This window comes from Clostridium taeniosporum (genome assembly GCF_001735765.2).
Lineage (GTDB): Bacteria > Bacillota > Clostridia > Clostridiales > Clostridiaceae > Clostridium > Clostridium taeniosporum.
Genome location: NZ_CP017253.2, coordinates 115,344 through 173,014 on the forward strand (window position 1 = coordinate 115,344; position 57,671 = coordinate 173,014).

49 protein-coding genes, 7 tRNA genes, 2 riboswitches and 1 other annotated feature (2 of these 59 cut by a window edge) are annotated in these 57,671 nt (G+C 26.8%); of the genes, 48 read left to right on the plus strand and 8 right to left on the minus strand.

The window, feature by feature from the left end; translation table 11 throughout:
• From BGI42_RS00485 to BGI42_RS00495, 3 genes are all read left to right on the plus strand, one after another.
• A protein-coding gene (locus BGI42_RS00485) for a YhfM domain-containing protein (protein WP_069678469.1) crosses the window boundary here: on the plus strand, positions 1-375 show its 3' portion. The gene continues 459 nt to the left of window position 1, outside the view; the window shows 375 of its 834 coding nt (coding positions 460-834); the start codon falls outside the window, past its left edge; the stop codon is at positions 373-375.
• 15 nt (positions 376-390) lie between these two features.
• A complete protein-coding gene (locus tag BGI42_RS00490) occupies positions 391-1,233 on the plus strand; it encodes an Mrp/NBP35 family ATP-binding protein (protein WP_069678470.1) in 843 nt (280 codons plus the stop codon).
• A 68-nt stretch (positions 1,234-1,301) separates the two neighbouring features.
• Positions 1,302-1,490, plus strand: a complete 189-nt coding sequence (locus BGI42_RS00495) for a ferredoxin (protein WP_069678471.1) — start codon at positions 1,302-1,304, stop codon at positions 1,488-1,490.
• 48 nt (positions 1,491-1,538) lie between these two features.
• Here BGI42_RS00495 and thiT read toward each other — a convergent pair whose 3' ends face one another.
• From thiT to BGI42_RS00515, 4 genes are all read right to left on the minus strand, one after another.
• Complete coding sequence (gene thiT / locus BGI42_RS00500) at positions 1,539-2,216, minus strand: energy-coupled thiamine transporter ThiT (RefSeq protein WP_069678472.1); 678 nt, start codon at positions 2,214-2,216, stop codon at positions 1,539-1,541.
• A 118-nt stretch (positions 2,217-2,334) separates the two neighbouring features.
• Positions 2,335-2,435: riboswitch (TPP riboswitch) on the minus strand.
• A 20-nt stretch (positions 2,436-2,455) separates the two neighbouring features.
• Positions 2,456-2,662: a hypothetical protein gene (locus BGI42_RS00505; RefSeq protein WP_069678473.1), complete on the minus strand. Its 207-nt coding sequence runs from the start codon at positions 2,660-2,662 to the stop codon at positions 2,456-2,458.
• 332 nt (positions 2,663-2,994) lie between these two features.
• Complete coding sequence (locus BGI42_RS00510; RefSeq protein ID WP_069678474.1) at positions 2,995-3,447, minus strand: PadR family transcriptional regulator; 453 nt, start codon at positions 3,445-3,447, stop codon at positions 2,995-2,997.
• A gap of 2 nt (positions 3,448-3,449) precedes the next feature.
• Positions 3,450-4,298, minus strand: coding sequence for a DegV family protein (locus BGI42_RS00515; protein WP_069678475.1), 849 nt, complete (start codon positions 4,296-4,298; stop codon positions 3,450-3,452).
• A gap of 309 nt (positions 4,299-4,607) precedes the next feature.
• Here BGI42_RS00515 and BGI42_RS00520 point away from each other — a divergent pair, with 309 nt between their 5' ends.
• From BGI42_RS00520 to BGI42_RS00570, 11 genes are all read left to right on the plus strand, one after another.
• Positions 4,608-6,713: an anaerobic ribonucleoside triphosphate reductase gene (locus BGI42_RS00520; protein WP_069678476.1), complete on the plus strand. Its 2,106-nt coding sequence runs from the start codon at positions 4,608-4,610 to the stop codon at positions 6,711-6,713.
• Positions 6,714-7,170: 457 nt separating this feature from the next.
• Positions 7,171-8,322, plus strand: a complete 1,152-nt coding sequence (gene nifV / locus BGI42_RS00525; RefSeq protein ID WP_069678477.1) for a homocitrate synthase — start codon at positions 7,171-7,173, stop codon at positions 8,320-8,322.
• A 38-nt stretch (positions 8,323-8,360) separates the two neighbouring features.
• Positions 8,361-10,283: an aconitate hydratase gene (locus BGI42_RS00530; RefSeq protein WP_069678478.1), complete on the plus strand. Its 1,923-nt coding sequence runs from the start codon at positions 8,361-8,363 to the stop codon at positions 10,281-10,283.
• 181 nt (positions 10,284-10,464) lie between these two features.
• Positions 10,465-12,696: a bifunctional diguanylate cyclase/phosphodiesterase gene (locus tag BGI42_RS00535; protein WP_069678479.1), complete on the plus strand. Its 2,232-nt coding sequence runs from the start codon at positions 10,465-10,467 to the stop codon at positions 12,694-12,696.
• Between the two features lie 248 nt (positions 12,697-12,944).
• Positions 12,945-13,454, plus strand: coding sequence for an anaerobic ribonucleoside-triphosphate reductase activating protein (gene nrdG / locus BGI42_RS00540; protein WP_069678480.1), 510 nt, complete (start codon positions 12,945-12,947; stop codon positions 13,452-13,454).
• A 193-nt stretch (positions 13,455-13,647) separates the two neighbouring features.
• Positions 13,648-14,256 carry a DNA-3-methyladenine glycosylase gene (locus tag BGI42_RS00545; protein WP_069678481.1) on the plus strand — a complete coding sequence of 203 codons (609 nt, stop codon included), beginning with the start codon at positions 13,648-13,650 and terminating at the stop codon, positions 14,254-14,256.
• A gap of 443 nt (positions 14,257-14,699) precedes the next feature.
• Positions 14,700-15,704 (plus strand): LacI family DNA-binding transcriptional regulator, encoded by a 1,005-nt coding sequence (locus BGI42_RS00550; RefSeq protein ID WP_069678482.1) that lies wholly within the window; start codon positions 14,700-14,702, stop codon positions 15,702-15,704.
• 115 nt (positions 15,705-15,819) lie between these two features.
• Positions 15,820-17,481, plus strand: a complete 1,662-nt coding sequence (locus tag BGI42_RS00555) for a glycoside hydrolase family 13 protein (RefSeq protein WP_069678483.1) — start codon at positions 15,820-15,822, stop codon at positions 17,479-17,481.
• Positions 17,482-17,767: 286 nt separating this feature from the next.
• Positions 17,768-19,012 carry an ABC transporter substrate-binding protein gene (locus BGI42_RS00560; protein ID WP_084023819.1) on the plus strand — a complete coding sequence of 415 codons (1,245 nt, stop codon included), beginning with the start codon at positions 17,768-17,770 and terminating at the stop codon, positions 19,010-19,012.
• 24 nt (positions 19,013-19,036) lie between these two features.
• Complete coding sequence (locus tag BGI42_RS00565; protein ID WP_069678485.1) at positions 19,037-19,900, plus strand: carbohydrate ABC transporter permease; 864 nt, start codon at positions 19,037-19,039, stop codon at positions 19,898-19,900.
• Positions 19,900-20,769: a carbohydrate ABC transporter permease gene (locus tag BGI42_RS00570; protein ID WP_069678486.1), complete on the plus strand. Its 870-nt coding sequence runs from the start codon at positions 19,900-19,902 to the stop codon at positions 20,767-20,769. The genes BGI42_RS00565 and BGI42_RS00570 overlap by 1 nt, the downstream gene beginning before the upstream one ends.
• A gap of 140 nt (positions 20,770-20,909) precedes the next feature.
• Here BGI42_RS00570 and BGI42_RS00575 read toward each other — a convergent pair whose 3' ends face one another.
• A complete protein-coding gene (locus BGI42_RS00575) occupies positions 20,910-21,095 on the minus strand; it encodes a hypothetical protein (RefSeq protein ID WP_069678487.1) in 186 nt (61 codons plus the stop codon).
• Between the two features lie 283 nt (positions 21,096-21,378).
• Between BGI42_RS00575 and BGI42_RS00580 the strand changes: the two genes are divergently transcribed.
• From BGI42_RS00580 to BGI42_RS00595, 4 genes are all read left to right on the plus strand, one after another.
• Positions 21,379-22,539: a CapA family protein gene (locus BGI42_RS00580; protein ID WP_069678488.1), complete on the plus strand. Its 1,161-nt coding sequence runs from the start codon at positions 21,379-21,381 to the stop codon at positions 22,537-22,539.
• 165 nt (positions 22,540-22,704) lie between these two features.
• Positions 22,705-22,813, plus strand: a riboswitch (SAM riboswitch).
• 194 nt (positions 22,814-23,007) lie between these two features.
• The gene (locus BGI42_RS00585; RefSeq protein ID WP_069678489.1) at positions 23,008-23,973 is read left to right on the plus strand and encodes a methionine ABC transporter ATP-binding protein; all 966 of its coding nucleotides are present in this window, start codon (positions 23,008-23,010) and stop codon (positions 23,971-23,973) included.
• The gene (locus BGI42_RS00590) at positions 23,973-24,611 is read left to right on the plus strand and encodes a methionine ABC transporter permease (protein ID WP_069678490.1); all 639 of its coding nucleotides are present in this window, start codon (positions 23,973-23,975) and stop codon (positions 24,609-24,611) included. Before BGI42_RS00585 ends, BGI42_RS00590 begins: the two co-directional genes overlap by 1 nt.
• 49 nt (positions 24,612-24,660) lie before the next feature.
• Positions 24,661-25,494, plus strand: coding sequence for a MetQ/NlpA family ABC transporter substrate-binding protein (locus BGI42_RS00595; RefSeq protein ID WP_069678491.1), 834 nt, complete (start codon positions 24,661-24,663; stop codon positions 25,492-25,494).
• A 407-nt stretch (positions 25,495-25,901) separates the two neighbouring features.
• Here BGI42_RS00595 and asnS read toward each other — a convergent pair whose 3' ends face one another.
• Together asnS and BGI42_RS00605 are read right to left on the minus strand one after the other, a co-directional pair.
• A complete protein-coding gene (asnS, locus tag BGI42_RS00600) occupies positions 25,902-27,296 on the minus strand; it encodes an asparagine--tRNA ligase (protein WP_069678492.1) in 1,395 nt (464 codons plus the stop codon).
• A gap of 288 nt (positions 27,297-27,584) precedes the next feature.
• Positions 27,585-27,822 (minus strand) — a binding site (T-box leader).
• Positions 27,823-27,874: 52 nt separating this feature from the next.
• Positions 27,875-28,573, minus strand: coding sequence for a metallophosphoesterase family protein (locus BGI42_RS00605; protein WP_069678493.1), 699 nt, complete (start codon positions 28,571-28,573; stop codon positions 27,875-27,877).
• 275 nt (positions 28,574-28,848) lie between these two features.
• On the opposite strand from BGI42_RS00605, the gene BGI42_RS00610 reads away from it, so the two are divergent.
• Positions 28,849-29,925, plus strand: coding sequence for a M24 family metallopeptidase (locus tag BGI42_RS00610; RefSeq protein WP_069678494.1), 1,077 nt, complete (start codon positions 28,849-28,851; stop codon positions 29,923-29,925).
• 319 nt (positions 29,926-30,244) lie between these two features.
• On the opposite strand, the gene murC is transcribed toward BGI42_RS00610, so the two are convergent.
• Positions 30,245-31,627, minus strand: coding sequence for a UDP-N-acetylmuramate--L-alanine ligase (gene murC, locus BGI42_RS00615; protein WP_069678495.1), 1,383 nt, complete (start codon positions 31,625-31,627; stop codon positions 30,245-30,247).
• Positions 31,628-31,919: 292 nt separating this feature from the next.
• On the opposite strand from murC, the gene purR reads away from it, so the two are divergent.
• The 29 genes from purR to BGI42_RS00760 all read left to right on the plus strand — a co-directional run.
• Positions 31,920-32,735, plus strand: a complete 816-nt coding sequence (gene purR / locus BGI42_RS00620) for a pur operon repressor (protein ID WP_069678496.1) — start codon at positions 31,920-31,922, stop codon at positions 32,733-32,735.
• A 118-nt stretch (positions 32,736-32,853) separates the two neighbouring features.
• Positions 32,854-33,129 carry a septation regulator SpoVG gene (gene spoVG / locus BGI42_RS00625; protein WP_069678497.1) on the plus strand — a complete coding sequence of 92 codons (276 nt, stop codon included), beginning with the start codon at positions 32,854-32,856 and terminating at the stop codon, positions 33,127-33,129.
• 182 nt (positions 33,130-33,311) lie between these two features.
• The gene (gene glmU, locus BGI42_RS00630) at positions 33,312-34,679 is read left to right on the plus strand and encodes a bifunctional UDP-N-acetylglucosamine diphosphorylase/glucosamine-1-phosphate N-acetyltransferase GlmU (protein WP_069678498.1); all 1,368 of its coding nucleotides are present in this window, start codon (positions 33,312-33,314) and stop codon (positions 34,677-34,679) included.
• A 45-nt stretch (positions 34,680-34,724) separates the two neighbouring features.
• Entirely contained in the window at positions 34,725-35,684 is a 960-nt protein-coding gene (locus tag BGI42_RS00635; protein WP_069678499.1) for a ribose-phosphate diphosphokinase, read from the plus strand.
• A gap of 106 nt (positions 35,685-35,790) precedes the next feature.
• Entirely contained in the window at positions 35,791-36,477 is a 687-nt protein-coding gene (locus tag BGI42_RS00640; RefSeq protein ID WP_069678500.1) for a response regulator transcription factor, read from the plus strand.
• A 79-nt stretch (positions 36,478-36,556) separates the two neighbouring features.
• On the plus strand, positions 36,557-37,132 hold the full coding sequence (gene pth, locus BGI42_RS00645; RefSeq protein ID WP_069678501.1) for an aminoacyl-tRNA hydrolase: 576 nt from the start codon (positions 36,557-36,559) through the stop codon (positions 37,130-37,132).
• A 14-nt stretch (positions 37,133-37,146) separates the two neighbouring features.
• Positions 37,147-40,650: a transcription-repair coupling factor gene (mfd, locus tag BGI42_RS00650; RefSeq protein WP_069678502.1), complete on the plus strand. Its 3,504-nt coding sequence runs from the start codon at positions 37,147-37,149 to the stop codon at positions 40,648-40,650.
• Between the two features lie 134 nt (positions 40,651-40,784).
• Entirely contained in the window at positions 40,785-41,816 is a 1,032-nt protein-coding gene (locus tag BGI42_RS00655) for a peptidylprolyl isomerase (protein WP_069678503.1), read from the plus strand.
• A gap of 267 nt (positions 41,817-42,083) precedes the next feature.
• A complete protein-coding gene (gene spoVT, locus BGI42_RS00660; protein WP_069678504.1) occupies positions 42,084-42,635 on the plus strand; it encodes a stage V sporulation protein T in 552 nt (183 codons plus the stop codon).
• 101 nt (positions 42,636-42,736) lie between these two features.
• Positions 42,737-44,272, plus strand: coding sequence for a putative polysaccharide biosynthesis protein (locus tag BGI42_RS00665; protein WP_069678505.1), 1,536 nt, complete (start codon positions 42,737-42,739; stop codon positions 44,270-44,272).
• Between the two features lie 13 nt (positions 44,273-44,285).
• Positions 44,286-45,737 carry a bifunctional methyltransferase/pyrophosphohydrolase YabN gene (yabN, locus tag BGI42_RS00670; RefSeq protein WP_069678506.1) on the plus strand — a complete coding sequence of 484 codons (1,452 nt, stop codon included), beginning with the start codon at positions 44,286-44,288 and terminating at the stop codon, positions 45,735-45,737.
• Positions 45,738-45,955: 218 nt separating this feature from the next.
• Positions 45,956-46,234, plus strand: coding sequence for an HU family DNA-binding protein (locus BGI42_RS00675; protein ID WP_069678507.1), 279 nt, complete (start codon positions 45,956-45,958; stop codon positions 46,232-46,234).
• A gap of 50 nt (positions 46,235-46,284) precedes the next feature.
• The gene (locus BGI42_RS00680) at positions 46,285-46,545 is read left to right on the plus strand and encodes an RNA-binding S4 domain-containing protein (protein ID WP_069678508.1); all 261 of its coding nucleotides are present in this window, start codon (positions 46,285-46,287) and stop codon (positions 46,543-46,545) included.
• A gap of 231 nt (positions 46,546-46,776) precedes the next feature.
• Positions 46,777-47,070 (plus strand): sporulation protein YabP, encoded by a 294-nt coding sequence (gene yabP / locus BGI42_RS00685; protein ID WP_069678509.1) that lies wholly within the window; start codon positions 46,777-46,779, stop codon positions 47,068-47,070.
• A 16-nt stretch (positions 47,071-47,086) separates the two neighbouring features.
• Positions 47,087-47,479 carry a spore cortex biosynthesis protein YabQ gene (yabQ, locus tag BGI42_RS00690; protein ID WP_069678510.1) on the plus strand — a complete coding sequence of 131 codons (393 nt, stop codon included), beginning with the start codon at positions 47,087-47,089 and terminating at the stop codon, positions 47,477-47,479.
• Positions 47,480-47,557: 78 nt separating this feature from the next.
• The gene (locus BGI42_RS00695; RefSeq protein WP_069678511.1) at positions 47,558-47,851 is read left to right on the plus strand and encodes an FtsB family cell division protein; all 294 of its coding nucleotides are present in this window, start codon (positions 47,558-47,560) and stop codon (positions 47,849-47,851) included.
• Positions 47,852-47,906: 55 nt separating this feature from the next.
• On the plus strand, positions 47,907-48,314 hold the full coding sequence (locus BGI42_RS00700; RefSeq protein ID WP_069678512.1) for a S1 domain-containing RNA-binding protein: 408 nt from the start codon (positions 47,907-47,909) through the stop codon (positions 48,312-48,314).
• Between the two features lie 216 nt (positions 48,315-48,530).
• Positions 48,531-48,619, plus strand: a tRNA-Leu gene (locus tag BGI42_RS00705).
• Between the two features lie 20 nt (positions 48,620-48,639).
• Positions 48,640-48,715: transfer RNA gene (locus BGI42_RS00710), tRNA-Met, on the plus strand.
• A 9-nt stretch (positions 48,716-48,724) separates the two neighbouring features.
• Positions 48,725-48,801: transfer RNA gene (locus BGI42_RS00715), tRNA-Met, on the plus strand.
• Positions 48,802-48,805: 4 nt separating this feature from the next.
• A tRNA-Leu gene (locus tag BGI42_RS00720) sits at positions 48,806-48,894 on the plus strand.
• A gap of 20 nt (positions 48,895-48,914) precedes the next feature.
• A tRNA-Met gene (locus tag BGI42_RS00725) sits at positions 48,915-48,990 on the plus strand.
• A 10-nt stretch (positions 48,991-49,000) separates the two neighbouring features.
• Positions 49,001-49,077: transfer RNA gene (locus BGI42_RS00730), tRNA-Met, on the plus strand.
• A gap of 5 nt (positions 49,078-49,082) precedes the next feature.
• Positions 49,083-49,171: transfer RNA gene (locus BGI42_RS00735), tRNA-Leu, on the plus strand.
• Positions 49,172-49,605: 434 nt separating this feature from the next.
• Positions 49,606-51,987 (plus strand): stage II sporulation protein E, encoded by a 2,382-nt coding sequence (gene spoIIE, locus BGI42_RS00740; protein ID WP_069678513.1) that lies wholly within the window; start codon positions 49,606-49,608, stop codon positions 51,985-51,987.
• A gap of 138 nt (positions 51,988-52,125) precedes the next feature.
• Positions 52,126-53,532, plus strand: coding sequence for a tRNA lysidine(34) synthetase TilS (gene tilS / locus BGI42_RS00745; protein ID WP_069678514.1), 1,407 nt, complete (start codon positions 52,126-52,128; stop codon positions 53,530-53,532).
• Positions 53,533-53,537: 5 nt separating this feature from the next.
• A complete protein-coding gene (gene hpt / locus BGI42_RS00750; RefSeq protein WP_069678515.1) occupies positions 53,538-54,077 on the plus strand; it encodes a hypoxanthine phosphoribosyltransferase in 540 nt (179 codons plus the stop codon).
• Positions 54,078-54,150: 73 nt separating this feature from the next.
• The gene (gene ftsH / locus BGI42_RS00755) at positions 54,151-55,956 is read left to right on the plus strand and encodes an ATP-dependent zinc metalloprotease FtsH (RefSeq protein WP_069678516.1); all 1,806 of its coding nucleotides are present in this window, start codon (positions 54,151-54,153) and stop codon (positions 55,954-55,956) included.
• 222 nt (positions 55,957-56,178) lie between these two features.
• Positions 56,179-57,671, plus strand: partial view of a formate--tetrahydrofolate ligase gene (locus BGI42_RS00760; RefSeq protein ID WP_069678517.1) — the 5' portion only. 178 nt of this gene lie beyond the right edge of the window; 1,493 of the gene's 1,671 nt are visible here — the first part of the coding sequence; it begins with the start codon at positions 56,179-56,181; the stop codon falls past the right edge of the window.

The window sequence follows — 57,671 nt, forward strand, 5'->3', positions numbered from 1 at the left end:
GTGTATTATCAAACAATTTTATCAGTATTAGAAGCTGAAAAATCTAATATAGGAAATTCTAACAAAGTAGGAATAGATATAAGTGGTGATATTGATTGCTTAAAGTATATACTTTCAACTGATTTACAAGAGTTTGAAAAAGATATTACAAAAATCATTCCTAATGCACAAGTTATAAAGAATAATTCTAATGAATTTGATACAATAATTAAAGTTAAAAATAGAGGATATAATAGTACTATTTTTAAAACTATGGTTACTGTTGATAATAAGAAAAATAAAGTATTTAATACTTATTATATATTAGCAGAATATAATTTTAGAAATTGGGATATTGATATGGGAGAAGTAAACAAAGTACCTAATGAATGGTAAGAGGAGGAAGTTAAAATGGGAAGCTGTGACAATTGTGCAAGTAAAGATTCATGTGGATCAAAGGGGCAAGGATGTGAAAATTGTATACCTAAAATGATCCCTACATATGGAAAAATTAAAAATGTAATAGGTGTTATTAGTGGTAAAGGTGGAGTAGGAAAATCTACTGTTACAGGAATAATGGCAACTACTTTAGCTAAAAAAGGATATAAAGTAGGAGTTTTGGATGCAGATATAACAGGACCATCTATGCCTAGATTTTTTGGTATAAATGAAAAAAGAGGAAAAATAATTCCTTTAGAAAATGAAGGAGTAAAATTTGAACCTGTAACTACTAACTCAGGAATAAAGGTTATATCGATGAACCTTTTAACTGCAGTTGAAGAAGAGCCAGTTATATGGAGAGGTCCAGTAATTACAGGAGTTCTAAAGCAAATGTTTATGGAAACTAATTGGGGAGAATTAGATTATCTACTTATAGATATGCCACCGGGTACAGGTGATATAGCTCTTACAGTAATGCAAGAATTCCCTATTACTGAAGTGATAATAGTTTCAACTCCACAAGATATGGTATCTATGATTGTTAAAAAATTAGTTATAATGGCTAAAAAGATAGGTATAAAAATTAGAGGTGTAGTTGAAAATATGGCATATATTAAATGTCCAGACTGTGATAAAAAGATAAGAGTATTTAGTACTAAATCTTCTGATGAACATGCAGAATATTTAGGATTACCTTTAATTGGGGAATTACCTATTAATGTAGAATTAACAGCGGCATTAGAAAGTGGAAAAGCAGAGGATTATGTAATAGATAATGATTTATATTCATTAATATTTGAAGCTTTATATTAGTAGTATACATAACTCATCCTTCTTAGGGAATACTATAAAAGTAATCTCATAATGGAAGGGTGAGTTTTTTGAAAGCAAATGTAGATAAAGATACTTGTATAGGATGTGGATTGTGTCCATCAATTTGTCCAGAATGTTTTGATATGCAAGATGATGAAAAGGCTGGAGTTATAATTGATGAAGTACCAAGTGGGGCTCAAGATTCAGCAAAAGAAGCAGAAACAAGCTGTCCAGTTAATGCAATTTCAGTAGAATAAGAAAAGTGTGGTGTTGAAAGTTTATTTTCACACCACATTTTTTAATATTTAAGTTGTTACTTTTCTATTTGATACAACTGAAATGATTCTTGCTATAGGTAATGCAGCTATTATAACCAAGCATATTATTCCTTCTATTCCGATAATAGGACCATTTACCGACAGTGAATATAATGCTGGTGACATTCCTTCAGGGGCAAAAGATCCAAAGAAAGCAACTCCAGAAATAAAGTGACATATAAACCTACCCAAAACTGCTAGTATTACACCTAAATATTTTTTATTTGGCAAAAATCCAGCTATACCTAAACATAAAAATGGCAATGGATAATCAAATAATACTTGAATTGGATGTAAGATATATGGATCCATAAATAAAGTTATCATTCCATACAGAAATCCTGTTAGAAAACCAACTTGAGGACCATACATGAATGCAATTAGTAAAATAGGTACCATACTACCAAAAGTTATACTTCCTCCTTGAGGAAAATGATAGATTCTAAAAATTTTTAGTATTGTTGCTAAAGCTAATGCAATACCTATTCTAGCAATTAATTGAGGTGTAAATTTAATTTTTTTTGCTTTTACTAATACTACTAGTATAACAATACATCCTAGCAGTGTGATAATTGATAATGGGTCTGATATAACAGTTTGTACATTTTGGGGCAAATGATTATATAAATTTGAAATTTGTTCTGCCCAATCATTAAAAATACTCATAAAAAAAACCTCCTTAATTGTGCTTAGGAGATTGTAAACCGATAAATATAAATTTTTATTATTCAAATGAATAATAAATTATACTAATGATTATTATTCATTTTAGTATAATTATACATATTGAAAGGTTATACTTTCCTACGCCAGAATTAACTGGATCAGGTTCCGAGGGTTTATGAAATAATCAAATCTCAGCCAAAGGCTCCCCTAGCACTATAATATATATTTTACCTGTATAATTATAGGTAGTCAACTATGTTATAAGGGTTAAATTTGCTATCTTTATTATGATGAGTAGCATAATTTGATGAAATATCATTTAAATTAACTTTAGAGCCATTATAAGAATTACTTGTAATATTATTATATGGCATTATTGAATTAATATTATTCTTATCTATTACAATATCTTCTTTATAAGTTGAATCAATAATAAAGTCTTTCATAAATTAACACCATCCTTTAATAATATTTTTAGTATTACTTAAATAAATATGCATTAATATTATAAAGAAATTATTTTGGTGTTAAATTTATAAATCTTATTATTTGAAGATTATTAAATATAGAAATATTTTGTTTTAAAATATAAATTATTTTAAGGCATATTCAAATAGATAACTAGTCAGTATGCTGGTTTATTTTGTGAACTACTTATTCCTTGTAATTTACTAATAGAACAACTATTAGCAGAACTCAAGTCATTATATTTCACAAAATATCCTTCACATCTTTCACTTGTTATTTATTTTCATATGCCTAAAACAATACTTTAATTTTAATAAAGATCATTATATATAATTTTAAAAACCTCTAATGATTGTTCAATTTTAGGTTTTAAAAGTTTTTTCTTATTTTCATATTCTATTTTTCCTTTTTGTGTTAAATGATATATTTTTTGAAACTTTTTATTAGGATTATCCCATACACCTACAATAAGATCATCTTTTTCTAATTTTTTTAATATAGGATATATTCCTCCAGTGCTAGGAATCCATTTACCATTGGTTCTTATACCTATTTGGTTTGAGATTTCATTTCCATTTGTTGGATTTAAAGATAATATATATAAAACATATATAGGTAAAAGTCCTTTAGTAAAAACCTGACCTACAGCTTCTTTTTCTTTTTTTACTTTCTTTAATTCAGAAAGTTTATTTTTATATTCTTCATATAATCTTTTTTCTTCATTTTTTATATCATTTATATCAGAAAAATTAAAATCAGACATACCTAATCTACCTTTTCAACAATAAATCCAAAAAGACCAGGACCAGTATGAACACCAAGTGCAGGACCGATGCTATATCCTAACTTACAATCAACTACATTATTTAAATTTTTAATATTTTCACATAATGTTTGTGCATCATCAAGTGCATTACCATCCATAACCCAGAACTTACATTTATTATTCTCAGTATAAGATTTAGCTATTTTTAATAACTTTGATGTAGATTGTTTTTTACCACGAGCTTTACAATAAGTACGGAAAGAACCATTTTCATCTATTGTTATAACAGGTTTTAAATTAAGAACATCTCCTATAGTACCAGCAACACGTCCTATTCTTCCACCTTTTCTTAAATATTCTAAAGTATCAATAGTAAAGAATATATCTATTTTAGATCTTAAGTCTGGAAGTAAACGCACTATTTCTTCAAATGACTTTCCTTCTTCAATAAGTTTTGCAGCCTCTAATACTACTACACCTTCAGCCATACTCAAGCTTTTTGAATTAAATACATGAGTTTTTAGTCTATCAAAATCTTCGCAAGCTAATCTCATTGAATTATAAGTTCCTGAAAATTCATTAGATATTGTAACTATAATAGCATGAGTATATCCTTCATCAGCTAATCTATTAAGAATATTGTTAAGTCTTTCAATGCTCGGTAATGATGTCTTAGGAATTTCTCTAGGCAATAATTCATAAAGAACATCAGACGTTATTTCTAATTTATCATCATATTCTTTGTCAGAGAAAATAATTTTAAAAGGTAATAAGTTTATGTTATATTTATTTAAGTCTTCAGTACATATATCTGATGCACTGTCTGTTAGTAATGCAATTTTATCCAATAAAATTCCTCCTAGTAATATAGTCTATTATTTAATTATATCACTATTGATAACTATATCAATAGTGATAATATTAGCAATAGCGATAAATTATTAGATAATATTAATTACAATAAGTTAAATTATAAGTCAAATTGAAAACAGGCTTAAAATTTAACTAAAGATAGAGATAAAAAGACGTATTCACTAGTAATTAAAAAAATTCACCAATAAAACTAAACATTAATGGTATTGCTAAGGAATATTTAATCAAGTATAATAGTACAGTATTATTAATGTACTATATATTGTGTCATGGAGGGAAGCAAAATGCTATATGTTGTAAAAAGAGATGGGAGAACGGTTGAGTTCAATGGTGAGAAGATTGCTCAAGCCATTAAAGGTGCTGCGCTAGAAATAGGGGTAACTTTAAAAGAAAGTCAAGTTTTAGAAACTGTACAAAAGGTAATTACTTATATTGAAGATACAAAAAAACAAAAGATTACAGTAGAAGAAATACAAAACTTGGTTGAAAAGGCTTTAAATGAAGAGGATAAAGACATAGCTTTTGCATATTCATCATATAGAAGAGAAAGAACAAGAGTAAGAGATATAAAATCAGATTTAATGAAAGCAATAGAAAAAATAGGTGTTGAAACAGATAGAGATAATGCTAATGTAGGAAATAATTTCAGTTCTAAACTATTAAGAATAGCTTCTGAATCTAATAAGTGGCATAATTTAGCTAATATGCCTAAACAATTATCAAAAGCACATGAAACAGGTGATCTTTATTATCATGATTTAGATAGTTATAACTTAACTACTAATTGTCTTCATATACCGACTAAGGAAATTTTATTAAATGGATTTAATACTGGATATGGGACAATAAATGTACCTAAAAGAATAGAAACAGCAGCGGAATTATCATGTATATTATTACAATCTACTCAAAATGATATGTTTGGAGGACAATCTCATCCTGATTTTGATAATGATTTAGGAGTTTTTGTTGCCCCAACAAGAGAAGAAATAAAAAAAGAACTAGAAGAATTAGAAATATCAAAAGAAAAAATAGATAAATTAGTAGAGAAAACTTTAAGAAAAAGAGTTCATCAAGCTATGCAAGGAGTTATGTATAATCTAAATACAATGCATTCAAGAGCAGGCTCACAAGTACCTTTTAGTTCAGTAAATATAGGAATACCTAATAATAAAGATGCAGCACTAATTTGTGAAGTATTTCTTTTAGAATATGAAAAGGGATTAGGTAAGGGAGAGCAACCAATTTTTCCAAACATAATATTTAGAGTAAAAGATGGCGTTAATAGAGAAGAGAACGATCCATATTACTATTTATATAAATTAGCATGTAGAGTAGCAGCTAAAAGAATGAATCCTACTTTTATGAATATTGATGCAGATTTTAATAAAGAATATTATGATAAAGGATATGTTCCTGCAACTATGGGATGTAGAACTTATCTTATGAAAAATGTAAATGGAGAACCAGGGTGTAAAGGTAGAGGAAATATAGCACCAACTACTATTAATTTGCCTAGAATAGGGTTACAAGCTAAAGGCGATATAAAAAAATTCTTTAATATTTTAGATGCAAGACTATCTTTAGCTAAGGATTCTTTATTGCATAGATATGGGGTATTAAAGAACTTAAAAGTTAAAGATTTACCATTTATAGCTGGTCAAAATTTGATGGTGGGTTCAGAAAATTTAGATCCAGAAGATTCTATAGAACCAATATTAAAACAAGGAACTTGGGGCATAGGATTTATAGGTCTTGCAGAAGCTTTAATTGCATTGACTGGTAAACATCATGGTGAAACAGAAGAAGCTAAAGAATTAGGATTAAAGATAATAGGACATATAAGATCTTATTGTGATAGATTAACAGAAGAATATAGTTTGAATTGGAGTTGTTATGCAACACCAGCTGAAGGATTATCAGGTAAATTTATAAAACAAGATCAAAAAACATTTGGAAGTGTACAAGGAGTTACAGACAAAGAGTATTATACTAACAGTTATCATGTACCAGTAGGATATGCTATATCAATAAAAGATAAAATTGATATAGAAGCTCCTTATCATAAACTTTGTAATGGAGGACATATAACATATATAGAAGTAGATGATTTTCCAAATGAAGAAGTTGTTATGGATATAATAAATTATGCATATAAGCATACTAATATAAGTTATATGGGGGTAAATTTCCATATAAGATATTGCAAAAATTGTGGAACTTATTTACACAGTAATGAAAGTAAATGTTCAACTTGTGGAAGTAATGATATACAAGGGGTAAGTAGAGTAACAGGATATTTAAGTTTAGATGAGAGATTTGGGCCAGGAAAATATCAAGAAAGAACAGATAGAATATCTCATTTAGAAAGTCATAAGAAACATTATTAAATCTAAAAACATAAATTTAGATGAGGGTACTTTATAGTATCCTCATTTTTTAATGTCTAAAAAAGTATCACTTTTAACTAAAGTTATTCATATATATTATGTTTAGAAGGGGTATAGTATAAAAAATCGATGACTGTTAATCATCGATTTTTTTATGTTATGTTATTTTTTATAAAATTTTTTAAAATACATACTTATATATGGTTATAATTACAAAAAAGTTATAATATTATATCAATTCATAAAAATGAATAAATCTAAAAAAAACCTGCAATAAACAGGGCTTTTTCGCACAAAATACTTTATATACGAATAAATATTGAAAGAATACCAATATTTTAATGCAAAAATAAGAAAATTGTTATTTCATTATAGGCATCTATGGTGTATAATTATAAATAAATAAAACTTAATAATAACAGCAATAGCAATAAAAAAATATTAAGGGGGAGTTAAAATGTCAGTTAAAAGTATAAATACTGATAAAGAAATTAATATAGTTGATACTACTCTTAGAGATGGGGAACAAACAGCAGGAGTAGTTTTTGCTAATGCCGAAAAGATAGCAATTGCAGAAATGCTAAGTGAACTTGGTATAGATCAATTAGAAGTTGGCATACCTACTATGGGCGGAGATGAAAAGAATGCAATAAAAGAAATTGTTAAACGAAATTTAAAATCAAGCATAATGGCATGGAATAGGGCTGTTATAGGTGATATAGAGCAATCAATAGATTGTGGTGTTGATGCAGTAGCAATATCTATTTCAGTATCAGATATACACATTCAACATAAACTTAAAACATCAAGACAATGGGTATTAGAAAATATGGTTAAATCGGTTGAATTTGCTAAAAAGAATGGACTTTATGTATCTGTCAATGGGGAGGATGCATCGAGAGCTGATCAAGAGTTTTTAATTCAATTTATTCAAGCAGCAAAGCAAGCTGGAGCAGATAGATTTAGATATTGTGATACAGTAGGTATTATGGGTCCTTTTAATATCCAAAAAAGAATTAAAGAGCTTTATGATACAACTAAATTTAATATAGAAATGCATACACATAATGATTTTGGTATGGCTACTGCAAATGCTATAGCAGGAATTCAAGGTGGAGCAACACATGTTGGAGTAACTGTTAATGGACTTGGAGAAAGAGCAGGTAATGCAGCATTAGAAGAAGTGCTTATGGCATTGATGATTGTATATGGTTATAAGGGTGATATTAATACAACAATGTTCAAAGATCTTTCTGAATATGTATCAAGAGCATCAGGAAGAGAACTACCAAAATGGAAAGCAATAGTTGGAAGTAATATGTTTGCACATGAATCTGGAATTCATGCTGATGGTGCATTGAAAGATCCAACAAACTATGAAGCTTTTGATCCTTCAATTGTAGGTCTTGAGAGGCAAATTGTTATTGGAAAACATTCAGGTCGTGCATCAGTTGAAAATAAATTTAGCGAGTATGGAATAGAACTTACTAAAGAGGAAGCATCAAGAATATTAGAATTAGTTAGATCAACATCTGTTAGATTAAAGAGAAGACTTTTTGATAAAGAAGTTGTTCAATTATATAAAGATTATAAAAGATTAAATAAGTAAAAATAATTAAATTATAAGCAATAATAGGGGGAAGAAACGTGGGAGATAATTTAGTTTATAAGATTTTAAAGAAGCATATTGTTGAAGGAATTTTAAATACAGGTGAACCAATTTCAATTAAAATTGATAAAACATTAACGCAAGATTCAACTGGAACAATGGCATATCTTCAATTGGAAGCAATGGGAATAGATAGAGTAAAAACTAAGAAGTCTGTAGCATTTATTGATCATAATATGCTTCAACAAGGATTTGAAAATGCAGATGACCATAAATTTATTCAAACAGTAGCTTCTAAGTATGGAGTGTATTTTTCAAAACCTGGTAATGGAATATGCCATCAAATATTTTTAGAAAGATTTGCTACTCCAGGAGACACTCTTATAGGTTCAGATAGTCATACACCAACAGCTGGTGGTGTTGGAATGCTTGCAATGGGAGCGGGTGGTTTAGATGTAGCTCTTGCAATGGGTGGCGGAGCATACAATATAAACACACCTAAGGTTGTTAAAGTTGAACTTAAAGGAAAACTTAATAAAATGGTAGCAGCAAAAGACGTAATTTTAGAAGTACTTAGAATATGTACTGTAAAAGGTGGAGTTGGAAAAGTATTTGAATATTGTGGAGAAGGTATTAAGAGTCTATCAGTTCCAGAAAGAGGCACAATAACTAATATGGGTGCTGAACTTGGTGCTACAACATCAATATTCCCTAGTGATGAGAGAACTTTAGAATTTTTTAAGGCTCAAGGTAGAGAAGAAGATTGGATAGAATTAAAAGCTGATAAAGATGCAGTATATGATGAAGAAATAGTTATAGATTTAAGTGATTTAAAACCATTAACTGCCAAACCTCATAGTCCAGATAATGTTGTAAGTGTTGAAGAAGCTGGAAAAATAAAAGTTGATCAAGTATTTATAGGAAGTTGTACTAATTCTTCTTATGAAGATTTGATGAAAGTTTCTAAAATATTAAAAGGAAATAAAGTTAATAAAGATGTAAGTTTAGTTATTGGACCAGGTTCAAGACAAGTTATGGAGATGATTGCAAGAAATGGTGCATTAGCAGATATAATTAGTTCGGGAGCAAGAATACTTGAAAATTCTTGTGGTCCATGCATTGGAATGGGGCAAGCACCAGGAACAAATGGAATATCTTTAAGAACTGTAAACAGAAATTTTTACGGTAGGAGTGGAACATTATCAGGACAAATATATATTGTAAGTCCAGAAACAGCAGCAGTTTCAGCTATAAAAGGTTATTTAACTGATCCAAGAGAAATGGCTGTAGATATAAAAGTAGATATGCCTGAGAAGTTTATCATAGATGATTCAATGATTTTAGCACCTGCTAAAGCTAATGAAGAAGTTGAAGTGGTTAGAGGTCCTAATATAAAACCATTCCCAATAAATAAGCAGCTTGAAAATAATATAGATGGTAAGGTATTAATTAAAGTAGAGGATAATATTACAACAGATCATATAATGCCTTCTAATTCAAAATTATTACCATTTAGATCTAACATACCATATCTTTCAGGATTCTGTTTTAATACAATAGATACAGAATTTCCTAAGAGAGCTAAAGAATTTAATGGAGGATTTATAGTAGCAGGAGAAAATTATGGTCAAGGTTCAAGTAGAGAACATGCAGCACTAGCTCCTTTATACTTAGGTGTAAAGGCAGTTATTGCAAAATCATTTGCTAGAATACATAAAGCAAATTTAATAAATAATGGAATAGTACCAATTGAGTTTAAAGATCCTTTAGATTATGAAAAGTTAGATTTAATTGATGATTTAATTATAGAAGATATAAAAGGTAGTTTGGATAATGGATTATTAAAAATTAAAAATTCGACCAAAAATATTGAAATAGAAGCATTAGTTAAATTAACATCAAAAGAGATAGATGTTATAAGAGCAGGTGGAAGATTAAATTATGTAAAATTTAATTCTTAAAAATTTAATATATTAAAAAAGACTTTCTTAAACAAAATAAAAATTTAAGAAAGTCTTTTTTTATTTTAATTCAAGTTCATAACAAAATATGGTAATATATTCATATACAATAAATTACAAATTAATCAAGTATTTGTTATCAGGCCTTTAGAGTAATTATATTAAGAGTTAGGAGGTATGTATGAATAACAAATTTAAAAACAGGATTTTTACTTATATTATACCTATTTTTGTTATTATAATTTTAATATTAATTGGATTTTCTGTAAGCATAATAGAAGTTAATCAAGTAATAACTAAAGGCAATAAATCTGTTATGGTAAAAGCATCAGAAAATAACTCTATGTTTATAAATTATAATTTAAAAGATAACATACAATATATGAAACAAATATCAGGTATTCTCAATAAATTAAACGATTTCAAGAAAGACGATATTATGAATTTTTTAAAGTTGGAAGAAAAAAAAGATTTTTTAACAACTGGAATAGTAAGTAATGATGGAACTTTAAGTTGTATTAATGGTTCAATTAGTAATATTAATAACAAAAATTATTTTAAAGAATGGAAGAAAACTAATGAAGATATATTAAGAGTAGATACTGATTTAAAAACAGGTGAAAAAGTATTTATATATATTACATCACTATTTTGTAACAACAAAATTCAGGGTGCATTATATGGAACATTATCATTTAAAGATATAGAAAAAGCATTTATATCTAATTCTAAATTTTATCAACAAGTTGAAACATATATATTAGATAAAAATGGTCATATATTAATAGGATCAGGTCAATTACTTAATATATTAGAAGATAATAATATATTTTCATATAATGATTTAAATGACTTTGAGATATTAAAAGATGATTTAACTAATGAAAAGGATGATTCTATATTTATTACATTAAATAAAAATAAATATATTTTATCATATTCTAAATTAAATGATTTTCATGAATACTATGTTTTATCTTTAATAGACGCATCAAATATACATGAAAAACAATATCGCATAACGTTTTTAATGACCATATTAGCTAGTTTTATTATATTAATATTTTTAGCACTTTTAATTTATATAAATTTGTATAGAAATAAGAAAGAAAAATTAATTAAAGATATAGCATTTATTGATGATATTACTGGCGGAAAAACTTTAACTAAATTTAAGATGGATTTAAAAGAACTCTTACAAGTAAATAGGGGTTCATCATATGCATTAGTAGAATTTGATATAGTTAGATTTAAAATAATAAATGATATATGGGGATATAAAACTGGAAATTTATTATTAAAACATATATCTGATATTTTAAATAGTAAACTATCCCATGAAGAAATATTTTGTAGAGTAAGAGATGATTTGTTTATATTGCTATTAAAGCATAATGGTGAAAATGAAATTATAAACAAAATTAATGAATTGGATAGATATATGAGATTTTTTGATAGAGGTATTAAAGAAATACCTAATTTTTCTCTTTCATATGGAGTATATGTTGTTGATAGAACTGAAGAAGATATAAATAAAATGATTGATAATGTAGCTTTTGCAAGGGAAACGTCAAAAAGTAATTGCAATGAATTTATAGGATTTTATGATATACAATTACAAAGTAAATTAATACAACAAAAACAAATAGAGGATGTTATGTATAGTGCATTAAAAAATAGAGAGTTTCAATTATATTTACAACCCAAATATGATATAAATTTGAAAAGATGCATTGGTGCAGAGGCTCTTGTAAGATGGAATAATCCTAAAAGAGGTTTAATAAATCCAATAGAATTCATACCTTTATTTGAGAAAAATGGATTTATAGTTAATTTGGATATGTTTATTTTTGAAGAAGTATGTTCAAAAATAGATCAATGGAAAAAAAATAATATTAAATTGATTCCTATATCTGTTAACATATCAAGAATTAATTTAAAGAATGTGGAACATTTTATAAGAAATATAAATTCAATATTTAATAAATATGATATAGATCCAAGCTTAATAGAAATTGAAATTACAGAAAGTGCTATATTTAATCATTATGATAATATATTAGAAGCACTTCTTAGATTAAAGGCAATTGGATTTAGTATATCATTAGATGATTTTGGAACTGGTCTTTCTTCGCTTAATATATTAAAGGATTTACCTATTGATACAATTAAACTTGATAGAGAATTTTTAAATAGTAAGGATAGCTCTAAAAAAGGAAAAATAGTAATATCCAATATTGTTAGAATGGTAAAAGAATTAGATTTAAATGTTATATGTGAAGGAGTAGAAACAAATGAACAAGCTGAATTCTTAAGTGGATTAGGTTGCAATAATGCACAAGGGTATTTGTACGCAAAACCTATGCCAGTAAAAGATTTTGAAGAAAAAGAATTGATTTTTCAGTTAATTTAGGATGTTATTCTAATAAAAGCAATTAGTTTTTATATGCAAAATTTGATATGATAACTAAAATTAATTTTAGAGAAGCTTAAGGCTAAATAACTGCTTATAGCTTTTCTATTTTTTTGTTTTAAAATCAATATTATGTTTCCTATATTTAAAGGATAGATATATAATAAATCATAAATGTAATAGTGAATTTTAATTATTGAAGTTTAATTTCTACATTGTATTCTAAGAATTAAAGGATGTGTTTCGTTTTGGATAAAAAAATACGTTTAGCAGGTATTGCATATGAAAGTTTAGTAAATGGCCCAGGAATAAGAAGAGTTTTCTTTTCACAAGGATGTATACATAATTGTAAGGGATGCTTTAATCCAGATACTCATGATTTTAATGGTGGAGAAGAAAGAGATATGGATGAATTAATAGAAGATGTCTTATGTAATCCGATGGTAAAAGGTATTACATTTAGTGGTGGTGATCCTTTTGAAAGAGCAGAACAACTTTCTTATATGGCTAAAATATTCAAGGAGAATAACAAAAATATTTGGTCTTATACAGGTTATACCTTTGAATTTATAATGAATAATTTAGAAAAACGTAAAGGTTGGAAAGATTTAATAAACAATATAGATGTATTAGTAGATGGAAAATTTGAAGAAGATAAAAAAGAAGATGGGCTAAAATTTAGAGGATCATCTAATCAAAGAATAATAGATGTAAAAGAAAGTTTAAAATCTGATAAAGTAGTACTTTTAGATATTTAACATATATTAAGAGGTTATTTATATTATAGTATAAAGTTTAAAGGCCATGTAATTTAATAACACTAAAATATAAACATATATTTAAACATAATGAAATTAATTTATATTTTAAATAGTGTTGTAATAAAATATAAAAATTTAGTTAAAATAAGACTTAGGGAAATAATTTCAAATAAGAGGATGTGATAATTGATTGGTTTTAAATAAGAATTTTTATAAAAGAGATGCTTTGGAAGTTGCAAAAGGGTTACTTGGGAAAATATTAGTTAGAGAGATAGATGGTGTTATTTTAAAAGGAAGAATAGTAGAGACAGAAGCATATATTGGATCAATTGATAAAGCATCACATGCTTATAATGGAAGAAGAACTGAAAGAACAGAACCTCTATTTAGAGAAGGCGGAATAGCTTATGTTTATTTTATATATGGACTTTATCACTGTTTTAATGTAATAAGTGGAGAAAATGATGATGGTCAAGGAGTTTTAATTAGAGCATTAGAACCTTTAAATAATTTTGACTATATATCTTTAAAAAGATTCAATAAAAAATATGGAGAGTTATCTTCAGCTAAAAAGAAAGAACTAACTAATGGTCCATCAAAGTTATGTATGGCTTTTGGGATAGATAAGAAAGATAATTATAAAATACTTTATGAGAAAGATGATTTATATATAGAAAATAGTTGTGAAAGTTATAAAATTATTGAGACAACTAGAATTGGAATAGATTATGCAGAAGAAGCTAGAGATTTTCCATGGAGATTTTATATTAAAAATAATAAATATGTGTCTAAAAAATAATATTATGTTTTAAAAAGTGTTCATAGAGGTATAAGTAAAACTAGACTGAATAATTAAACTTAGGAATACTAAAAAAATAATTATTTAAAATGTAATTAGAAAATAAGAAAACTCTTCATTATTATATAATGGAGAGTCTTCTTCGTAAATAAATAATTCGTATAGTATAACAACAAAACATTATACTAATTTAAGGGGACTAATGATTATTATGATATTGTGGATACATTTATATTATGGACAAGCGAAAAAATTTTATACATTAAATATAAAAAAAATTAAAATTTTTTATTATAGTAACATTGTAATTTATGGTATTATACAGGAATATATTTAATATGTAAGTAAATAATTTTAGTATTTTAACTTATTGATATATATATTAAAATATGATACTGTATATTTAAGTAATCGATTAACCTGAGAAAAAAAGAGGTATTAACATGGCATCAACAATAAAAGATGTAGCAAAATTATCCAAAGTATCTGTAGCTACAGTATCAAGGGTTCTAAATGATTTAGGAGGATATTCTGAAGAAACGAGGCTTAGAGTTCTTAAAGTAGTGGATGAAATTGGTTATAAAAGAAATGCTATTGCCAGATCATTATCAACTAATACAACAAGAACTATAGGTGTAATTTTACCTGATGTATCTACAAGTTTTGATGGTGAAATTATTCGTGGAATAGAAGATGCATCACATGAAAATAACTATAGTGTTATACTTTGTAATGCTGGTTCTAAAGGAATAAGAACTTTAGCATATCTAAAAATTTTAGAGGAAAGGCAATTAGATGCTGTAATTATTGTAAGTATAAAAATAGAAGATGAATATTATAAAGCTTTAAAAAAATTAGATATTCCATATATACTTATATCTACAACATCTCCTAAATATGATATGCCTAATATAAAAGTAAATGATCTATCAGCAGCTTATACTGCAACTAAATATTTATTAGATAGAGGTCACCGTAAAATCGCTATGATAAGTGGTACAAAAGATGATCCAATAGCAGGTTTACCTAGAGTAAAAGGATATGTTAAGGCACTTTCTGATTATGGAATAAATGTGGATAAAGATTTAATTACATATGGAGATTTCTCTTATAAAAGTGGAATTGATTGTATGAATACTTTATTGGAAAGAAAAAAACAATTTACAGCTATATTTGTAGCTAGTGATGATATGGCAGTAGGGGTTTTAAATGTTGCTTATAGAAAAAATATTAGAGTGCCAGATGATTTATCAATAGTAGGGTATGATAATACTAAAGTTGCAATAATGTCTATACCTCCATTAACTACATTATCACAACCATTATATGAGATGGGATGTAAGGCGTTTAATGAAATTCTAAGTATGTTAAATGGAAGTTGTTTCAATGAACAGATAATCATGAATCATACTATAGTAGAAAGAGAAACAGTAAAATGGTTAAAGTAAACCATTTTATTTTTAAAGGTTACGTAATCGGTTAACTTAAAATATAATTTATTTAAATTATGGCGTAGAATAATTGATATTTAATACATATTTAAAATAAAAGGAGGAGTTTTTTATGAAAAAAAATTGGTGGAAAGAAAGTGTAGTATATCAAATTTATCCTAGAAGTTTTAAAGATAGTAATGGGGATGGAATTGGAGATTTAAGAGGAATTATAGAGAAATTAGATTACTTAAAGGAATTAGGTATAGATGTAATTTGGCTTTCACCTATATATAAATCACCTAATGATGATAATGGTTATGATATAAGTGATTATAAAGATATAATGAATGAGTTTGGTACTATGGCTGATTTTGATGAGTTACTTAAATTAGCTCATGAAAAAGAAATAAAAATAATGATGGATTTAGTTGTAAATCATACATCAGATGAACATAAGTGGTTTATAGAAAGCAGGAAATCAAAGGACAATAAATATAGGGATTATTATATATGGAAGAAAGGTAAGAATAATCAGCCTCCAAATAATTGGATATCTTGTTTTAGTGGTTCAGCATGGGAATATGACAAAGAGACAGACATGTATTATTTACATTTATTTTCTAAAAAACAACCAGACTTAAACTGGGAAAATCCTGACTTAAGAAATGAAGTTCATTCTATGATGAAATGGTGGTTAGATAAAGGAATAGATGGATTTAGAATGGATGTTATTAATTTTATTTCTAAAAATCAAGAATTTCCTGATGGGATAAATGGTGATTTTAGTAAGTATTCTATGAATGGTCCAAGAATACATGAATTTTTATATGAAATAAATGAAAAAGTTTTAAGAGACAAAAATTTAATAACAGTCGGGGAAATGCCCGGTGTAAATGTGGAGGAAGCTAAATTATATACTGGTGAAGATAGAAATGAGCTTAATATGGTGTTTCAATTTGAACATACAGATCTAGGGAATGGTAAATATGGGAAATGGCATAAGAATTCTTTCAAATTAACAGAATTAAAACAAATATTATCTAAATGGCAAAAAGGATTAGAAAATGAAGGTTGGAACAGCTTGTATTGGAATAATCATGATCAACCAAGAGTTGTTTCAAGATTTGGCAATGATAAAGAGTATTGGAAAGAATCAGCTAAAATGTTAGCTACATGTCTCCATATGATGAAAGGAACTCCTTATATTTATCAAGGTGAAGAAATAGGAATGACTAATGTAAAGTTTGAAAATTTAAATGATTATAAAGATATAGAAATAATAAATGCTTATAATGATTTAGTAGTTAAAAAAGGAAGATCTCATGATGAAATGATGGAAGGAATTTATGATAGAGGTAGAGATAATGCACGTACACCTATGCAATGGGATAATAGTGAAAATGCTGGATTTACAACAGGAACTCCATGGATTAAATTAAATCCTAACTATAGTAAAATAAATGTTGCAAATCAAATAAATGATGAAGATTCTATTTTTAATTATTATAAAAAGCTTATAGAAATAAGAAAGAATAATAAAATAGTAGTTTACGGAAATTATGACTTAATATTAGATGATAGTGAAGAAATATATGCATATGTAAGAACATTAAATGATGAAAAATTATTAGTAATATGTAATTTCACTGGAAATAATATAAATTTTGAATTACCTAGCAATATAAAATCAGAATATAAAAAGCTTCTTATATCAAATTATGATAAATGTAATGAAAAAACATTAGAAAATATAAGTTTAAGACCTTATGAATGTAGAGTATATCATATTTAGGCACATTCAAATAAACAACTAGTCAGTATGCTAGTTTATTTTGTGAACTACGTCTTCCTTGGAACCTACTAATAGCAAAACCATTAGCAAAGATCAAGTAATTGTATTTCACAAAATATTCATCTCATATTTAACTTGTTATTTATTTTCATATGCTTTAATAAATATATAGCTTATTTCGGAAACGATTTTCGAAATAAGTTATGTATTAAACAAATATTCTAAATAATAGGAGGTGAGTACTATTTTTCTATAATTTATAAGTTATAGAAAAATAGCTATCATAATGAAATATAAAAAGATTCTTATTAGTTGTTTAACAGTTTGCCTTTTATCTACATTACTTCTAACTGGTTGTAAGAGTAATGATATTAAAAGTGCAGATGGAAGAGAAAAAGTAGAGGTTTTTCTTAGTAAACGAGAAGCTATAAATACATTTAAAAATTTCGCAGAAAAGTTTGAAAAAGAGAATCCAGATATAGATATAGTAATTAGTTCACCAGCTGAAGCTGTGACAGTGCTAAAAACAAGATTGGTAAAGAATGATGTTCCAGATATATTAACAATAGCAGGAGAAATGAATTATGGAGACTTTGTAGATGCAGGTATTTTAGAAGATTTATCTAATGAAAAAGAAATTATATATAGAGTACAACCAGCTTATATTAATGTTTTAAAAAGTTTAGAATTTGAACCTAATAACACATTGTGTGGAATACCTTATGCATGTAATGCAGGAGGAGTGGTTTACAATAAAGATATTTTTAAAAAATTAAATTTAAAAGTACCTAAAACATGGGATGAATTTTTAAATGTTGCTAAAAAGATAAAAGAAGCAGGAATTACACCTTTTTATTTTACATTAAAAGATTCATGGACTGCTATGCCAGCATGGAATGCCCTAACAGCTAATACTCAATCAAAAGATTTTTTTATTAAACGTAAAAAAAATGAAGTTACATTTAAAGAACAATATAAACCAATAGCTGAAAAGTTATCTAAGTTATTAGAGTATGGTCACAATGATAACTTTGGAATTGGATATAATGATGGAAATGTGGCTTTTGCGCAAGGAAATGCAGCAATGATGATACAAGGAAACTGGGTTATTCCGGAAATATTAAAAATAAATCCAGATATGAATTTAGGCATGTTTGTATTACCAGTAAACAATGATGCAAGTAAAAACAATATTGTTTCAGGTATCGATTTACTATTTGCTTTACCTAAAGATTCAAAACATAAGAAATCTGCAATTAAGTTTTTAGATTTTATGACTAAAAATGAAAACGTACAACAATATTCAAAAGAACAATTTGCAATTCCAGCAATAAAAGATATTTATCAACAAGATAAAACTGTAGAAGATTTAAATCCATATTTTAAAAATGGAATGGTTTTAGATTTCCCAGATCACCATTATCCACCATCAATGCAAGTTTCAGATTTAGCTCAAGCATATTTATTTGATAAGGATATAGATAAGTTATTAAACAGTTTAGATGATAGATGGAATAGGGCGGTACAATAAAATAATTTATAGGGGTGATTAGCCATGAAAGAGAAAAAAAGAGTTTTTTTATTAATGTCAATGCCAGCAGTAATTCTATTTTTTGTTTTTCATACCCTACCTTTATTAAAGGGTATATCTTATAGTTTTACAAATTGGAGAGGATTTGGAACTTTTAAATTTATAGGATTAAAGAATTATATAAGTATATTTTCAGATGAAAGAATATTTAATTCATATATGTTTACATTTAAATTTGCATTACTTTCAACAATTATAGTAAATGTAATAAGTTTAATTTTAGCAGTAGGATTAAATTCTAAAATAAAATTTAAAAGTGCATTAAGAGGTATGTATTTTATTCCTAATATTTTAGGTGGATTAATAGTTGGATATATATTTAACTATATATTTACTTTTATATTGACAAGTGTAGGACAAGCGATAGGAAGTGAAGTATTAAGTAAAAGTATACTTGGAAATCCTAATTTAGCATGGCTTGGTGTAGTAGTAGTAGTATCTTGGCAAGCAATTGCCTTTAACACAATAATATATATTTCTGGACTTCAAACTATTTCGGAAGATGTATATGAGGCAAGTTCTATAGATGGTGCAAATAAATGGATACAATTTAAAAAGATAACGTTTCCTTTACTAGCTCCATTTTTTACTATAAATATGGTTCTGGCAATGAAAAACTTTTTAAATGTATTTGATCAAATAATATCACTTACTAATGGTGGTCCATCAGGATCAACTGAATCTATAGCTGTATTGATATATAAAGCTGGTTTTAATGGAAGCCAATTTGGATATCAATCAGCAAACTCAGTTGTTTATTTTATAGTTGTAGTTGCAATATCATTATTACAATTAAAAATCCTTGAAAGAAGGGAGATGCAATTATAATGTTTGCAGTAGCTAATAAATCAAGAAGAAATAAAGGTTATAAAGTAAATAAAGATGAAAAAACCAATTGGGTTGTAACAATATTAATGATTTTAGGAACTATAACTATAATTTTTCCTTTATTAATTACAGTGCTTATAGCTTTAAAATCACCACAAGATATGGTAAATGGAATTTTTTCGTTACCTAAGGTTTTTCATTTTGAGAATTTTACTAAAGCTATAGAAATGACTAATTTCTTTAATGCATTAAAGAATAGTTTAACTATTACAATAACAGCAGTTATATTGACACTTATCACCAATTCGATGGTTGGTTATGCAATAGCTAGAAATATGCATAAGAAAACCTATAAAGCAATGTATTATTATTTTTTAAGTGCTATGTTTGTACCATTCCCAATTATAATGCTTCCACTTGTAAAACAAGTTAGTGTTTGGAATATGGACAATATAATTGGTTTAATACTTTTGTATACAGTGTATGGATTATCTTCTAATGTATTTTTATATGTAGGTTTCTTGAAATCTATCCCTATAGAATTAGAAGAAGCTGCATTAATTGATGGAGCTAGTACTTGGCAAGTATTTTATAAAATAATATTTCCAATGTTAAAACCAATACATGCAACAGTAGCAATTTTAACAGCTTTATGGTGTTGGAATGATGTTATGTTACCACTTGTAATATTAAGTAATCCAGATTTTGCAACTATTCCATTAGTTCAATTTATATTTCAATCACAATTTGGAACAGATTATAACTTAGCGTTTGCATCATACTTATTAGCATTAATACCTATATTAGTATTCTATTTATTTGCGCAAAAGGGTATTATTAATGGAGTAACTAAAGGTGCTATAAAATAATTGATAAATATAAAAAATGAATCTATAATAAATAGATTCATTTTTTATGCTTTTAAAGAAAATAAAATTTTTAATTTTTTAAAAAGTTTTATTTTATGGTTAAAATATATTATATGAATGGATAAACAAGTATATTAATTTTATTCATTCTCATTTTTTTTAGTTTCTTTTTTATCTATACCACATGAAACCCATGGATAATCTGGATTAGTTGGATCACATGGTTTTGATGGATCTACTTTAGATTTTTCTTCCTCAAAAGTTACTTCATATTTATCTGTACAATTACATTCTTTTTCTTTGTTTAAATTTTTATTATTACTCATATTATTTCTCTCCTATCCTTTTATATTCTATAGCTTTATTATATAATAAATATTATCAATAAACAATGGTTTTCGTAAAATATTTTAAATAATTTAATAAATTTAAATTATTTAAAATTTATCACTTAATTATATATTATTCATAATCTTTATAATTATAATAAATACTTTTAATTATATATTATTCATAATCTTTATAATTATAATAGATACTTTTTTGTAACATATTTATTAGTTTTATTGGATAATATATATTTTGAAAATATTATAAAAGGGAGCTCACATGAATAATAAACATACATATTTAAATAGAAGAAATAAAAAAAATAGAAGGCAACTATTAAGGAAAAAGAAAAAACGTAGGAATATTACTACAATTGTAATTGTTTTATCAATTTTCACCATATTAAGTATTTTGAAATTAGGTAGCCAAAATACTTTAGAAGTAGATTCAAAAAATAAAATAAAGTTAGAGAGTATTTCTAATGAAAATAAGGAAGTGTTGATATCTATAATTGGAGACTTAACATTAGGTACAGATGAAAAATTTGGATATGATAATAGTTTACCAGAGGCATTTAATAATAATAAAGATTATTTATATTTTATGAAAAACGTTGTTGATTTATTTAAAAATGATGACTATACTCTAGCAAACTTAGAAACTACTTTTACTGACTCAAAAATTAAAGCACCTAAAGGAGGTGAAATATTTTTCAATTTTAAAGGTCCAAAAGATTATGTTAATATTCTTAAAAATTCTTCAATAGATGGGGTAACCATTTCTAATAATCACATTTATGATTATGGAATCCAGGGTATGAAAGATACTGTTAAAGCCCTCGAAAGTAAGGATATTGATATTTGTGGAGAAGAATATAAGATAGTTAAAGATATACAAGGTATTAAGTTTGGATTCTTAGGTTATATGGGATGGAATATATCAGATGAATTAAAGAGTAAAATTTGTAATGATATAGAAGAATTAAGAAGTCAAGGAGTTAAAGTTATCATACCTTATTTTCATTGGGGATCTGAAAGTGAATATGAAGCTGGGAGAAATCAAGTAGAATTAGCTAGATTTACAATAGATAGTGGAGCTGATGCAGTAATTGGATCTCATCCTCATGTTATTCAAACAATGGAAAATTATAAAGGAAAACTAATTGCTTATTCTATGGGGAATTTTTGTTTTGGTGGAAATTTTAATCCTAAAGATAAAAGAACTTTTATTTTACAAATAAAATGTAATTTAGAAAACAATGAATTGAATAATATGGAATATAAAGTTATTCCTACTATGATATCTTCTAGAAATGATAAAAATGATTATGTTCCAACTATTGCAAAAAGTAATAAAGAAGAAATATTAAAACTTTTAAATGAACTTTCACCAACATTAAATAATAAAATAATAGATGAATTTTTTATCATAGATGATTAATTGAAAAATATTTAAATAGGCCAATGAAACATTTTTAGTTATTTGAAATTCATTAAATTTATATAAGAAAATATATAATATTTTTAATTAATATAAAATATTATTGACAAATTTAAATTATGAAATTATAATTTAAAACATAAATTAAAAATTAATATTTGTTATATCTTATCAAGAGTGGTGGAGGGACTGGCCCTATGAAACCCGGCAACCAAATGATTAATTATCATTTATGGTGCTAAATCCTGCAACGTATATAGTTGATAGATGAGAGGGTAAATTTATTTAGTATATTAAGCGCTAGAGATTTATTCTCTGGCGCTTTATTTATTATTTATAAAATTTATAACAAAGTTAAAATTTATGCATAATTTAATTTACAATTTAGTTTGCAAACAATCATCAATAGGCAAAAAATAAAAAATATATTTTAATTTAGCAATAAAATGTGTAAAGGGGTGGTATCTAATGATAGAAGTTAGTAATTTAGAAAAAAATTTTGAGGAAATAAGAGTATTAAGCAATATTTCAATAAGCATAAAAGAAGGAGAGATTTATGGAATAATTGGACATAGTGGAGCAGGAAAATCTACATTACTTAGGTGTATTAATGGTCTTGAATCATACAACAACGGTTTTTTAAAAGTAATGGGGAATGATGTCTCTAATTTAAAAGGCAAAGATTTAAGAAGTTTTAGAAGAAACTTGGGGATGATTTTTCAAAACTTCAATCTTATACAAAGAAAAAATGTTTTTGATAATGTAGCTTTTCCATTAGAAATATGGAAATATAATAAAAACCACATTAAGTCTAAAGTTATGGGACTTCTTAAGTTAGTAGGTTTAGAAGAAAAAATAAATTCTAAACCATCTGAATTAAGTGGAGGTCAAAAGCAAAGAGTAGCTATTGCAAGAGCATTAGCATTAGAGCCTAAAATATTATTATGTGATGAAGCAACTTCAGCATTAGATCCTAAGACTACCAAAGATATACTATCATTACTTTTAAAAATAAATCAGGAACTGGGTATAACAATAGTTATTGTTACTCATCAAATGGAAGTAGTAAAAGAAATCTGTGAAAGAGTTACATTGCTTGAAGGTGGAAATATAAAATCTCAAGGTAAATGTGAGGAATTATTTTTAAAACCTAAATCATCTTTAAAGAAGTTTCTTGGAGAAGATGATGAAAATATATTACCTCAAAATGGAGCGAACATAAAAATATTTTTTTCTAATAATTTTTCAGAGAATGCTGTTATAACAAAGATGGCAAGAGAACTTAATATAGATTTTTCTATTGTATCTGGAAAATTAGAAAAATTTAGAGATATGATTCTAGGTGGAATAGTTATAAATATAAATGAATGTGATAAGGATAGAGTAATTAAATACTTAGAGAATAAGAAAATTTTGTTGGAGGTGATTAAATAATGCAAGAAATTATAATAATAGCTTTAAATCAAACATTAATAATGGTTTTAGCCTCTACAATATTTTCAGTTATATTAGGTTTTATTCCAGCAATGATTCTTACCATTACTTCAGATGATGGTTTAAAACCAAATAAATTTATATATTCCATTTTAGATTTTATAGTAAATACACTAAGAAGTTTTCCATTTGTGATATTAATGGTAATAATTATGCCATTAACCAAGTTATTAGTTGGTAAATCTACTGGTACACTAGCTGCTATAGTACCACTTACGATTGCAGCAGCACCTTTTGTTTCAAGAATTATAGAATCTGCATTAAGAGAAGTTGATAAAGGAGTAATAGAAGCAGCAAAGTCTTTCGGGGCTTCAAATTTTCAAATAATATTTAAAGTTATGTTAAAAGAAGCAATACCATCAATTGTATCTGGAATAACATTAGTTTTAATAAGTATTGTAGGTTATTCTGCTATGGCAGGAACACTTGGGGCAGGTGGACTTGGCGATGTAGCAATAAGATATGGATATCAAAGATTTGAAACAGATTTTATGATATTAACTTGTATAATATTAATTATATTAGTACAGCTTCTACAATTTTTAGGGAATTATTTTTATAGAAAATTATCAAAGTAAATTTTAAAATTAATTATAAAATAAGCAATAATTTAAGGGGGAAAAATAAATGAAAAAGAAATCTATATTATCAACAATATTAGCAGGAGTACTTATATTTAGTTTAGTAGGATGTGGAAGCATAAATAATGGAGCAGAGAGTTATAATAAAAAAGATGATAAAACAATAAAAATAGGTGTTACACCCATACCACATAAAGAAATAGCAGAAATAGCAAAGCCTATACTTGAAAAAGAAGGATATAAGCTTGAAATAATTGAGTTTACTGATTATGTTCAGCCTAATGTAGCATTAGCAGAAGGAGATTTAGATGCTAATTATTTTCAACATATTCCGTATTTAAATGAACAAAATGAATCAAAAGGGTTAAATTTAGTTTATACAGCAGCAATCCATTTAGAACCAATGGGGCTATATTCAAATAAGATAAAAAGTTTAGATGAATTATCTAATGGAGATACAATAGCGATACCTAATGATCCATCAAATGAAGCAAGAGCATTAAAGTTATTAGCTTCAAAAGGAATTATAAAAGTATCAGATGGTGAATTAATTACACCAAAGGATATAACAGAAAACAGCAAAAAATTAAAATTTAATGAATTAGAAGCAGCAAGCATACCAAGAGTATTAGAGGATTCTGAAGCAGCTGTAATAAATGGAAATTATGCAATACCAGCAGGATTTAGTCCATTATCAGATGCAATAATAAGCGAAGATAAGAATTCTGAAGCAGCAAAGCCTTATGCAAATATAATTGTTGTTAAAAAAGGTGATGAAGAAAAAGAAAAAATTAAAGCATTAACTGAAGCATTCACTTCACCAGAAGTAAAGGAATTTATAGAAAAAAAATATAATGGTGCAGTTATACCAGTATTTTAATTATTAAAATCCCTTAGAACATTATACTAAGGGATTTTTTGTTATGTAAAATTATATTTAGATTTTAAAATAAAACAATCATTTTAAAGATTTCATTAAAATGATTTTACAATTTAAGATTTTATTATTTTTATAGATTTAACATTTTGGATAATAATTTTTAGTTCTAAGTCAATGATTAAGTAATTAGAATATATTTCAATAAAAATAACAGCTGATATTTGCACTCACGTAATGAAGAGTAGAAAATATCAGCTGCACAAAAACTTAATGATTTATTTTAAATAATAACTCAAATAAATAAGTTGTTTTAACACAATTTCCGTGGGTTGTGTTATTTCATACATTTTTAACTAAGAATTAAATTTAAAAATCAAGTAGTTAAGTTATTTATAGTTTAAATTTCTCTAGAATTCAGAAGTTCCAGGAGTTCTAGGGAATGGAATTACGTCTCTGATATTTGTCATACCAGTGATGTACATGATTAATCTTTCAAATCCTAAACCAAATCCAGCATGTTTAGTTTCTCCATATTTTCTTAATTCTAAATACCACCAGTAATCTTCTTTCTTAAGATCTAATTCAGCCATTCTAGCTTCTAAAACATCAAGTCTTTCTTCTCTTTGGCTACCACCAATAATTTCACCGATACCTGGTACTAGAAGGTCAGTTGCAGCAACAGTTTTATTATCATCATTCATTCTCATATAGAATGCTTTGATATCTTTAGGATAATCTGTTACAAATAGTGGTTTCTTAAAGTGTTCTTCTGTAAGATATCTTTCATGTTCAGTTTGTAAATCTATACCCCAAGATACAGGATAATCGAATTTTGTATCGCATTTTTCTAATATTTCAACAGCTTCTGTGTAAGTAACTCTAGCAAAATCTGATGAAACAACATGATTTAATCTTTCTAATAATCCTTTATCAACAAATGAATTGAAGAATTGTAATTCTTCTGGACATTCATCCATAACGTATTTTATAACATATTTAAGCATTGCTTCAGCAAGTTCCATATCGTCTTGTAAATCAGCAAAAGCTATTTCAGGTTCTATCATCCAGAATTCAGCTGCATGTCTTGTTGTATTAGAATTTTCAGCTCTAAATGTAGGACCAAATGTATATATGTTTCTAAATGCTAATGCGAAACATTCAGCATTTAATTGTCCAGAAACAGTAAGATTAGTTTCTTTACCAAAGAAGTCTTTTGTATAATCAATTTCACCTTCTTTAGTTAATTCTGGAGCCTTAGGATCAAGAGTAGTTACTCTAAACATTTCTCCAGCACCTTCACAGTCACTACCAGTAATTATTGGAGTGTGAGTGTAAACAAATCCTTGTTCTTGGAAGAATTTATGTATTGCATAAGCAGCAACTGAACGTACTCTAAATGTTGCAGAAAATGCATTACTTCTTGGTCTTAAATGTGCAATTGATCTTAAGTATTCAAAAGTATGTCTTTTCTTTTGAAGTGGGTAATCAGAATTTGACATTCCTTCAATAACTATTTCTTTAGCTTGAATTTCAAATGGTTGCTTAGCATCTGGTGTAGCAACTAATGTACCAACAACTGAGATTGAAGAGCTTATTGGTAATTTTGAAATTTCTTTAAAGTTACCTAATTTGTCATCAAAAACTACTTGAATATTTTTAAAGAAAGAACCATCATTTATTTCAATGAAACCAAAAGCATTAGATGCTCTTAAAGTTCTTATCCAACCTGATATTGTTATTTCTTTTGAAAGAAATTTATCAGTTTCTCTATAAATTTTTTTTATTAAAACTGTATTTTTCATTTATATTACCTCCATATTTTAATTCATTATATATTTAATTCATCTATATGATTAACATATAATAATGAGTTAATATTTATTTTTATTACTTAAAATTGTTTTAATATTTCTAATTATTTATTAGTACTATTATTTGATGGTACATAAATCATTTTTTATTTAACTAAATTTTTAGAAAAGTTATTTTTTTAAGGGATACTCATAAAACTTATAAAATACGGTATTTTATAAGTTATTCATAGATTTTTAGTAATATAATTTACTAAAAAACAAAAAAACTCCCGTCCCGTATGGGACGAAAGTATTAATTCGTGGTACCACCCAATTTGTCATATAAATAAATAATTTATATGACCTCTCTTAAAAATAATAACGAGATTTTCCCGTCTAAGCCTACTAATTTTTATTAAAACTTTCGGTTAGAAACTCAGAGATGTTCTTCAGAATAGACTTCGTATAAGGCTTACACCATCCCTTATTCGCTAAGACTACAGTCTAGACATACTCTTCTCATCAAAGCAATTACTATATTACATTGTGTATAATTTTACAGTATTTTTTTTGCAAATGCAACAATGTTATTCTAACCCTTTTTCAAAACTATTAATTAATTTTGCAGGAAAGTTTAATAAAGTCATATCTTTTACAATTCTAGGATATTCATATTCTAATTCTTTAATTTGAGTTTTTACTTCATTAATTTCATTGATATCTAATAAACAATAAGTAAGATTAGGTCTACCTATTTTAGGTTTTCCTATACTGCCACAATTTATATACATTTTTTTATCAAAATTTTTAACAGAAGGAATATGAGTATGTGCACAAACTAAAATATCCTCTTCCATAGTTTCTATTATATTTTTAGTATCTTCAGCATCTTCAAATAAATATTGATTAAGTATGCTTGGACTACCATGAACAAACAATATTTTTTTACCTTGAATATTAATACTAATAGATGATGGAAGGTTACTCAAAAAATATCTATTTTGTGTTCTAAGTTCATTATATGTCCAAGGTAGAGAAAATTTATTTGTTTCAGTTTCTCTTATAAAAGTATAATCATTATCTACAACAGATTTATCATAATTTCCTTGAATACAAAGAATATTTCTTCTTTTAATCATTGCGATAACTTCATTTGGATGAGGACCGTATCCAACTAAATCACCTAAACAAATAATTGTATCTACTCTTTCACTATCTATATCTTGTAATGCTCTAATAAGTGAATAAATATTTCCATGTATATCTGAAATTATTGCTATTTTCATAACTAACTCCCCTTATGCTTAAATATACTTGCTACGTTTTAAATATTAATATCTACTTAAAACAGCGAATAAATATAAAATTATTAAATATATTATATCATTATAATATTATTTTTATATGCAAAGTTATATAATAAATTTTATAGAATATTTTAATTTATAGTTTAGAAATAATATATAAAAAGCTATGCTTTGAATGTATGATTGTACATTAAGAATCTGTTAAGCTTATATAAAAATGGATTGATTATTATAAAAATTAAGGGGTTGATTTTATGAAGACTAATAGGGTTTTAAATGTAATAAAAGAAATGAAGTTGCAAGGACTTTCTCAAATTATAGTTACATCACCGGCATCAATTTATTACCTTGTAGGTAAAAGAATTTCACCAGGAGAAAGAATGGTTGTACTTTATATAAATTCATCTGGAAATCATAAGTTTATTGTTAATAAACTTTTTCCAATAGAAGAGGATTTAGGTGTAGATATTGTTTGGTATACAGATAGTGATGATGCAGTTGATGTATTAAGTAAGGTATTAGAAAGAGATAAAGTTTTAGGTATAGATAAAGATTGGAGTGCTAAATTTTTAATAAGGTTAATGGAACTTAATGTAGTTAAAGGTTTTGTTAATTCATCTCCAATAATTGATAGTCTAAGAATGATTAAAGATGCTGAAGAAATTGATCTTATGAGAAAATCATCACAAATTAATGATAGAGTTATGTTAAAACTTCAATCAGAACTTAAAGAGGGTATGACAGAAAAATATTATCAAAGATTACTAGCTGAGATATATGAAGAAGAAGGAGCTAGTGGTTTTTCATTTACTCCTATAGTAGCCTTTGATACTAATGGTGCAGATCCTCATAGTGAATGTGGAAGCACGAAGTTAAAGAAGGGTGATACAATAGTTTTAGATATAGGTGGAATATACAATTATTATTGTTCTGATATGACTAGGACAGTATTTTTTGGAGAAGAACCTAATAATCATAAGAAAGAAATATATGAAATAGTTAAGCAAGCAAATATACAAGGTATTAACAAAGTAAAGGATGGGATTAAATTTTCAGAAATAGATTTTGCTGCACGAAATTATATAGAAAATAAGGGATATGGGAAATTTTTTACCCATAGAACAGGTCATAGTATAGGCTTAGAAACTCATGATAAAGGTGATGTAAGTTCAATAAATCATGATGAAGTTAAAGCTGGGATGATATTTTCAATTGAACCTGGGATATATTTGAAAGATGATATAGGAGTTAGAATAGAAGATTTGGTATTAGTAACTAAAGATGGTGCAGAAGTTTTAAATTCAGTAACTAAAGAACTTACAATAATATAATATTGTATAGAGAGTATTATAAATTTTAGTTAAGAATTTAGAGGTGAAAATGGAGAGTTAAGTAATAAGTTTCAAATTGAAATTTAAATATATATATTTTTAAAGTCTATAGATAAAAAACGCTTAACTCTCATCTATTCATTTTCAATTTTAGTCATATGAAAATAAATAACAAGTTAAAGATGCTATGGATATCTTGTGAAATACAATGACTTGGAACCTGCTAATAGTTGTGCTATTAGTAGGTTCCAAGGAAGAAGTATTTCACAAAATAAACTAGCATACTGACTAGTTATTTATTTAAATGTGTATTAATAAATTATTTTTCTTGATTAAGATATTCTTCACCAACAATAACAACATCTCCAGCACCAACTGTAAGAAGTAAGTCATTAGGTTTAACAGAATTTTTTACATATTCTAATGCTTCAGCATGAGAATGAACATTTATACATTTAACACCTTTAGCTCTTAAAGCCTTCCCTAAATCATTTGAAGAAACTAATCCATTATTTTTTTCACGAGCTGCATATATATCCATTAAAACTACTTCATCAGCATCAAAAAATGCTTCTGTAAATTCATCAAAAAGTGTTTTTGTTCTTGTATAAGTATGAGGTTGGAACACACAAAAAGTTTTATTATGAGGTATTTTCTTTGATGTTTTTAAAGTTGCTTTTATTTCTACTGGATGATGAGCATAATCATCAATAACAGTAACTCCATTTACCTCACCTTTATATTCAAATCTTTTATGAGCACCTCTACATTCTGATAATCCACATATAATATCTTCATTATTAATATTAAAGATAAGTGATACACAAATTGAAGAAAGAGCATTTAATATATTGTGTTCTCCAGGATTATTTAAAGTTAAATTAAATAATTTTTTATCACCATTATAAACTTCAAAAGAAGCACAACCTTTTTCATTAAAAGTTATATTTCTAGCTGTAACATCAGCATCTTTAAGTCCATAACTTAAAGTATTACATTTAACTTTAGATAAGATGGTCTTTACTCGAGAATCACCAACATACCCTATTAAATAACCGTCTTCAGGAATTAAATTTGCAAATTTTTCAAATGTTTCAGTAATTTCATCTATGTCTTTATAGTAATCTAAATGGTCTGCATCTATATTTAAGATTACTCCAATATAAGGGAAGAAATTTAAAAATGAACGTTTATATTCGCAAGCTTCTGTTAAAAAGTAATCACTATTACCTATTCTAAAATTACCACCAATAACATCTAATTCTCCACCAACAAGTATAGTTGGATCTAAATTGGCTTTTAAAGTAATATTAGAAAGCATAGAAGTGCAAGTCGTTTTTCCATGAGTTCCAGAAATAGCAACATTGTATTTATGTCCCCTCATTATATTTCCTAAGAATTCAGCCCTATTCATTAAATCTATATTATTTTCTCTAGCATAAACAAGTTCAGGGTTATTTTCAGGTATAGCAGCTGTATAAACCACTAAATCAACATTTTTTATGTTTTCTTTACTATGTCCTATGTAAATATCAGCTCCAGCAAGTCTTAATTTATTTAAGATTCCGGATTCTTTGAAATCTGAACCAGAAACTTTATATCCACTATTTAATAAAACAGCAGCAAGACCACTCATACTTATTCCACCAATACCAACAAAGTGGACCTTTTTATCTCTATCTTTTATAAAATTGAAAGACAAAATATCAACTCCTTTATATTAATTATATCCTAAACAATAATCGCAAATTACTCTATAAAAAATATTTGCATACTTATTTATAATTATATACATTTTTCCATAAATGAAATACAAAAAAATATAATTACTCAAATTATTCTATGTTATTTTTCTAAATATGTGAAGAATTTTCGTAATTAAGAACTTTTGTTTTTAAAAACCATTGATATTGAATATAATTTAGAATAAAATATGAATGTTAAGTATAATAAAATTAAAAATAATTCGTAAATAATTGATGTAGGTGATTTTTATGGAAAAGTTAAGTAGAAATAATAGAGTGGTTGCTATAACAAAAATTTTAATAGAAAATTCAAATAAAATAATAGGATTGAATAAGTTTTCAGAATTATTAAATGCAGCAAAATCTACTATAAGTGAAGATGTAGTTATAATAAGAGAACTTTTAGAAAAATTTAAAATGGGAAGAATAGAAACAATTGCAGGAGTTGCAGGTGGAATCAAATATATTCCTATGATTGGTGAGGATGTAGCTAGAGACTTTGCATTAAAGTTGTGTGATCAATTAAAGGATGACGGAAGAGTTATACCGGGTAACATAATATATATGACAGATGTAATGTATAATCCAGAAATTATTAGTACTGCAGGAGTTATGTTATCATCATGCTTTCAAGATAAAAATGTAGATTATGTTATAACTGTTGAAACAAAAGGAATACCTTTAGCTTACGAAGTAGCTAGAAATTTAGGGGTACAATTAGTAATAGCTAGAAGAAACAGCCAATTTACAGAAGGAACTACTGTTAGTATAAATTATGTATCGGGAAGTAGTGGAAGACTTCAACAAATGTCTCTTTCAAAGAAATCAATGAAGCCTAAGAGCAGATGTATATTTATTGATGATTTTATGAAGGCTGGAGGAACGGCTCTTGGAATTAAGGATTTATTAACAGAATTTGAAAGTGAATTAGTTGGAATTGGTGTATTAGTTGATAACAAAGAAATAAACAAGAAGTTAGTTGATGAATATGTTTCCATAGTAGAGTTAAAAGCGGTTGATAGAGACTCTATAATAGAAATTCAACCTTCAAAAAGATTTTTATAATGATTCGCATAAATAGAACAAAATTTCTAATATTTAGATAATTTTAGAAGGGTTTTAAAGATTTTCGTAGAATTTATAAGTATAAGTATTTTTAAATGCAACTTGGAGGTGTACGAAAATGCAAATCACAGATGTGAGAATTAGAAAAATATCTTCAGAAGGAAAAATGAAGGCCATAGTTTCAGTAACTTTTGATAATGAGTTTGTAGTACATGATATTAAAGTTATTGAAGGTCAAAATGGGTTATTTATAGCTATGCCTAGCAGAAAAACTCCAACTGGAGAATTTAAAGACATAGCTCATCCAATAGTTATGGATTCAAGGGAAAAGATACAAAAAGAGATTCTAGATGCCTATGAAAAAGCTATTAAAGAACAAGAAGTTGAAGAATAATAGTTTAATATTGAGAAAAAATGAGAGGAAGATAATACTTCCTTTTATTTTTGTACAAATTTAAGATGCGTTATATAAAACTTGAAATAAGAATTTGTTTCAAATATAATTAATTAGTATGAATTTAAAGAATGTTATGAGCATATTTTTTTTATATGTTTGTAAAAAAAGGTGGGATAACAATGTATAAATATGCCTTAGTGTTAGCGGCTGGACAAGGAAAAAGAATAAAATCAGATTTACCTAAAGTTTTACATAAAGTATGTGGAAAAGAAATGGTTAATCATGTTATAGATACTATAAGAAAAGCTGGAATACAAGATGCTAATATAATTATAGGAAAAGGAGCAGAACTTGTTAAGGAAAGAACTGAAGAAAAAAATGTAACTTACTCAATTCAATCTGAACAATTAGGAACAGGTCATGCTGTACAATGTGCATCTGAATTTTTAAAAGGAAAAAAAGGCACAGTTGCAGTTTTTACTGGAGATACTCCGTTGATAAAAGATTCTACAGTTGAAAATTTATTTAATACTCACATTAAAAATGGAAATGCAGCAACAATATTAACAGCTATTGTTGATGATGCAACAGGTTACGGAAGAATAATCAGAAGTGGTAATGAAGTATTAAAAATTGTAGAGCATAAAGACTGTAATGAAGAAGAATTAAAAGTTAATGAAATGAATTCTGCTATATATTGTTTTGATATAGAATTATTATATAAATCATTAAGTAAATTAAATAATAATAATAAGCAAGGTGAATATTATCTTACAGATGTTATAGAAATATTAAAATCTGAAGGTAATAAAATAGGTGCAGTTGTAACTGATTTTGAAGAAACTATAGGGGTTAACTCAAGAGTTCAATTGGCTCAAGCTGAAGAAATACTTAAGAATAGAATAAATTTAAAACATATGGAAAATGGTGTTACATTAATAGATCCTAAAACAGCTTATATAGGTATTGATGTAGAAATAGGAAAAGATACTATAATATATCCTAATAATATTATAGAAGGAAATACTATTATAGGAGAAAGATGTCTAATATATCAAAATTCAAGAATAAAAGATAGCGTTATAAAAAATGAAGTGGATATTCAATCTTCTGTTATTTTAGATAGTAAAATTGGTAATAATACTACTGTAGGTCCATTTGCATATATAAGACCTGAAACTGAAATTGGAGAAAAAGCAAGAATTGGGGATTTCGTAGAAATAAAGAAATCTACTATTGGAGATGGAACTAAAGTTTCTCATTTAACTTATATAGGTGATGCAGAAGTAGGTAAGGAATGTAATTTTGGTTGTGGTACAGTAGTTGTAAATTATGATGGAAAGAAAAAATATAAAACTATTATTGGAAATCATAGCTTTATAGGATGTAACACGAATTTAGTATCACCAGTAGAAGTAGGAGATAATACTTATATTGCAGCTGGTTCAACTATTACATCAGAAGTACATGAAGGTGAACTTGCAGTAGCAAGAGCTAAGCAAAGAAATATTAAAGGTTGGGTAGATAAAAAAGGATTAAAAAAATAATTTTAATTATAAATTAGCCAAAATTTAAGGAGGTCTTCTTATATTATGATAAGCCATGAAAGAAATATAAAAGTTTTTACTGGAAATTCACACTGTAAATTAGCACAAGATATAGCAGATATATTAGGTGTACCAGTTGGGAAATCTAAGGTAGCAACTTTTAGTGATGGAGAAATATGTGTAGATATTAATGAAACGGTAAGAGGTACTGATGTATTTATAGTACAATCAACATGTTCTCCTGTTAATAATAATTTAATGGAATTGTTAATAATGATAGATGCATTTAAAAGAGCATCAGCAGGTAGAATAACAGCAGTTATTCCTTACTATGGATATGCAAGACAAGATAGAAAGGCAAAATCAAGAGATCCAATCACAGCAAAATTAGTCGCTGATTTGATAACTGCAGCAGGAGCTCATAGAGTTTTAACTATGGATTTACATGCAGCTCAAATTCAAGGATATTTTAATATACCAGTAGATCATTTATTAGGAGCACCTATATTAGCTAAGCACTTTATATCAAAAGGATTAGCTGAGCAAGATGATGTGGTTGTAGTATCACCTGACTTAGGAAGTGTAACAAGAGCAAGAAAATTCGCAGATAATCTTCATGCACCAATAGCGATAATAGATAAAAGAAGACCTAAAGCGAATGTTTCAGAAATAATGAATATTATTGGTGAAGTTGAAGGTAAAAGATGTATATTAATTGATGATATGATAGATACAGCAGGAACTATTTCAAATGCTGCAAATGCACTTAAAGAATTAGGTGCTAAAAACGTATATGCATGTTGTACACATGGAGTTTTATCTGGACCAGCATGTGAAAGATTAGATCAATCTGCAATTGAAGAATTAGTATTATTAAATACTATTCCAGTAAATGTTGAAATGGAAAATATTAAAATCACTTCACTTTCTGTTGCTCCATTATTTGCAGAAGCAATAAAGAGAATATATGATGATGAACCAATAAGTAAATTATTTGAAGTATAATCTCTTTTATACATAAACAAAACCTCCTATGAAAATATCATGGGGGGTTTATTGATATGTTTTATTTATGTATTGTAAGTAATCTAAGGAAGGAGTAAATTTTTTTATGGATAAAGCTTTTGGAAAGGTTTTAATTATAGATGACGATATATATAATAATGAGATAATTGAAAGCCATTTAAAATTATCAGGTTATAAAACAAAAATAATTTTGAATGGAGAAAAAGCAAAATCAACATTTTTAAAATATTTACCTAATATAGTTTTATTAGATTTACTTACAAAAAACTTTGATGGTATAGATTTTTTAAAATGGGTAAGAAAACAAAGTAATATTCCAATTATAATAATTACTAAAAATGCATCTCTATTTGATAAAATTTTAGCTTTTGATGTAGGAGCGGATGATTATATTTTAAAGCCTTTTGAAGTAAAAGAATTAGTTGCTAGAATAAAAGCTATTACAAGAAGATGTAGTATAGAAAATAATGAGAAAGATATAATATCTATATATGATTTATCTATTGATTTAGATAAATATGAGGTTATTTTTAAAGGAAGTAGTATTAATTTACCCCCAAAAGAGTTTGAATTATTGGCTTTTTTTATAAATAATCCAAATAAGATTTTTACTAGGCAAAAATTATTAGATGAAGTATGGGGTTATGATTATGAAGGAGATTCTCGAACTGTAGATGTTCATATAAAAAGATTAAGAGAAAAATTTGAGCCTAATGAAAATTATAAAATAGTGACATTTTGGCGAAAAGGATATAAATTTGAAATAAAATAATAATATATAAACCATACTATTATTTAGTATAATATAAGATAAAATAGTATAATTAAAAGATATGCAAAGGAGAAAAAATATGTTTTTAATAGTTGGACTTGGAAATCCAGGAAGTAAATATGATAATACGAGACATAATATTGGATTTGAAGTTATTGATAATATTTCAAGAGAGTATAATATTGATATAAATAGGCAAAAATTTAAAGGGGTATATGGAGAAGGTTTTATAGCTAATAATAAAGTTATCTTATTAAAACCTACAACTTATATGAATTTAAGTGGAGAAAGTATAAGAGAAGTTGTTAATTTTTACAAAATAAGTAATGAAGATATTATAGTTATATATGATGATATAAGTTTAGATATAGGTAGATTAAGAATAAGAGAAAAAGGCAGTGCTGGAGGACATAATGGAATAAAGAGTATAATAGCTAATTTATCAACGGATATTTTCCCAAGAATTAAAGTGGGTGTTGGACAACCTAATGTTAATTTAGTCGATTATGTTTTAGGGAAATTTTCTAAAGAAGAAAAAGAAATATTAAAAGAAAGTATTGAAGTAGCAACAAATTCAGTTGAAGAAATAATAAAGCAAGATGTTAATTCAGCAATGAATAAATTTAATGGATTTAAAGCTACTAAAAGTATTTAAGGATGGTGTATAAAATGAGATTAAAAGGGTTATTAGAGCCCTTAGAAAATGGTATTGAGTTAAAGAACATATTGCAAGCTATTGAGGAAAATACTTATCCAATAGGTGTATATGGATTATCTGATTCAGGAAAATCGTATATGATAGATGGACTATTTGAAAATATTAAAAGATCTATTGTTATAGTTACGCAAAATGATATGGAAGCTAAAAATCTTTATGAAGATTTAATTTTATATACTAATGAGGTATATTATTTTCCTGTAAAAGAAACAGTTTTTTATAATATAGATGCTATTTCTGGAGACTTGAGATGGGCAAGACTTAATGTAATAAATGAGATATTAAATAATAAGAAGAAAAAAATAATAATAACCTCTATAGATTCTTTTATAGCGACTTATGCTCCACATAAATTGTTTACTAAATATAGTATGACTATAAAACAAGGTACTGAGATTAATTTTAATGAAATATCTTCTGAATTAATTGAAAGTGGATATGAGAGGGTGGAAATTGTTGAATCTAAAGGACAATTTTCTGTAAGAGGTGGAATATTAGATATATTTCCAACATGTTCAACTTATCCTTATAGAGTTGAACTTTTTGGTGATGAAATAGAATCTATTAGAACATTTAATGCAGAATCACAAAGAAGTATAGGTAAAGTTAAATCATTTAAAATATTTCCAGCAAAAGAGATTATAGTATCTGAAGAATCAATGAATAAAGCAAAAGAACTAATTTTAGATGAATTTAAAAAGATTTCATCAAATAATAAGGAAAAAGAAAGAATTGAAAAACTAGAAACTGTAGTTAAATCAAATATAGAATCACTTCAAGAAAACTTAACATTTGAAACGATAGATAGTTATTTATCTTATTTTTATGATGAGACTGAAAGTTTTTTTGATTATTTTAAGAATTATTTATTTATAATGAATGACGTTAAAAGATGTAAAGGAAAATTAGAATCATCTTATTTAGAATTTGCAGAAAATTTTACTTCATTTCTTGAAAGAGGAGATATACTTCCAGGTCAAGAAAAATTATTAATAAATCAAGATGAAATATTAGATAAATTTGAAAGTTCAGATATACTTTTTTTTGAAACATTAAATAGTACGGAAAAATTTTTAAAACCTTTTAAAAGTATAGAATTAAAGCAAACAACGTTAAGCAATTATCAAGGTCAATTAGATATATTAATAGAAGATATTTTAGATAAAAAATCAAAAGGATATAAAACTATAATATTATCTGGTACAAAAGCTAGAGGAGAAAGATTAGTAGACACACTAAGAGATAGAGGTGTTGAAAGTTCTTATAAAGATAACATAGAAAAAATACAATTTGGTGAAGTTGTAATAACTTGTGGAAATCAACTAAAAGGATTTGAATATCCAGAATATAAGTTATGTGTTATATCCGATAAAGAAGTATTTGGAGAAGCAAAGAGAAAATTAAAACCAAAGGCTAAAAAGAAAAAAGGTATATCTAAGATAAAAAGTTTTAATGAGTTAAAACCAGGAGATTATGTAGTACATGTAAATCATGGAATAGGTGTATATAAAGGCATTAAACAAATTGAAGTATCTGGTCATAAAAGAGATTATTTAGATATTGTATATGATAAAGGTGATAAACTGTATGTTCCTGTAGATCAACTAGATTTAATTCAAAAATACATTGGTAGTGAAGGAAAATCACCTAAAATCACAAAACTTGGTGGAGCTGAATGGCAAAAAGCTAAAGCTAAGGTTAGAAAATCTATAAATGATATTGCTGAGGATTTAGTAAAACTTTATGCAACTAGATCAACTATAAAGGGACATAAGTTTAGTAAAGATACACAATGGCAAAGACAATTTGAAGATGAATTCCCATTTGAAGAAACACCAGATCAAATAACTTCATTAGAAGAAATAAAGAAAGATATGGAATCTGATAAAGTTATGGATAGATTACTTTGTGGTGATGTTGGATATGGAAAAACAGAAGTAGCATTAAGAGCTGCTTTTAAAGCCGTTATGGATGGAAAACAAGTTGCACTTTTAGTTCCTACAACTATTTTAGCTGAACAACATTATAAAAATATGAAAAAGAGATTTTCTGATTTTCCTATTAAAATAGATATGATTAGTAGATTTAGAACTGCAAAGGAACAAAAAGCGACTATTCAAAGATTAAAAGAAGGAAATGTAGATATTTTAGTTGGTACTCATAAATTAGTATCAAAAGATATACAATTTAAGGATTTAGGACTACTTATAGTAGATGAAGAACAAAGATTTGGAGTATCTCAAAAAGAAAAAATTAAAAATATACAGAAAAATGTAGATGTATTAACTTTAAGTGCTACTCCTATTCCTAGAACTCTTCATATGTCATTAACAGGAGCTAGAGATATTTCTGTAATAGAAACTCCTCCAGAAGAAAGATATCCTGTTCAAACATATGTTGTAGAACAAAATGACCAGCTTATAAGAGATGCTATATTAAGAGAAATAGGAAGAGATGGTCAAGTATATTTTGTTTATAATAGAGTAGAAGATATAAATGAAATGGCTAGATATGTACAAGAATTAGTGCCGGAATGTAAAGTTACAGTTACACATGGACAAATGACAGAAAGACAATTAGAAAAAGAAATGATTTCATTTATGGATCAAGAAGCTAATGTTTTAGTTTGTACCACTATAATAGAAACAGGTATTGATATTCCTAATGTAAATACAATAATAATTTATAATTCAGATAAAATGGGATTATCTCAACTTTATCAATTAAGAGGAAGAGTTGGTAGATCTAATAGAATTGCATATGCATATTTACTATACACAAAGGATAAAGTATTAACTGAAGTAGCAGAGAAAAGGTTAAAAGCGCTAAAGGATTTTACTGAATTAGGTTCTGGATTTAAAATAGCTATGCGAGATTTAGAAATAAGAGGAGCTGGAAATATTATGGGCTCATCTCAACATGGCCATATGGCCTCAGTAGGTTATGATCTATATTGTAGAATGTTAGAAGATACTATTAAATTAATTAAAGGTGAGATCTCTAAAGAACCTATTGAAACCACAGTAGAAATTAAAGTTGATGCATTTATATCTGAAAATTATATAGAAGATGAAATTCAAAAGATAGAAGTATATAAAAAAATAGCTGCTATAGAAGATGTAGATGATTATAATGATATAAAAGAAGAATTAGAAGATAGATATTCTAAAATTCCTGATCCAGTTCACAATTTAATGGATATAGCTTATATAAAGAGTATAGCTAAAAAGTTATTTATAGAAGAAATTAAAGAGATGCCAAAAGAAATAAGATTTAAATTTGCAAATGGTGAGGATGAATATAAGAAAATATTTAAAATTCTTATGGAAAATTATAAGAAAAGTGTAATTCTTAAATTTGGAAGTGAACCATATTTTTCATTTAAAACACAAGAAATTAAAAAAGAGAATAAGTTAGAGTTTTTAAAGGAAATTTTAAAAAAATTAGACAATTAAATTTAAAGAATAAAATAATTAGTTAACAATTTAATAAAAAAGTAATATAAACAGTTTGAATTGTAAAAATAATATTGTTATACTAATATTATAATTTTTTAGGTTAAAATTTACAAAAAAGTGAGGGAAAAATTTTGAATAAAATAAAGAAAATTGTTGCATCTGTAGTAGTAGCTACACTTTCATTTTCAATTGTTGGTTGTAAAATGATTGAGAAGACACCAGAAGCTATAAAAAATACAGTTCTTGCAACAGTAGGAAAAGAAAAAATAACTCAAGGTGATTTAGATAGAGACTTAAAATCAATTACAGAATCTTTAAAACAAAAATATGGAGAAGATTATAAAGAGAATGCAGATGTAAAGGATCAGTTAAAACAATTAAAAACTCAATATTTAAATGCTATAGTTAATGAAAAAGTAATATTAGCTAAATCATCAGAATTAAACTTAAGACCAAGTGATGAAGAAGTAAATAAGGAAGTTGATGAAACAGTAAATTACTATAAAAATGCTTATAAAACAGAAGAAGAATATAAAGCTTTCTTAGAACAAAATGAATTTACAGAAGATGAATTTAAAGAGTATCAAAAGAATCAAGCAATAGTAAGATATGTTTATAATGATATGGTTAAAGATGTAGAAGTTACTGATGATGACATACAAAAATACTATGATGGAAATAAAGATACTCAATTTACAACTAAAGGAGAAATTAATTTTGATAAATCTTTACAAGATGCTAAAGATATAAAGAGTCAATTAGATGGTGGAGCAGATTTTGCACAATTAGCTAAAGAAAAATCACAAGATCCTGGAACTAAAGATAATGGCGGATCTTTAGGGTTTATAGAATATTCATCAACAAAATATGTTAAGGAATTTATGGATGGAGTTAAAAGCCTAAAAGAAGGAGAAATTTCAGAACCAATAAAGAGTCAATTTGGTTATCATATAATCAAAGTTACTGGAGTAAAAGACAATGGAGCAGAAGTATCTCATATTTTAATTGCTGATAGAGGAGAAGGAAAAGTTACTCCTTTAGAAGATGTTAAAGAAGATATTAGAGGTCAATTATTACAAACTAAGAAAAGTAAGGCATTCAATGAAAAGATAGAAGAATGGAAAAAAGATATTGGAGTAAAAATATACGATAAAAAACTATAATTTATAATTTTAAAAATGCTCTTACAAGTAGTGAAAAATTACTTGTAAGAGTATTTTTTTATTCTTTAGAAAGTTTTAAAACTTTCGATCAAAACCTTCAATTATCAATTTTTAACTAAAAAGCGTGGCATAGCCATTTTGTTCTTTATTAATACTAAAAATAATATCTTATATAAAAATTGACTATAAGTGTATAAAATTTCTAAGAAGTCAAATAATAATATTGCAATTAGAATTATTGAATTTTTAAAGGAGGTTAAATAACCAATGAAGGCAACAGGCATTGTTAGAAGAATTGATGATTTAGGAAGAGTTGTAATTCCAAAAGAAATAAGAAGAACTTTAAGAATAAGAGAAGGAGATCCACTTGAAATATTTACAGATAGAGAAGGAGGAGTAATATTAAAAAAATATTCTCCAATAGGTGAATTAACTGATTTTTCAAGAGAATATGCTGAGAGCTTACAACAAGCTATAGGTCATGTAGTATTAATAGCAGACAAAGATGCATTCATTTCAGTTAGTGGAACGCCTAAAAAAGATTATATAGAAAGAAAAATAAGTTCAGAATTAGAAGATGTTATGGATGGAAGAAAAACTGTATTATTAGATAAAAGTCAAAATGTTGTTATTCCATTACATAATGATGATGATGAAAATAAATATGTAAATCAAGTTATTTCTCCAATATTATCAGAAGGTGATGCTATAGGTACAGTAATTATTTTATCTAAAGAAGAAGGAGATACTTTAGGAGAAGTAGAATTAAAGCTAGCTGAAACAGCAGCAACATTTTTAGGAAAACAAATGGAACAATAGACATTACATAAAGAATTTTCTATTAGATAAAAATAAAAGTCATAATACCTTCAAATTTACAATAAAAATTATTAGTATAACTTGAAGTTTGGAGGTATTTTATGAAAAAACAATCCTTAGTAAAAGGAAGTTTGATTCTTGGAATGGCAGGAATACTAACAAGGTTTTTAGGATTATTCTTTAGATGGCCTTTAATAATGTTAATTGGAGATGAGGGAATCGGATATTATCAAATGTCATATCCTTTATATATGTTTTTTGTAGCAATTGCATCGGGAATTCCTATAGCAATATCAAAAATGATTTCTGAAAACAATGCAATTGATGATATAAATGGAATTTTTGAAATTATGAAGGAATCTGCAATATTAATGGCTATTTTAGGGACAGGCACAACATTTACTCTATTTTTCTTTGCCAAACCTATTATCAATTTTTTAAAATGGGATCCTAAGGCATATTATTCCCTTATAGGAATATCATTTGCTCCTGTTATAATATCATTTATAACTATATTTAGAGGATTTTTTCAAGGTCTTCAAAATATGTCACCATCAGCTACCTCACAACTTATAGAACAATTAGGGAGAATTATATTTGGTGTGGGCTTAGCAGTAATATTATTACCTAAAGGAATAGAATATTCAGCTGGTGGAGCTGCATTTGGAGCAACAGCAGGGGCTGTAATGGCAGGAATGTATTTATTCAGTAAATATAGAAAGGTTAAAAAAGAATATGGAGTAAAAAGAGTTAGAACCAATCCAGATGTCTTAAGCAATATATTAAGAATAGCAATTCCAATATCATTAGGTGCAACTGTGGGTAGTATAATGGGACTTATAGATTCAATTGTTGTACCACAAAAATTGCTAGAAGCTGGATTAACTAATATGCAAAGTACTGTTCTATATGCACAATTAACAGGTAAAGCATCTGTAATAGTTAATGTACCATTAACTTTATCAATGGCATTATGCATATCCTTAATACCTATTATTGCAGAAAATTTTATTCTTAAAAACTATATTGAAGTAAAGAGAAAAACAAATATGGCAATGAAAATGTCAGCTGTAATAGCTATACCTTGTATGTTTGGAATATTCTTTTTAGCTGAACCTATTATGAGATTTATATTTCCAGGAAGATTTGCAGGAGCAGAGATATTAAAATATTTATCTTTATCAATTCCTTTTATAATTTTAACTCAAACTACAACATCAATTTTACAAGGAACTAATAATTATATATTGCCAGTAGTTAATTTATTTATAGGATGTTTTATAAAAGGAATTTTAACTTGGATTTTAGTGCCTATGAAAGTATTTAATATTTATGGTGCTGTTATTGCCAGTATAACTGCTTACTTGGTAGCTTCTATATTAAATCTAATCTCTATGAAATGGAAACTTAAGATTAAGCTTAATTTATATGAGATAATTATAAAACCAACATATGCTTCAACTTTAATGATGATATTAGTATTAGTAACTTATAATTATATTTATAAAAGTACAACAAGTAATGGTATATCTTGCTTAATAGCTATATTTTTAGGTATTATATTGTATATAATATTAATAATGTTGTTTAAAGTGTTTAGAATAGAAGAAATAAAAAATAGATTTAGAAGAAACTAAAAGGAGATTCCAAATGATTAAGATAGTAGGATTAGGACCAGGAGCAAAAGAAGCTCTAACAATAGGATGTATAGAAGAACTAAAATCTTGTAAAAATATTTTTTTAAGAACAGAAAAACATCCAACAGTTGATTATTTATCAGAAAATAACATTGAATTTAAGACTTATGATTATATTTATGATACAGAAGAAAGTTTTGATAATGTTTATTTAAATATAGCCAATGACATTATAAATAAATATAAAAGTCAGGGTGAATTAGTATATGCTGTACCAGGACATCCATTAGTAGCAGAAAAATCAGTATTTAATTTAATAGAGTTATGCAAAAAGGAAAATATAGATTATAAAGTGATTCCAGCGGTTAGTTTTATAGATGCTATGATGGAGAGTTTAGCTATAGATCCAATAGAAGGTTTAAAGGTTATAGATGCATTTGATATAAATAATCAGATATTAGATAAGAGAATAGGAACTATAATTACACAAGTGTACAATCCTCTTATTGCTTCAGAGGTAAAATTAAAATTATTACAACAATACGATGATGAAACAGAAATAATGTATGTAAGAGCAGCAGGGATAATTGGTGAAGAGAGTATTAGAAAAATTCCTTTATATGAATTAGATATGCAAGAAGATATAGATTATTTAACATCAGTATATATACCTAAAGATTTAGAGAATAAAAAAGACTTTTATGATTTATTAGAAACTATAGAAGTTCTTAGAGGTGAGGATGGTTGTCCTTGGGATAAAGAACAAACTCATGAAACAATAAAAAATGCATTAATAGAAGAGAGTTATGAAGTAGTAGATGCAATAAATAATAAAGATGAAGATGCATTAATAGAAGAATTAGGTGATGTTTTATTCCAAGTAGTATTTCATTCATCAATAGGTCAAGAAGATGGATATTTTAATATAAATGATGTTATTAAAGCCATTTGTGATAAGATGATTTATAGACATCCACATGTATTTAATAATTTAAATAACATTAATTCATCTTCTGATATAGTTGAAAAGTGGGAAGAATTAAAGAAAAGTGAAAAAGGATACGAAACATTAACTGAAGAGATGAAAGGCATAGCTAAATCTTTACCTTCTCTTTTAAGAGCTTCTAAAGTTCAAAAGAAGGCTAAAAAGGTAGGATTTGACTGGGAAGATATAAATTTTGCATTCGAAAAGGTAGAAGAAGAATTAAATGAAGTAAAAGATGCATATATTAGTGAGAATAAGGAAAATATAGAAAATGAAATTGGTGATTTATTATTTTCATGTGTAAATGTAGCTAGATTTTTAAGGATAGATGGAGAAGAAGCATTAAACGCAACAATAAATAAATTTATATCTAGGTTTTCATACATTGAAAGCAAAGCAATGGAAAAAAATTTAAATTTAAATAATATGTCTTTAGAAGATATGGATATATTATGGGAAGAAGCAAAAAAAACTAAATAAAAGTGTAATAAAATAAAGGATTTATTTAGTTTTTGAAGAATAGTTATTAAAAGAACTATATTACAATATTTATTATAGTTTTAGTATATGTGTTAATAAGTTATTTTTATATAGACGGCTAGGCACATAGGATATATAATAAAGAGGTGTAATTTAGTACATATATGAAATAGTTAGACAATTAAATGTTATAACTTTATTTTGAGGAGGATGTAATTGTGAATAAAGCAGAATTAATAACTAGTATGGCTGAAAAAAGCAAATTAACTAAAAAAGATGCAGAATTAGCTTTAAAATCTTTTATTGAAAGTGTAGAAGAAGCATTAGAATGTGGTGAAAAAGTGCAACTAGTTGGCTTCGGTACTTTTGAAACAAGAGAAAGAGCAGCTAGAGAAGGAAGAAATCCTAGAACTAAAGAAGTAATCAATATACCAGCAACAACAGTTCCAGTATTCAAACCAGGAAAAGAATTTAAAGATAAGGTTAATAATAAATAGAAAAAAATATAAACCCGAGTTTTCTCGGGTTTTTTTAACAAGGAGCAGTTATGAGATTAGATAAATATTTGAAAGTTTCAAGAATTATAAAAAGAAGAACTATAGCTAAAGAAGCTTGTGAAAGTGGAAGAGTATCAATAAATGGAAAAGTTGCAAAACCATCTACAGATATAAAAGAAGACGATATAATAGAAATAACTTTTGCAAATAGAACATTAAAAGCTAAAATAGTTAATATCAAAGAACATGTAAGAAAAGAAGATGCAAAAGAGATGTATATAATTATTGAAGGACAAGAAGATAAAGAATAGCCTAGATAAGTGTTTATCAAAGGCTATTTTTTATTGTTTAGGAAAATTCATAGATAATAAAATTTATTAGAAAAATTTCAAATATGAATTATTATCTTTAAATTCTAAATAATTAAAATATTGTATTATAAAATTTGTATAATTTTGATAACGTAAATAAAAAATATTAATGAATAAAATAAATTATTACTTCATATATTGTATAAGATAAAGTATGTGGGGGAATTTATTATGGAGAATAAGGATGAGAATAAGCTCAATGATAAAAATTCTAATTTATCTTTAGAGAATAGACAGAAGTTAATATTAAGTGGTGTAATAGAGGTATTAAGCTTTGATAATCAGAAAATAGACTTAACAACTGTTTTGGGTAATCTTAGCATTAAAGGTTCAGATTTAAAAATGAACAAGTTAGATGTTAAAAATGGAGATGTTATAATAAATGGAAATATTGATTCTATGGTGTATAGTGGAAAAGAAATAAAGAAGAGTAAAGAAAGTATAATATCTAGGTTATTTAAATAACTAGAAAGGATATTAAATGCCGTTAACTTTAACTATGCAGTTTAATCTTCTTATGTATAGCATTATAGCAGGAATTATAACAGGATTTTTATTTGATATATATAGAGGTATAAGAGGATTAAATTCAATAAAAATAATTACAGTTATCGAAGATATTCTTTTTTGGATACTTACTGCTCTGATTATATTTACTTTTTTACTATATACTAATTATGCATTTTTAACTCCCTATGTTTATATATTTATCATAATATCACTTTTAATTTATTTAAAGGTAATAAGTAAGTACTTCTATTCTTTAGAGCAATTAATAATAAAGAATATAAATACTATATTTAGAGTAATATTTAAGAACTTAATATATCCATTAAAAATAGTATTTTACAAAGTACTTGATAAAAGTAAATAGGACAAAAAAATTACTTGAATAATACCTTTAGAGTGTTTACAATATAAATAAGAGAATTTGAAAATCGAGGTTCTGCAAATGAAAAAGTTAACATTTAGAAACATAATAATAATAGTATTAATTGGTATATTTGTTTTTAGTTATGTTAGACAACAATTGGCAATTGAAAGAATAGGAAAGCAACTTAAGGAAAAGCAACTTCAACTCGATGAAATAACTAAAATAAATAATAGACTTTCAGATGAAGTAGATAAGATTGAATCTGGTTCAGATGAATATCTTGAAAAATTAGCTAGAGAAAGACTTGGAATGATAAAGCCAGGTGAAAAAGTAGTTAACAGCTATGAACAAACATCAAATTCTGAAAAATAGTTTTTAATAATATTATAATATATATTTTTATATTTTAAGGAGGAAACTTTTAAACATGACCTTAGAGGCAGGAAACATATTAGAAGGTACAGTAGTAAACATTACAAATTTTGGGGCTTTTATTGAAGTTGAAGGCAAGACTGGATTAGTTCATATTTCAGAAGTTGCAGATTCTTATGTAAAAGACATTAGAGAACATCTTAAAGAACAGGATAAAGTAAAAGTTAAAGTTATCTCAATAGATGACAATGGAAAGATTAGTCTTTCAATAAAACAAGCAAATACTCAGAAAAAATCAGTAAAGCCAGTTGAAATTGACTGGAACTCAAATAATGACAAGAAGAAAAGTAATGCAGGAAACTTCGAAGACATAATGTCTAGATTTTTAAAAGATAGTGAAGAAAGAATGCAAGATGTTAAAAAACATCAAGAGTTTAAAGGTAAAGGTGGAAAGAAGTTTTAATCAAAATAATTGGTAATTAAAAGATCTATACTAATTTAATTAGTATATTTAAATTTATTTATGCAATATAAAGTCTTTATAAGTAGGTTTAAGCCTATTTATAAGGACTTTTTTATATTATTAGGATAAAAAATAAAAAAAACAAAATATATGTTGACAGTATAGAAAATATACAGTATAATAAATTTTGTCGTTAGGAAATAACCTAACTGGTAAGCCGAAGTGGCGGAACTGGCAGACGCACAGGACTTAAAATCCTGCGGTGGTTAAACACCGTACCGGTTCGATTCCGGTCTTCGGCACCATAATTCAATAAATATAATATCGCGGGGTGGAGCAGCTGGTAGCTCGTCGGGCTCATAACCCGAAGGTCGTAGGTTCAAGTCCTGCCCCCGCAACCATAATTTTAAGGCGGAATAGCTCAGCTGGCTAGAGCATTCGGTTCATACCCGAAGTGTCGTAGGTTCAAGTCCTATTTCCGCTACCAATGTGCCGAAGTGGCGGAACTGGCAGACGCACAGGACTTAAAATCCTGCGGTGGTTAAACACCGTACCGGTTCGATTCCGGTCTTCGGCACCATAATTCAATAAATATAATATCGCGGGGTGGAGCAGCTGGTAGCTCGTCGGGCTCATAACCCGAAGGTCGTAGGTTCAAGTCCTGCCCCCGCAACCATGAAATTTAAGGCGGAATAGCTCAGCTGGCTAGAGCATTCGGTTCATACCCGAAGTGTCGTAGGTTCAAGTCCTATTTCCGCTACCATATATGCCGAAGTGGCGGAACTGGCAGACGCACAGGACTTAAAATCCTGCGGTGGTTAAACACCGTACCGGTTCGATTCCGGTCTTCGGCACCAAAGACTTAAGTTATAAACTTAAGTCTTTTTTTGCATTTAAAAATAAATATCTTACAATGGTTTTTCAATTGTTATTCTACAAAAAAGTGTATTTCTATAGAATACATACATATGAATAGAAATATATTCATTAAAAAATATATTATGAAAAAATATATCATCAAAAATTTTAAAAAAGTATATTTTAATGACAAATTAATATATAAATGATGAGTGTTGATTTTGTTGTACTGATTATTATAAAAATAACTTCTACTTTAGATATATCAATTCAATTCTATTATTTTACATAACAAATTTACATAAAATATAAAATAGAAATATAGAATATATTGTCCGACGAAAAATTTTTCCAAGTATATTTTATGACATTAATCTTAATTTACAAGTGATATAATTTAATTACAATATTTGGAAAAAGAGGAGGATTAGATATGCAATATGAATTAAACATAAATGCATATAAGAATAAAAAAGCAAAAAAAAGTTTTTTATTAAAAACGGAATTATCAAAGATGATATTTATATTAATATCTGGATTATTGTTATCACGAGTAACTTTATTATTTAGTCAAACACAAAATAATGGAATAGCCCCATTAGGAATAGCTTATTTAATAGTAATAGGATTAAAAAGAAGTAGAATAAAGACAGCAATTGCATCTATTGGAGTATTGATTGGATATGCAACTATAGGTTTTAAACTGCCTGGTGGAGCAGTTTATTTAATAACAACAGCAGCATTAGCATTGTATTATGAAATTGTAAATAAGTCTGAAAAAAGAAGAAAAGAATTTGTAAGTTTTTTTATTATATTCATAAGTTTTATAGGGTATGAGATTATTTCAAATAATTATGATTTAGGGGTTAACATAACACTAGCATTAATTAATTCACTTGTAGTATTACCTATATATTATATTATTAAATATTCTTTTAATTGTCTTGATGAAATTAATAGTAATTACTTTTTTACATCTGAAGAGATAGTAAGTATAGCAATATTATTTTGTTTGTTTGTTGCAGGGATAGGAGATATAAGTATAAAGTACTTTTCTATAAGAAATATATTAGCTTTAGTGTTGGTTGTAACAATTGCATATATTGGAGGTGCTTCTTATGGTGCTACTATGGGTGTTGCGATGGGAATTATTTTAGGTTGTACATCTAATAATATGATGGCATCAGTAGGATTTTATGGAGTAGGAGGCTTAGTAGTAGGTATATTTAAAGATACTGGAAAGATATTTTCTGTGTTATCCGGAATATTAATTTATTTTGCATTGGGACTTTATTCAGAAAGTATAAATTCTCAATTTATTATAGAGATAGTATCTAGCTTGGTCATATTTTTACTTATACCTAAAAAACTATATAAGAATATTGAACTGGAGATAAACACTGAAAAGAAACAAGAGAGTATAAATCAAATTCATTTAAATGAATTAAAGGAGGAATTTACATTAAAACTAAGAGATTTTAGTTCTGTATTAAATCAAGTATCTAAAACATTAGAAGATATGGATGCCAATGACAAACTTTTGCTTAAAAACAAGAGTTGTGAATTTGTAGAAAATTTAGCAGATAGAGTATGTATAGATTGTGAAAAGAAAAATTCTTGCTGGAGGGGAGATTTTAATAATACTTATAATTCTTTTCAAGCGCTTATAAAGAGTACAGAAGATGGAGAACCTCAATTACCAAAGACATTAGAAACATCCTGTGTAAAACATTTTACATTATTAAAAAATGCTCAGGATATAGTAATTAATCATACTGTAAATTCAAATATTAAAGATAAATTTAGTGAAGGGAGACAAATTATATCAACTCATATAAGTAATATATCTTATAGTTTAAGTAATGTATTAGATGAATTTAAAAGGGAGGTGACAATCTGTAGTGATTTAGAAAGAATGTTGAGAAGGGGGTTAAATAAAAGTTATATTGAGTATAATGATGTTTTCTGTTATACAGATAGAAATGGAAGAGTAAAAATAAAATTAACAATGAAGGAGTGTGAAAACTGCGAATATTATGAAGGTAAATTAATTCCATTACTTAATGAGATAATGCATATTCCTTTAAGTATTGTAGACGATGGATATATTATTAATAAAGATACAAATACATGTACTTTATTAATAGAGGAAATGCCTAAATATAATGTTATTTCTTATGGTGCAATTGCTTCAAAGGAAGGTGAAACTAATACTGGTGATAGTTATAGTTTTGGAAAAATTAATGATGGATCTTATATTACAATATTAAGTGATGGTATGGGATCAGGTCCGGATGCAGAGAAAGAAAGTAAATCTACAGTAGATTTAGTAGAGAAATTTATGGAAGCTGGATTTGATGAAGATGTAACAATTAATACAGTTAATTCTATAATAGGAATGAAATTTTCAGAAAGCGAGAAATATGCTACATTAGATTTAAGTAAAATAGACTTGTATAACGGTGAAGTTAATTTTGTTAAGATCGGAGCAGTATCTAGCTTTATAAAAAGAGGAAATCAAGTATTAGTTGTAGATTCTAAAAATTTGCCGTTTGGACTTGTTGATGAAATGGAATTAGATATAATAAAGGAAGAATTAATGCCAGGAGATGTTTTAGTAAATGTTAGTGATGGTATTTTAGATATAGATAAATTAAATAGCGGTAACTTTATATGGCTTAAGGAATATTTAAAAGATTGTTGTACAGATCCAAGAGAATTGTCAGAAAATATTTTGCAAAAAGCTATAACCCTAAGTAATAATTTACTTAAAGACGATATGACTGTATTAGTTTCTAAAGTATATGCTGTTTAGTTATAAAAACTGCTGTATATTAAAAATACAGCAGTTTTTATTAATTATAGTGTTCTTTTACTACTATAAATATTTACATTTAAAATGAATATAAGGTATTATAATAGAAAGTCGTATAAAAAATAGGAAGTGTTAATTTTGAATAAAAAAGTATTATCTTATATTATTGATAATAATCTTATAAAATCAGGTGATAAAATATTAGTGGCTTTTTCAGGAGGACCTGATTCTTTATGTTTATTAAATATATTACAAGAATTAAAAAATGAACTTAATATAGAAATTGGAGCAGCTCACTTGAATCATCTTTTAAGAGGTGAAGATGCGTTTAAAGATGAAGAATTTGTAATTAATATATGCAAAGAAAAAAATATTCCTTGCTATGTAAAAAGAGTTGATATAAATAAGTATTCAAAAGAGAATAAATTATCTTCAGAATTAGCAGGAAGAAATGTTAGATATGATTTTTTTGATGAAATACTTAAAAAAGAGGGCTTTAATAAAATAGCAACTGCACATAATGCTAATGATCAAGCCGAAACTATAATTTTTAGATTGATGAGAGGAACTGGGCTTGAAGGATTAAGTGGAATAAAAGTTTCTAGAGATAATAAAATTATTAGACCTATATTATGTTTAAGTAGAAGAGAAGTTGAGAAATATATAGAAGAAAAAGATTTAAATCCTAGAATAGATAAGACTAATTTTGAAAAAATTTATAATAGAAATAAAATAAGATTAGATATAATTCCATATATTCAAGACAATTTTAATAAAGATATAGTTAAAACCTTAAATAGAATGTCGTTATTAATACAAAAAGATAATGCTTTTATTGAGAGATTTTCTATTAAAGTTTATAATGAATATTGTAAAAAAGATAATGATAGTAAAATCTTCATATTAGATAAAAAATTATTTAAAGAAGATGAGGCTATAGTGACACGAGTTATAAGAAACGCTCTTACTGATTATTCTCAATCTCATTATGATTTTGAAATGAAACATATATATGATATTTTAGAATTATCTAAGAAAGAAACAGGAAAAATTATAGATCTTCCAAAGAATATATCTGTAGAGAATATATATGGAGATATAAAAATAAGCAGTAGATCAAAAGAAAATATCATATATGATAAAAGAGAGATTGCTATTAATAAGAAAGAAATAGGAAAAGAGAAGATAAATTTTAGTAATTATGAATTTATAATGAGTATTTTAAATAATCAATCTAATAAATCACTAAATTTAAAAGAAAGTAATTTAGTAAAATATTTTGATTTAGACAAGATAAGAGAGAATGTTTTATTTAGAACAAGAAAAAATGGTGATAAAATAATACCACTAGGAATGAGAGGTCAAAAGAAATTGAAAGACATATTTATAAATATGAAAATTCCTAAAGAGAGTAGAGATTTAATACCATTGATTTGTTTTGATGATGAAATAGCGTGGATTGTAGGTTTAAAAATATCAGATAGCTTTAAAGTCACTAATAATAGCAAAAATATATTAAAAATAGTAGCTAAAAGAAAGGAATAAGAATTATGAGAGAAGATATACAAGAGATATTATTTGATGAGGAAGTTTTAAAACAAAAAATAAAAGAAATGGCATCAAAAATAAGTGAAGATTACAAAGGAAAAGAATTAGTTGTAGTAGGGATACTTAAAGGATCTGTAATATTTGCAGCAGAATTAATTAAAAACATATCTATACCATGCGAAATAGATTTTATGGCTGTATCAAGTTATGGAAATTCTACAGAAACATCAGGGGTAGTAAGAATTTTAAAGGATTTAGATCATGGGGTTGAAGGTAAGGATATTTTATTAGTAGAAGATATTGTTGATAGTGGAGTTACTCTTAGTTATTTATTAAAGTATTTAAAAGCTAGAAAAGCTAATACTATAGAAATAGTGTCTTTATTAAACAAGTCTGCAAGAAGAAAAGTTGAAGTTGACGTAAAATACATAGGGTTTGAAGTTCCTGATTCGTTTATAGTTGGTTATGGAATTGATTATGCAGAGAAATATAGAAATCTACCATTTATCGGTACATTAAAATCAGAAATATATGAAAAATAGAATTTACAATTTATTGTAATTGAAATAGTGCTATGGTAAAATTAAAATCATGTATAAGAAAGGGGGGCCTTGAATGAAAAAATATTCAAGTGCAGCTTTGTGGACAGTAGTTTCAATTATGCTTATTTTAGCATCAGTTGCTATGTGGGAAACAGGAAAAGGCTCAGATAGTATAATATATAGTTCATTTCAGCAAAAATGGAATCAAGATCAAATTGAAAGTATTACTATAAAACAAGACAAAATGACAGTTGAAGGAAAAACTAAAGATGATAAGAGTTTTGTTACCGTAGTTCCAGATGATTTGATAACTTCTTTAATCAAAGAAAATCCAAAATCTGATGTAAGAATAAATTTTGAACAGCCATCTAATAGCGGAATGTGGCTTACAACATTAATACCAAGTGTTCTGCTAGTAGTTATTTTTCTAGTATTTTTATTTGTATTTACTCAACAGTCTCAAGGTGGTGGCGGTGGAAGAGGTGTAATGAATTTTGGTAAAAGTAAAGCCAAAATGGCAATGCCCGATTCACAAAAGGTAACTTTTAAAGATGTTGCAGGAGCAGATGAAGAAAAAGCAGAATTAGAAGAAATTGTTGACTTTTTAAAGACACCATCAAAATACATTGAGATAGGTGCAAGAATTCCTAAAGGAGTATTGTTAGTTGGACCTCCTGGAACAGGAAAAACTTTATTAGCTAAAGCTATATCTGGTGAAGCTGGAGTACCTTTCTTTAGTATATCAGGATCTGATTTTGTTGAAATGTTTGTTGGTGTTGGTGCATCAAGAGTTAGAAGTTTATTTGAGGATGCAAAGAAAAATGCTCCTTGTTTAATATTTATAGATGAAATTGATGCTGTAGGAAGACAAAGAGGAGCTGGATTAGGTGGTGGCCATGATGAAAGAGAACAAACTCTAAATCAACTTTTAGTTGAGATGGATGGATTTGGAGCCAATGAAGGAATAATAATGATAGCTGCTACTAATAGACCCGATATTTTAGATCCAGCTTTATTAAGACCTGGTAGATTTGACAGGCAAGTTCTTGTTGGAATACCGGATGTAAAAGGAAGAGAAGAAATTCTTAAAGTTCATACAAGAAAGAAACCACTTGATGAGAGTGTTAAGCTAGATGTATTAGCAAAGAGAACCCCAGGCTTTTCTGGTGCAGATCTAGAAAATCTAGCTAATGAAGCAGCACTTCTTGCTGTAAGAAGAAATGAGAAGAGAATATCAATGCAAGATATGGAAGAAGCTATAACAAGAGTTATAGCGGGGCCTGAAAAGAAGAGTAAAGTTATAACAGAACATGATAAAAAATTAACAGCTTATCATGAAGCAGGGCATGCTGTTGTTATGAAGTTACTTCCTAATTCAGATAAAGTACATGAAATAAGTATAATTCCAAGAGGAAGAGCTGGGGGCTATACAATGCAGCTTCCTAATGAAGATAGAGCTTATACATCAAAATCTAAACTTAAAAATGATATGATAGGTTTACTTGGCGGAAGAGTTGCAGAACAGCTAATAATGGGAGATATAAGTACTGGCGCTAAAAGTGATATAGATAGAGCAAGTGCTATTGCAAGAAGTATGGTTATGGAATATGGTATGAGTGATAAAATTGGTACTATATCATATGGATCTGATGATAGTGAAGTTTTCTTAGGAAGAAATCTAGGAAAAGGTAGAAACTTTAGTGAAGATATCGGTGCTAAAATAGACTACGAAATAAAAGCTTTTATAGATGAAGCTTATTCTAAAACTGAAAAGTTATTAAAAGAAAATTTAAATAAGTTACATGCAGTAGCTGGAACTTTACTTGAAAAAGAGAAGATTGATGGTAAAGAATTTGAAGAAATTTTTGAAAATAACTAAAGTTAAAGAGATTTTTAAAAGAAGTTCTTTTAAAAATCTCTTTTTATTATAAATACAAACAATATAAAATTATTATTTTATAAAAATTCTAATAAATACGAATGTTAAAATTATTAAAACATTAATTATTCGAAATAAATCTTTTTGCTTTTATAATGAAATGGTATAATAAAGTTAGTAGTAAGTGAAAAATAATATAATGAAAGTATTGGGGGTTTTTTTATGAAAACTGATATAGAAATTGCACAAGAAGCAGAGATGTTACATATTAAAAATGTTGCAGAAAAGTTAGGTTTAAAAGAAGATGATATTGAATACTATGGTAAACATAAATGTAAGATTTCTTTAGATGTATATAATAAGGTTAAAAATAATAAAGATGGAAAATTAGTTTTAGTAACAGCTATAAATCCAACTCCAGCAGGAGAAGGAAAGTCAACAGTTACAGTAGGTTTAGGAGACGCTCTGAATAGGATGGGCAAAAAGGCAGTTATAGCATTGAGAGAACCATCATTAGGACCTGTATTTGGAATAAAAGGAGGAGCTGCAGGTGGTGGATATGCACAAGTGGTTCCTATGGAAGATATAAATCTTCATTTTACAGGAGATATGCATGCTATTACATCTGCTAATAATTTATTATCAGCAGCAATAGATAATCACATACATCAAGGTAATAGTTTAAGAATAGATTCAAGAAGAATAATATTTAAAAGAGTTATTGATATGAATGATAGAGCCCTAAGAAAGATTGTTGTTGGAATGGGTGGAAAAATCAATGGTTTTGTAAGAGAAGATGGTTTTACTATTACTGTAGCTTCTGAAATAATGGCTATACTTTGCTTAGCTAGTGATTTAACTGATTTAAAAAATAGAATGGGTGATATATTAATAGCATATGATTTAGATGGAAATCCTGTATATGCAAAGCAATTAGAAATTCAAGGTGCAATGGCATTATTAATGAAAGATGCTATTAAACCTAATTTAGTTCAAACTTTAGAAAATACTCCAGCGTTAATACATGGAGGACCTTTTGCTAATATAGCACATGGATGTAATTCTATAATGGCTACTAAACTATCACTTAAACTAGGAGATATAGCAGTTACTGAAGCGGGATTTGGAGCAGATTTAGGAGCTGAAAAGTTTTTTGATATAAAATGTAGATATGGAAATTTAAAACCTTGTTGTGTAGTAGTTGTTGCCACAATTAGAGCATTAAAACATCATGGTGGAGTAGCTAAAGCGGATTTGAATGTTCCTAATGTTGAAGCTTTAAAGGTAGGAATAGCAAATTTAGAAAAGCAAATAGAAAATATTAAAAAATTTAATGTAGAACCTGTTGTAGCTATAAATAAATTTGTTAGTGATAGTGATGAAGAAGTTAAATTCATAAAAGAATTCTGTGAAAAGTTAGGTGTAAAAGTAGCTCTTTCTGATGTCTGGGCAAAAGGAGGAGAAGGAGGAATTGAATTAGGTAAAGCTGTATTAGAAGTTATAGAAAAAGATGAAGCTAATTTTAAAACTCTTTATTCTGTTGATAAAACAATAGAAGAGAAAATTTTAACTATAGCAAAAGAAATATATGGTGCTGATGGTGTTATATATAGTAATGCAGCTAAAAAGCAAATTGGTGAATTAATTAAATTTAATTTAGATAAATTACCTATATGTATGGCTAAGACTCAATACTCATTATCAGATAACCCTAA

Bases quoted from the DNA above. Each gene is read 5' to 3' on its own strand.
- purR (WP_069678496.1), top strand. From the start codon at position 31,920: ATGGAAAAGTTAAGTAGAAATAATAGAGTGGTTGCTATAACAAAAATT.
- BGI42_RS00580 (WP_069678488.1), top strand. From the start codon at position 21,379: ATGAATAATAAACATACATATTTAAATAGAAGAAATAAAAAAAATAGA.
- BGI42_RS00550 (WP_069678482.1), top strand. From the start codon at position 14,700: ATGGCATCAACAATAAAAGATGTAGCAAAATTATCCAAAGTATCTGTA.
- mfd (WP_069678502.1), top strand. From the start codon at position 37,147: ATGAGATTAAAAGGGTTATTAGAGCCCTTAGAAAATGGTATTGAGTTA.
- ftsH (WP_069678516.1), top strand. From the start codon at position 54,151: ATGAAAAAATATTCAAGTGCAGCTTTGTGGACAGTAGTTTCAATTATG.
- BGI42_RS00505 (WP_069678473.1), bottom strand. From the start codon at position 2,662: ATGAAAGACTTTATTATTGATTCAACTTATAAAGAAGATATTGTAATA.
- BGI42_RS00570 (WP_069678486.1), top strand. From the start codon at position 19,900: ATGTTTGCAGTAGCTAATAAATCAAGAAGAAATAAAGGTTATAAAGTA.
- BGI42_RS00490 (WP_069678470.1), top strand. From the start codon at position 391: ATGGGAAGCTGTGACAATTGTGCAAGTAAAGATTCATGTGGATCAAAG.
- BGI42_RS00700 (WP_069678512.1), top strand. From the start codon at position 47,907: ATGACCTTAGAGGCAGGAAACATATTAGAAGGTACAGTAGTAAACATT.
- BGI42_RS00640 (WP_069678500.1), top strand. From the start codon at position 35,791: ATGGATAAAGCTTTTGGAAAGGTTTTAATTATAGATGACGATATATAT.
- BGI42_RS00520 (WP_069678476.1), top strand. From the start codon at position 4,608: ATGCTATATGTTGTAAAAAGAGATGGGAGAACGGTTGAGTTCAATGGT.
- glmU (WP_069678498.1), top strand. From the start codon at position 33,312: ATGTATAAATATGCCTTAGTGTTAGCGGCTGGACAAGGAAAAAGAATA.
- BGI42_RS00595 (WP_069678491.1), top strand. From the start codon at position 24,661: ATGAAAAAGAAATCTATATTATCAACAATATTAGCAGGAGTACTTATA.
- BGI42_RS00680 (WP_069678508.1), top strand. From the start codon at position 46,285: ATGAGATTAGATAAATATTTGAAAGTTTCAAGAATTATAAAAAGAAGA.
- hpt (WP_069678515.1), top strand. From the start codon at position 53,538: ATGAGAGAAGATATACAAGAGATATTATTTGATGAGGAAGTTTTAAAA.
- thiT (WP_069678472.1), bottom strand. From the start codon at position 2,216: ATGAGTATTTTTAATGATTGGGCAGAACAAATTTCAAATTTATATAAT.
- yabN (WP_069678506.1), top strand. From the start codon at position 44,286: ATGATTAAGATAGTAGGATTAGGACCAGGAGCAAAAGAAGCTCTAACA.
- BGI42_RS00590 (WP_069678490.1), top strand. From the start codon at position 23,973: ATGCAAGAAATTATAATAATAGCTTTAAATCAAACATTAATAATGGTT.
- BGI42_RS00510 (WP_069678474.1), bottom strand. From the start codon at position 3,447: ATGTCTGATTTTAATTTTTCTGATATAAATGATATAAAAAATGAAGAA.
- spoVG (WP_069678497.1), top strand. From the start codon at position 32,854: ATGCAAATCACAGATGTGAGAATTAGAAAAATATCTTCAGAAGGAAAA.
- BGI42_RS00560 (WP_084023819.1), top strand. From the start codon at position 17,768: ATGAAATATAAAAAGATTCTTATTAGTTGTTTAACAGTTTGCCTTTTA.
- yabP (WP_069678509.1), top strand. From the start codon at position 46,777: ATGGAGAATAAGGATGAGAATAAGCTCAATGATAAAAATTCTAATTTA.
- BGI42_RS00665 (WP_069678505.1), top strand. From the start codon at position 42,737: ATGAAAAAACAATCCTTAGTAAAAGGAAGTTTGATTCTTGGAATGGCA.
- BGI42_RS00575 (WP_069678487.1), bottom strand. From the start codon at position 21,095: ATGAGTAATAATAAAAATTTAAACAAAGAAAAAGAATGTAATTGTACA.
- BGI42_RS00635 (WP_069678499.1), top strand. From the start codon at position 34,725: ATGATAAGCCATGAAAGAAATATAAAAGTTTTTACTGGAAATTCACAC.
- yabQ (WP_069678510.1), top strand. From the start codon at position 47,087: ATGCCGTTAACTTTAACTATGCAGTTTAATCTTCTTATGTATAGCATT.
- BGI42_RS00695 (WP_069678511.1), top strand. From the start codon at position 47,558: ATGAAAAAGTTAACATTTAGAAACATAATAATAATAGTATTAATTGGT.
- BGI42_RS00605 (WP_069678493.1), bottom strand. From the start codon at position 28,573: ATGAAAATAGCAATAATTTCAGATATACATGGAAATATTTATTCACTT.
- spoVT (WP_069678504.1), top strand. From the start codon at position 42,084: ATGAAGGCAACAGGCATTGTTAGAAGAATTGATGATTTAGGAAGAGTT.
- BGI42_RS00565 (WP_069678485.1), top strand. From the start codon at position 19,037: ATGAAAGAGAAAAAAAGAGTTTTTTTATTAATGTCAATGCCAGCAGTA.
- BGI42_RS00585 (WP_069678489.1), top strand. From the start codon at position 23,008: ATGATAGAAGTTAGTAATTTAGAAAAAAATTTTGAGGAAATAAGAGTA.
- asnS (WP_069678492.1), bottom strand. From the start codon at position 27,296: ATGAAAAATACAGTTTTAATAAAAAAAATTTATAGAGAAACTGATAAA.
- spoIIE (WP_069678513.1), top strand. From the start codon at position 49,606: ATGCAATATGAATTAAACATAAATGCATATAAGAATAAAAAAGCAAAA.
- BGI42_RS00610 (WP_069678494.1), top strand. From the start codon at position 28,849: ATGAAGACTAATAGGGTTTTAAATGTAATAAAAGAAATGAAGTTGCAA.
- BGI42_RS00535 (WP_069678479.1), top strand. From the start codon at position 10,465: ATGAATAACAAATTTAAAAACAGGATTTTTACTTATATTATACCTATT.
- pth (WP_069678501.1), top strand. From the start codon at position 36,557: ATGTTTTTAATAGTTGGACTTGGAAATCCAGGAAGTAAATATGATAAT.
- nifV (WP_069678477.1), top strand. From the start codon at position 7,171: ATGTCAGTTAAAAGTATAAATACTGATAAAGAAATTAATATAGTTGAT.
- BGI42_RS00555 (WP_069678483.1), top strand. From the start codon at position 15,820: ATGAAAAAAAATTGGTGGAAAGAAAGTGTAGTATATCAAATTTATCCT.